The organism is Caulobacter sp. GW821-FHT10E02, from assembly GCF_059415225.1.
This window is the reverse complement of the sequence record NZ_JBWKMV010000002.1, coordinates 777,858-833,182: the sequence shown is the minus strand read 5'-3', so window position 1 is coordinate 833,182 and position 55,325 is coordinate 777,858. Positions and strand designations below refer to the sequence as shown.

The 55,325-nt window shown below is 67.7% G+C and carries 58 protein-coding genes and 1 pseudogene (2 of these 59 cut by a window edge); 49 read left to right on the top strand and 10 right to left on the bottom strand.

Features of this window, described 5'->3' with window-relative positions; genetic code table 11:
• Positions 1-543, top strand: partial view of an RNA 2',3'-cyclic phosphodiesterase gene (gene thpR, locus AC07NI_RS13720; protein WP_494619889.1) — the 3' portion only. The gene continues 3 nt to the left of window position 1, outside the view; the window shows 543 of its 546 coding nt (coding positions 4-546); the start codon falls outside the window, past its left edge; its stop codon occupies positions 541-543.
• On the opposite strand, the gene AC07NI_RS13715 is transcribed toward thpR, so the two are convergent.
• The gene (locus AC07NI_RS13715) at positions 526-2,949 is read right to left on the bottom strand and encodes a glycoside hydrolase family 9 protein (protein WP_494619887.1); all 2,424 of its coding nucleotides are present in this window, start codon (positions 2,947-2,949) and stop codon (positions 526-528) included. The two genes, thpR and AC07NI_RS13715, sit on opposite strands and share 18 nt — an antisense overlap.
• 166 nt (positions 2,950-3,115) lie before the next feature.
• Here AC07NI_RS13715 and murJ point away from each other — a divergent pair, with 166 nt between their 5' ends.
• The 3 genes from murJ to AC07NI_RS13700 all read left to right on the top strand — a co-directional run bounded on the left by murJ (position 3,116) and on the right by AC07NI_RS13700 (position 6,466).
• Positions 3,116-4,747: a murein biosynthesis integral membrane protein MurJ gene (gene murJ / locus AC07NI_RS13710; protein WP_494619885.1), complete on the top strand. Its 1,632-nt coding sequence runs from the start codon at positions 3,116-3,118 to the stop codon at positions 4,745-4,747.
• 161 nt (positions 4,748-4,908) lie between these two features.
• Positions 4,909-5,943 (top strand): tryptophan--tRNA ligase, encoded by a 1,035-nt coding sequence (trpS, locus tag AC07NI_RS13705; protein ID WP_494619883.1) that lies wholly within the window; start codon positions 4,909-4,911, stop codon positions 5,941-5,943.
• Positions 5,944-5,974: 31 nt separating this feature from the next.
• On the top strand, positions 5,975-6,466 hold the full coding sequence (locus tag AC07NI_RS13700) for a universal stress protein (protein ID WP_494619881.1): 492 nt from the start codon (positions 5,975-5,977) through the stop codon (positions 6,464-6,466).
• A gap of 727 nt (positions 6,467-7,193) precedes the next feature.
• Here AC07NI_RS13700 and AC07NI_RS13695 read toward each other — a convergent pair.
• The gene (locus tag AC07NI_RS13695; RefSeq protein ID WP_494619879.1) at positions 7,194-8,462 is read right to left on the bottom strand and encodes a cytochrome P450; all 1,269 of its coding nucleotides are present in this window, start codon (positions 8,460-8,462) and stop codon (positions 7,194-7,196) included.
• Between the two features lie 125 nt (positions 8,463-8,587).
• Here AC07NI_RS13695 and AC07NI_RS13690 point away from each other — a divergent pair, with 125 nt between their 5' ends.
• The 14 genes from AC07NI_RS13690 to trmB all read left to right on the top strand — a co-directional run bounded on the left by AC07NI_RS13690 (position 8,588) and on the right by trmB (position 19,999).
• Positions 8,588-9,166, top strand: coding sequence for a NifU family protein (locus AC07NI_RS13690; RefSeq protein ID WP_494619877.1), 579 nt, complete (start codon positions 8,588-8,590; stop codon positions 9,164-9,166).
• Between the two features lie 92 nt (positions 9,167-9,258).
• Positions 9,259-9,846, top strand: a complete 588-nt coding sequence (locus AC07NI_RS13685; RefSeq protein ID WP_494619875.1) for a malonic semialdehyde reductase — start codon at positions 9,259-9,261, stop codon at positions 9,844-9,846.
• A gap of 39 nt (positions 9,847-9,885) precedes the next feature.
• Positions 9,886-10,527, top strand: a complete 642-nt coding sequence (locus AC07NI_RS13680) for a DUF1131 family protein (RefSeq protein ID WP_494619873.1) — start codon at positions 9,886-9,888, stop codon at positions 10,525-10,527.
• 3 nt (positions 10,528-10,530) lie between these two features.
• The gene (gene tsaB, locus AC07NI_RS13675; protein WP_494619871.1) at positions 10,531-11,178 is read left to right on the top strand and encodes a tRNA (adenosine(37)-N6)-threonylcarbamoyltransferase complex dimerization subunit type 1 TsaB; all 648 of its coding nucleotides are present in this window, start codon (positions 10,531-10,533) and stop codon (positions 11,176-11,178) included.
• Positions 11,175-11,627 (top strand): ribosomal protein S18-alanine N-acetyltransferase, encoded by a 453-nt coding sequence (gene rimI, locus AC07NI_RS13670; RefSeq protein WP_494619869.1) that lies wholly within the window; start codon positions 11,175-11,177, stop codon positions 11,625-11,627. The genes tsaB and rimI overlap by 4 nt, the downstream gene beginning before the upstream one ends.
• A gap of 45 nt (positions 11,628-11,672) precedes the next feature.
• On the top strand, positions 11,673-12,080 hold the full coding sequence (locus AC07NI_RS13665) for a Fur family transcriptional regulator (RefSeq protein WP_494619867.1): 408 nt from the start codon (positions 11,673-11,675) through the stop codon (positions 12,078-12,080).
• Positions 12,081-12,143: 63 nt separating this feature from the next.
• Positions 12,144-13,496 carry a tRNA (N6-isopentenyl adenosine(37)-C2)-methylthiotransferase MiaB gene (gene miaB, locus AC07NI_RS13660; RefSeq protein ID WP_494619865.1) on the top strand — a complete coding sequence of 451 codons (1,353 nt, stop codon included), beginning with the start codon at positions 12,144-12,146 and terminating at the stop codon, positions 13,494-13,496.
• Complete coding sequence (locus AC07NI_RS13655) at positions 13,493-14,437, top strand: PhoH family protein (protein WP_494619864.1); 945 nt, start codon at positions 13,493-13,495, stop codon at positions 14,435-14,437. The genes miaB and AC07NI_RS13655 overlap by 4 nt, the downstream gene beginning before the upstream one ends.
• Before the next feature lie 19 nt (positions 14,438-14,456).
• Positions 14,457-14,912, top strand: coding sequence for an rRNA maturation RNase YbeY (gene ybeY, locus AC07NI_RS13650; RefSeq protein WP_494620534.1), 456 nt, complete (start codon positions 14,457-14,459; stop codon positions 14,910-14,912).
• An 8-nt stretch (positions 14,913-14,920) separates the two neighbouring features.
• The gene (locus tag AC07NI_RS13645; RefSeq protein WP_494619862.1) at positions 14,921-15,826 is read left to right on the top strand and encodes a hemolysin family protein; all 906 of its coding nucleotides are present in this window, start codon (positions 14,921-14,923) and stop codon (positions 15,824-15,826) included.
• Complete coding sequence (gene lnt / locus AC07NI_RS13640; RefSeq protein WP_494619860.1) at positions 15,823-17,424, top strand: apolipoprotein N-acyltransferase; 1,602 nt, start codon at positions 15,823-15,825, stop codon at positions 17,422-17,424. Before AC07NI_RS13645 ends, lnt begins: the two co-directional genes overlap by 4 nt.
• A gap of 28 nt (positions 17,425-17,452) precedes the next feature.
• Complete coding sequence (locus AC07NI_RS13635) at positions 17,453-17,887, top strand: helix-turn-helix domain-containing protein (protein ID WP_494619858.1); 435 nt, start codon at positions 17,453-17,455, stop codon at positions 17,885-17,887.
• A gap of 113 nt (positions 17,888-18,000) precedes the next feature.
• Positions 18,001-19,224, top strand: coding sequence for a methionine adenosyltransferase (gene metK / locus AC07NI_RS13630; protein ID WP_494619856.1), 1,224 nt, complete (start codon positions 18,001-18,003; stop codon positions 19,222-19,224).
• Between the two features lie 94 nt (positions 19,225-19,318).
• Positions 19,319-19,999 carry a tRNA (guanosine(46)-N7)-methyltransferase TrmB gene (gene trmB / locus AC07NI_RS13625; RefSeq protein WP_494619854.1) on the top strand — a complete coding sequence of 227 codons (681 nt, stop codon included), beginning with the start codon at positions 19,319-19,321 and terminating at the stop codon, positions 19,997-19,999.
• On the opposite strand, the gene AC07NI_RS13620 is transcribed toward trmB, so the two are convergent.
• Together AC07NI_RS13620 and ppa are read right to left on the bottom strand one after the other, a co-directional pair.
• Positions 19,986-20,399, bottom strand: a complete 414-nt coding sequence (locus tag AC07NI_RS13620) for a DUF5990 family protein (protein WP_494619852.1) — start codon at positions 20,397-20,399, stop codon at positions 19,986-19,988. The genes trmB and AC07NI_RS13620 overlap by 14 nt on opposite strands.
• 5 nt (positions 20,400-20,404) lie before the next feature.
• Positions 20,405-20,938, bottom strand: a complete 534-nt coding sequence (ppa, locus tag AC07NI_RS13615; RefSeq protein ID WP_494619850.1) for an inorganic diphosphatase — start codon at positions 20,936-20,938, stop codon at positions 20,405-20,407.
• Between the two features lie 204 nt (positions 20,939-21,142).
• Here ppa and AC07NI_RS13610 point away from each other — a divergent pair, with 204 nt between their 5' ends.
• The 15 genes from AC07NI_RS13610 to AC07NI_RS13540 all read left to right on the top strand — a co-directional run bounded on the left by AC07NI_RS13610 (position 21,143) and on the right by AC07NI_RS13540 (position 36,795).
• Positions 21,143-22,198, top strand: a complete 1,056-nt coding sequence (locus tag AC07NI_RS13610) for an acyltransferase family protein (protein ID WP_494619848.1) — start codon at positions 21,143-21,145, stop codon at positions 22,196-22,198.
• A 163-nt stretch (positions 22,199-22,361) separates the two neighbouring features.
• A complete protein-coding gene (gene rimP / locus AC07NI_RS13605; protein WP_494619846.1) occupies positions 22,362-22,937 on the top strand; it encodes a ribosome maturation factor RimP in 576 nt (191 codons plus the stop codon).
• 2 nt (positions 22,938-22,939) lie between these two features.
• The gene (gene nusA / locus AC07NI_RS13600; protein WP_494619844.1) at positions 22,940-24,631 is read left to right on the top strand and encodes a transcription termination factor NusA; all 1,692 of its coding nucleotides are present in this window, start codon (positions 22,940-22,942) and stop codon (positions 24,629-24,631) included.
• Between the two features lie 69 nt (positions 24,632-24,700).
• Positions 24,701-25,351, top strand: a complete 651-nt coding sequence (locus AC07NI_RS13595) for an RNA-binding protein (RefSeq protein ID WP_494619842.1) — start codon at positions 24,701-24,703, stop codon at positions 25,349-25,351.
• Between the two features lie 290 nt (positions 25,352-25,641).
• Positions 25,642-28,788, top strand: a complete 3,147-nt coding sequence (gene infB / locus AC07NI_RS13590; RefSeq protein WP_494619840.1) for a translation initiation factor IF-2 — start codon at positions 25,642-25,644, stop codon at positions 28,786-28,788.
• 70 nt (positions 28,789-28,858) lie between these two features.
• Positions 28,859-29,419, top strand: a complete 561-nt coding sequence (locus tag AC07NI_RS13585; RefSeq protein WP_494619838.1) for a DUF2939 domain-containing protein — start codon at positions 28,859-28,861, stop codon at positions 29,417-29,419.
• Positions 29,416-29,979: a hypothetical protein gene (locus AC07NI_RS13580; protein WP_494619836.1), complete on the top strand. Its 564-nt coding sequence runs from the start codon at positions 29,416-29,418 to the stop codon at positions 29,977-29,979. Before AC07NI_RS13585 ends, AC07NI_RS13580 begins: the two co-directional genes overlap by 4 nt.
• A gap of 95 nt (positions 29,980-30,074) precedes the next feature.
• Positions 30,075-30,431 carry a YciI family protein gene (locus tag AC07NI_RS13575; protein ID WP_494619834.1) on the top strand — a complete coding sequence of 119 codons (357 nt, stop codon included), beginning with the start codon at positions 30,075-30,077 and terminating at the stop codon, positions 30,429-30,431.
• Positions 30,432-30,473: 42 nt separating this feature from the next.
• Positions 30,474-31,259 (top strand): dienelactone hydrolase family protein, encoded by a 786-nt coding sequence (locus AC07NI_RS13570; RefSeq protein ID WP_494619832.1) that lies wholly within the window; start codon positions 30,474-30,476, stop codon positions 31,257-31,259.
• Between the two features lie 100 nt (positions 31,260-31,359).
• Positions 31,360-31,839, top strand: coding sequence for a 30S ribosome-binding factor RbfA (rbfA, locus tag AC07NI_RS13565; protein WP_494619830.1), 480 nt, complete (start codon positions 31,360-31,362; stop codon positions 31,837-31,839).
• A 2-nt stretch (positions 31,840-31,841) separates the two neighbouring features.
• Positions 31,842-32,774: a tRNA pseudouridine(55) synthase TruB gene (truB, locus tag AC07NI_RS13560; RefSeq protein ID WP_494619828.1), complete on the top strand. Its 933-nt coding sequence runs from the start codon at positions 31,842-31,844 to the stop codon at positions 32,772-32,774.
• A 14-nt stretch (positions 32,775-32,788) separates the two neighbouring features.
• Positions 32,789-33,058: a 30S ribosomal protein S15 gene (gene rpsO / locus AC07NI_RS13555; RefSeq protein WP_494619826.1), complete on the top strand. Its 270-nt coding sequence runs from the start codon at positions 32,789-32,791 to the stop codon at positions 33,056-33,058.
• A gap of 243 nt (positions 33,059-33,301) precedes the next feature.
• The gene (gene pnp, locus AC07NI_RS13550; protein ID WP_494619824.1) at positions 33,302-35,446 is read left to right on the top strand and encodes a polyribonucleotide nucleotidyltransferase; all 2,145 of its coding nucleotides are present in this window, start codon (positions 33,302-33,304) and stop codon (positions 35,444-35,446) included.
• A 129-nt stretch (positions 35,447-35,575) separates the two neighbouring features.
• A complete protein-coding gene (locus tag AC07NI_RS13545) occupies positions 35,576-35,833 on the top strand; it encodes a hypothetical protein (RefSeq protein WP_494619823.1) in 258 nt (85 codons plus the stop codon).
• Positions 35,834-35,958: 125 nt separating this feature from the next.
• On the top strand, positions 35,959-36,795 hold the full coding sequence (locus AC07NI_RS13540) for an alpha/beta fold hydrolase (RefSeq protein WP_494619821.1): 837 nt from the start codon (positions 35,959-35,961) through the stop codon (positions 36,793-36,795).
• 179 nt (positions 36,796-36,974) lie between these two features.
• On the opposite strand, the gene AC07NI_RS13535 is transcribed toward AC07NI_RS13540, so the two are convergent.
• Positions 36,975-37,673: a ribonuclease T2 gene (locus AC07NI_RS13535; protein WP_494619819.1), complete on the bottom strand. Its 699-nt coding sequence runs from the start codon at positions 37,671-37,673 to the stop codon at positions 36,975-36,977.
• Positions 37,674-37,732: 59 nt separating this feature from the next.
• Positions 37,733-38,365 carry a LysE family translocator gene (locus AC07NI_RS13530; protein WP_494619817.1) on the bottom strand — a complete coding sequence of 211 codons (633 nt, stop codon included), beginning with the start codon at positions 38,363-38,365 and terminating at the stop codon, positions 37,733-37,735.
• 203 nt (positions 38,366-38,568) lie between these two features.
• On the opposite strand from AC07NI_RS13530, the gene AC07NI_RS13525 reads away from it, so the two are divergent.
• The 4 genes from AC07NI_RS13525 (at position 38,569) to AC07NI_RS13510 (ending at position 46,256) form a co-directional block, all read left to right on the top strand.
• Positions 38,569-40,917 carry a TonB-dependent receptor gene (locus AC07NI_RS13525; RefSeq protein WP_494619814.1) on the top strand — a complete coding sequence of 783 codons (2,349 nt, stop codon included), beginning with the start codon at positions 38,569-38,571 and terminating at the stop codon, positions 40,915-40,917.
• Between the two features lie 144 nt (positions 40,918-41,061).
• Positions 41,062-41,745: a Fe2+-dependent dioxygenase gene (locus AC07NI_RS13520; protein ID WP_494619812.1), complete on the top strand. Its 684-nt coding sequence runs from the start codon at positions 41,062-41,064 to the stop codon at positions 41,743-41,745.
• A gap of 102 nt (positions 41,746-41,847) precedes the next feature.
• The gene (locus AC07NI_RS13515; RefSeq protein WP_494619808.1) at positions 41,848-44,556 is read left to right on the top strand and encodes a PAS domain S-box protein; all 2,709 of its coding nucleotides are present in this window, start codon (positions 41,848-41,850) and stop codon (positions 44,554-44,556) included.
• A gap of 59 nt (positions 44,557-44,615) precedes the next feature.
• Entirely contained in the window at positions 44,616-46,256 is a 1,641-nt protein-coding gene (locus AC07NI_RS13510; protein ID WP_494619803.1) for an MFS transporter, read from the top strand.
• Here AC07NI_RS13510 and AC07NI_RS13505 read toward each other — a convergent pair.
• Positions 46,253-47,146, bottom strand: coding sequence for an NAD(P)-dependent oxidoreductase (locus AC07NI_RS13505; protein ID WP_494619800.1), 894 nt, complete (start codon positions 47,144-47,146; stop codon positions 46,253-46,255). The two genes, AC07NI_RS13510 and AC07NI_RS13505, sit on opposite strands and share 4 nt — an antisense overlap.
• A gap of 16 nt (positions 47,147-47,162) precedes the next feature.
• Positions 47,163-47,477 (bottom strand): MliC family protein, encoded by a 315-nt coding sequence (locus AC07NI_RS13500; protein WP_494619796.1) that lies wholly within the window; start codon positions 47,475-47,477, stop codon positions 47,163-47,165.
• A gap of 153 nt (positions 47,478-47,630) precedes the next feature.
• On the opposite strand from AC07NI_RS13500, the gene AC07NI_RS13495 reads away from it, so the two are divergent.
• The 7 genes and pseudogenes from AC07NI_RS13495 (at position 47,631) to AC07NI_RS13465 (ending at position 51,865) form a co-directional block, all read left to right on the top strand.
• A complete protein-coding gene (locus AC07NI_RS13495; RefSeq protein WP_494619794.1) occupies positions 47,631-48,161 on the top strand; it encodes a (2Fe-2S)-binding protein in 531 nt (176 codons plus the stop codon).
• Positions 48,158-50,326, top strand: a complete 2,169-nt coding sequence (locus AC07NI_RS13490) for a xanthine dehydrogenase family protein molybdopterin-binding subunit (RefSeq protein ID WP_494619792.1) — start codon at positions 48,158-48,160, stop codon at positions 50,324-50,326. The genes AC07NI_RS13495 and AC07NI_RS13490 overlap by 4 nt, the downstream gene beginning before the upstream one ends.
• Positions 50,327-50,388: 62 nt before the next feature.
• Positions 50,389-50,568 (top strand): annotated as a pseudogene (locus tag AC07NI_RS13485) (LuxR C-terminal-related transcriptional regulator); the annotation flags it as partial.
• 124 nt (positions 50,569-50,692) lie between these two features.
• Positions 50,693-50,956 (top strand): hypothetical protein, encoded by a 264-nt coding sequence (locus tag AC07NI_RS13480; RefSeq protein WP_494620532.1) that lies wholly within the window; start codon positions 50,693-50,695, stop codon positions 50,954-50,956.
• Positions 50,953-51,087, top strand: a complete 135-nt coding sequence (locus AC07NI_RS13475; RefSeq protein WP_494620559.1) for a hypothetical protein — start codon at positions 50,953-50,955, stop codon at positions 51,085-51,087. Before AC07NI_RS13480 ends, AC07NI_RS13475 begins: the two co-directional genes overlap by 4 nt.
• Positions 51,088-51,234: 147 nt before the next feature.
• Complete coding sequence (locus tag AC07NI_RS13470) at positions 51,235-51,663, top strand: hypothetical protein (RefSeq protein ID WP_494619789.1); 429 nt, start codon at positions 51,235-51,237, stop codon at positions 51,661-51,663.
• Entirely contained in the window at positions 51,641-51,865 is a 225-nt protein-coding gene (locus AC07NI_RS13465; RefSeq protein ID WP_494619786.1) for a hypothetical protein, read from the top strand. The genes AC07NI_RS13470 and AC07NI_RS13465 overlap by 23 nt, the downstream gene beginning before the upstream one ends.
• A 46-nt stretch (positions 51,866-51,911) precedes the next feature.
• Here the strand turns inward: AC07NI_RS13465 and AC07NI_RS13460 are convergent, their stop codons facing one another.
• On the bottom strand, positions 51,912-52,532 hold the full coding sequence (locus tag AC07NI_RS13460) for a nucleotidyltransferase family protein (protein ID WP_494619783.1): 621 nt from the start codon (positions 52,530-52,532) through the stop codon (positions 51,912-51,914).
• A gap of 30 nt (positions 52,533-52,562) precedes the next feature.
• On the opposite strand from AC07NI_RS13460, the gene moaA reads away from it, so the two are divergent.
• From moaA to moaC, 5 genes are read left to right on the top strand one after another with little or no spacing between them, the layout of a single operon-like run.
• Entirely contained in the window at positions 52,563-53,591 is a 1,029-nt protein-coding gene (moaA, locus tag AC07NI_RS13455; protein WP_494619779.1) for a GTP 3',8-cyclase MoaA, read from the top strand.
• Positions 53,592-53,594: 3 nt separating this feature from the next.
• Entirely contained in the window at positions 53,595-53,825 is a 231-nt protein-coding gene (locus tag AC07NI_RS13450) for a MoaD/ThiS family protein (protein ID WP_494619777.1), read from the top strand.
• On the top strand, positions 53,822-54,265 hold the full coding sequence (locus AC07NI_RS13445; RefSeq protein ID WP_494619774.1) for a molybdenum cofactor biosynthesis protein MoaE: 444 nt from the start codon (positions 53,822-53,824) through the stop codon (positions 54,263-54,265). The genes AC07NI_RS13450 and AC07NI_RS13445 overlap by 4 nt, the downstream gene beginning before the upstream one ends.
• Before the next feature lie 12 nt (positions 54,266-54,277).
• Complete coding sequence (moaB, locus tag AC07NI_RS13440; protein ID WP_494619772.1) at positions 54,278-54,829, top strand: molybdenum cofactor biosynthesis protein B; 552 nt, start codon at positions 54,278-54,280, stop codon at positions 54,827-54,829.
• Positions 54,826-55,296 carry a cyclic pyranopterin monophosphate synthase MoaC gene (gene moaC, locus AC07NI_RS13435; RefSeq protein ID WP_494619770.1) on the top strand — a complete coding sequence of 157 codons (471 nt, stop codon included), beginning with the start codon at positions 54,826-54,828 and terminating at the stop codon, positions 55,294-55,296. Before moaB ends, moaC begins: the two co-directional genes overlap by 4 nt.
• On the opposite strand, the gene AC07NI_RS13430 is transcribed toward moaC, so the two are convergent.
• Positions 55,293-55,325, bottom strand: the 3' end of a protein-coding gene (locus AC07NI_RS13430) for a methyl-accepting chemotaxis protein (RefSeq protein WP_494619768.1). The gene runs 1,767 nt beyond the window's last position; the window shows 33 of its 1,800 coding nt (coding positions 1,768-1,800); the start codon falls outside the window, past its right edge; its stop codon occupies positions 55,293-55,295. The genes moaC and AC07NI_RS13430 overlap by 4 nt on opposite strands.

Sequence of the window (55,325 nt, the reverse complement as noted above, 5' to 3'; positions counted from 1 at the left end):
ATCCGCCTGTTCACCGCCATCGCTATCCCGCCGGAGATCGGCCAGGGCCTGCTTTCCCGCCAGCACGGGATCGAGGGCGCGCGATGGCGGCCGCTGGAGGCGTTCCACATCACACTGCGCTTCATCGGCGACGTGCAGGAGCCGGTGGCTGCCGAGCTGGACGAGGCGCTGGAGCAGATCGACGCCCCGGCCTTCGACCTGGAACTGACCCGCGCCGGCCACTTCGGCGAGGGCGCCGACATCCACGCTGTCTGGGCCGGGGTCGAGGACAGCGCGCCGCTGCGCCGGCTGCAGAAGGCCAATGAGAGCGCCGCGCGGTCGGTGGAGCTCAAGCCCGAAAGCCGGCTCTACACGCCGCATGTCACCCTGGCCTATCTGAAGCGCGCCTCGGTGCAGGAGGTCGGGGCCTGGATCCAGACCCACAACCTGCTGCATTCCCCGGCCTTCCACGTCGACCGCTTCGGGCTCTATTCCAGCTGGCAGACCAGCGAGGGCTCGGCCTACCGGCTGGAACGGGAATATCCGCTAGCGCCCGTTGGCTAGCGCATTGGCCGTCTGGGCCAGCAGCATGTAGCCGGCCGCGACGTTCACGACGTACTCGTTCTCGCCCCACAGGAAGGGCCAGTCCTCCTTGTTCTCGGGGAGGTCGGGCTTGATGATCAGCACGCCGGGCACGACGCCGCCGGCGATGAAGCTGAAGTCGGCGCGGTTGTTGCCATAGGCGACTTCCTTGGACTGGGTCCCGACGCCGGAGACCAGCGACAGGTTCGAGCCCGGATGGGTCCCGTAGAGATAGTCGAGGGCGCGATAGACGCCATCGGCCGGGACGATGTCGGGGAAGGCCTTGCGCAGGGCCGCGTGGGTCAGGCCCGCCTCGACCACCCCGCCGCTGCCGGCCCAGCCGCCCGTGCCGATGAAGACGCCGAACGGATTGTCCTTGGCGTGTTGGGCGTCCGCCGCCAGCCAGGCGCGGACGGCCGGTTCCATACGGGCCTTGTAGGCGGCCGGCATGAACGGGATCGCCAGGGCGGCGGTGCGGGCGTTGGCGGCGAAGCGCTTCTCGACCTCGGGCCACATCGCGTCGATGCGGGCGGCGTATTCCGGGTCCTTGGTGGTGACCAGCAGCTCGACGGTGGCGTCGAACTCCTCGTCGGTCAGATTGCCGCCGGTGGTGTTGCCGTGCCGATAGGTGTCGGGCGGATGGCTGTGCTCCTCGTCCCAGACGCGCTTGGCGATGGTCAGGCTCTCGTCAGCCAGGGCGTCGTCGGCCCCGCGCAATGCGCGGCTGGCGGCGGCCAGGGCGGCGGCCGAGCCGTAGTTGAGGGCCGAACTCTTGCTGGTGAAGGCCCAGCGGTCGTCCTTGGTGCCGGGGACGCCGTCGGTCTTGGTCACCGCGTCGCCCAGGTGGGTGTACTGGTCGAGGTCGGGCTCGACGATGCCGTGTATGGCGTGGCCGACCGCGCGGTGCTGGGCGACCAGTTGCAGGGTCCCGTGGCGGATCTGCTGGACCAGGTCGGGCTTGCCGTCCGGAACGTGGATCTCGACCCGGCGCGTGGCGTCATCGACGCTGGTCTGGTCGCGGGTCGGGCGGAACTGCTCCCAGGTCTGCACCATGTCGCGGACGACCGCGTATTGGGTCTGGGTGCGGATGTCGAAGTCGCCGGCGTCGAACCAGCCGCCGATATTGAGGCCGGGAATATGCTCGCCCGGCTTGAACGGCGTGTCGGTGGTCGGACCCTGGGCGTAGAGGTCGAGGTGTTCGTGGTTCACGGGCGCCTGCAAGGCGTCGTCCTTGTGGGCCTCGCCGTGCCAGACGCGATAGGCCTCGTTGACGAACATGTGGTCCATGGCGACCGGGAAATAGACGTCCAGGGTCGGATGCCAGGCGTCGGCGAAGACGTCCGGCCCGATGCGGAACGGGGCGCTGCGGGTCTTGCCGTACTCGATGACATAGGCGCCGGGCTGCTTGACGCTGCTGAAGTCGAACCGGCCATAGGCGTAGCGCAGGTAGCGGCCCCACGGCTTGACCGGACCCTCCAGGGCGGTGGTGAAGGCGCCGGTGTCGGAGATCCGCAGCAGTCGGGCGGTGGCCGCCGGCTTGTCGGCCGCGTCCAGCTCGATCACCGCCGTCTTGGCTTGGCCGGGCGCGTAGCCGACCTGGGAGTGGGCGATCATCGGCGGGCGGACCCAGGCGGCGTCGGCCTGGGGCGACAGGGTCCATTCCAGCACCTTGCCGGTCTTGCCCGAGGGCAGCAGGCCGCGCGCCACGAACCAGCCGTTCTGGGCCTGGTTGCGGCCGTCATAGAGGGCGATGGGCGCGGACGAGGTCAGGGTTACGCGATGGGTCGCGTCCTCGGGCGCCAGCACGAAGCGCTTGCCCTGGGCCAGCGGCAGGGGCTCGGGCCGACCGTCCACGGGGGCCATGTCGCTGGCCGGGTAGAGCGGGAAGGCGCCCGCCTTGCCGTCGGCCATGAAGGTCTTGCGGAAATAGGCGGACGGCAGGAATTCCAGGTTGAAGCCGGCCTTGCCCTCCAGCGCCTTGGGCAGGGGCTTCTCCAGCACGATGCTGACCACGACATCGCCGCCGCGTGGCTCGGAGCGGATCACGTATCGGAAGCCATGCTCGGCATATTCAAGCGTGGCCTCGACCACGCCGGTCTTCGGGTCGGCCTTGCGGTCGACCAGCTTGCCGATCGGGTCCCACTGGCCCGGTGTCGGCGAGAGGCGGACATCGCCATTGGTCGCCGTGCGCACGCCGCGCTGGATCAGCTCGACGCCGCTGATCTTGGCGTCGCTGAACAGGCTGTCGTACCAGTTGCTGAACACCAGCACTTCGGCCCCCGGCGCGGCGTAGTAGCCGGCGTCGTTCAGCTTCATCTGCGGGACTTGGGCATAGGCAGTGGTCGCCAACAGGCTGGCGAGCGAAAGGGCGAGCGAAGCGCGGCGCATCTCTTGGGGTTTCCTCCTGGCCCGTCGAACGCGGGTCTTGCCATCGAGGGTTGCGGGCGGAAGACAACGCCGTCAATCGAAATCTGTTACCGGTCACATTTCTGTCTATTGGCCCTTCTGCGCGCTGTCGCTTGACGCCCTTTCGGCGGCGGCACACAAGCCGTTGGTGACCGACGCCGTTCCCCCCGCCTCCGCCGATACGCCGCCCGCTCCCAAGAAGGGCGGCCTGCTCAAGTCGTCGATGATCTATTCTGGCCTGACCCTGGTCAGCCGGTTCATGGGTTTCGCGCGCGATCTCGCTGTTTCGTACCGGATGGGGGCCAGCGCCACCCCGGCCGCCGACGCCTACAACGCGGCCCTGGCGTTCCCGAACCTGTTCCGTCGGTTCTTCGCCGAGGGCGCCTTCGCGGCGGCCTTCGTACCGGCCTACGCCAAGTCGCTGCAGCGCGACGGCGAGGAGAAGGCCGACATCCTGGCCGCTGACGCCATGGCTACCCTGGCGGCCTCGACCATCATCATCACCGTCATCTGCCAGCTGGCCATGCCGTGGCTGATGATGCTGATCAGCCCGGGTTTCGGCTGGGGCACCGAGAAGTACAAGCTGGCGGTGCTGCTGACCCAGATCACCATGCCGTACCTGCCGTGCATGGCCATCGTCGCGCACCTGTCGGGCGTGCTGAACGCCCGCGACCGCTTCATCCTGTCGGCCGGCGCGCCGATCCTGCTGAACATCTGCACCCTGGCCTTCATCCTGCCCCAGACCACGGCGGTCGGGGCGGCGCAGTGGGGCTCGATCGGCGTCATCGTCGCCGGCGTGGCGCAAGCCTCGCTGCTGACCTGGGGCGTCAACAAGTCCGGCGCCCAGGTCCACTGGCGGATGCCGCGCCTGACGCCGGAAGTGCGCGAGCTGATCGGCAAGGCCATCCCGGGGGCTCTCGCGGCCAGCGCCACCCAGGTCAACATCTTCATCTCCGGAAACCTCGCCAGCCACGTGCCCGGTGGGCGGACCTGGCTGGCCACGGCCGATCGCCTCTACCAGCTGCCGCTGGGCCTGGTGGGCGTGGCCATCGGCGTCGCCCTGCTGCCGCGCCTGTCGCGCGCCGTCCACTCGGGCGATCGCGAGGACGCCCAGAGCGCCATGGACCAAGGGATCACCCTGGCCATGGCCCTGACCCTGCCGGCCGCCGCGGCTCTGATCGCCATGCCGGGCTTCCTGTCGGACGGTCTCTATACGCGCGGCGAGTTCACCGCCTTCGACGCCAGCCAGACGGCGGCGGCCTTGTTCTTCTACGGCCTGGGCACCCCGGCCTTCGTGTTGCAGCAGCTCTATTCGCGGGCCTTCTTCGCGCGCGGCGACACCAAGAGCCCGATGCGCTACGCCCTGATCTCGGTGGCCGTGAACATCGCCTTCGGCGTGGTGCTGTTCCAGCTGGTCGGCGTGCGCGGCATCGCCGCGGCGACCGCCATCGCCTCGTGGATCAATGTCGGCCAGATGGCCTGGGGCCTGTCGGCCAAGAAGGAATACGGCCCGAGCTTGCAGACCTGGTCGCGCTTGGCCCGCATCCTGGTCGCCAGCCTGGGCATGGGCCTGCTGCTGGCCGCCGCCTCGCACTATCGCGATATGATCGAGGCGCCGCTGCGCGCGATCGGCCTGCATGGCCACGCGCTCGGGGCCAAGGAGTTCGCCCTGGCCCTGACCTGCCTGGCCGGCGTGGCGGTCTATCCGCCGCTGCTGTTCCTGTTTGGCGGCGTCAAGCCGGCCGAGCTGAAGGCGGCCCTGCGTCGGGGCAAGGCTTGATCCATGCCCGCGAGGAGGCTAACCAGCGGAGCATGGCTCCGATCGGTCACTTCTCGCCGCGATGGCGCGGCTCCAACTGACTTTGATCTCCGCGTTTCGACGCGGACCGCGCCTTTGCGCGACTTCGCCATTCCTAGATTTCGACAGCCAAGGCTGAAGCCATGACCGACCAAGCTCCCGTCACCTATACGGGTCCGTCCCGCGTGCTCTCGGGCGTCCAGCCCTCGGGCGCCCTGCACCTGGGCAACTATCTCGGCGCGCTGGTGAAGTTCTCCCGCCTGCAGCACGAGATCGACACCTTCATCTTCGTGGCCGACCTGCACGCCATCACCGTCTGGCAGGACCCGGCGCTGCTGGCCCAGCAGACCCGCGAGATCGCCGCCGCCTACATCGCCTCGGGCCTGGACCCGGACAAGGCGACGATCTTCCCGCAATCGGCGGTGCGCGAGCACGCCGAGCTGGCCTGGATCTTCCAGTGCGTCGCCCGCCTCGGCTGGCTGGACCGCATGACCCAGTTCAAGGAGAAGAGCGGCAAGCACAAGGAGCGCAGCTCGGTGGGCCTCTACACCTACCCGGTGCTGCAGGCGGCCGACATCCTGGTCTACAAGGCCACCCACGTGCCGGTCGGCGAGGACCAGAAGCAGCACCTGGAGCTGACCCGCGACATCGCCCAGAAGTTCAACCACGACTTCGGCGCCCAGGGCTTCTTCCCGCAGCCCGAGCCGCTGATCCAGGGTCCTGGCGCCCGGGTCATGAGCCTGCGCGACGGTTCGGCCAAGATGAGCAAGTCCGATCCGTCGGACAATTCGCGCATCAACCTGACCGACGACGCCGACACCATCGCCGCCAAGATCAAGAAGGCCCGCACCGATCCGGAACCGCTGCCCGAGACCCTGGAAGAGCTGACCGCCCGCGCCGAGGCCGACAACCTGGTCGGCATCTTCGCGGCGCTGTCCGGCCGGACCAAGGCCGAGGTGCTGGCTGACTACGCCGGCAAGGGCTTCGGCGCCTTCAAGCCGGACCTGGCGGACCTGGCGGTCGAGAAGCTGGCCCCAGTCGGCGACAAGATGCGCGGCCTGCTGGGCGACCCGGCCGTGCTGGACGCCATCCTGGCCAAGGGCGCGGCCAAGGCCTCCGAGGCCGCCGCCCCGACCCTGGCCGAGGTCAAGAAGCTGGTCGGCTTCTGGGGGGCTTGAGCCTTGGCTTAAAGCGGCGTCTTGTCCGCCCATGACAGACGCCGCGCCCCCTAGCCGCCGCAAGTTCCTCGTCGTCGCCGACGACAGCCCGGAGTTCGCGGCGGCGCTGAAATACGCCTGCCGCCGCGCCCGCTCGACCAACGGTCACGTGGCGCTGCTTAAGGTGATCTCGCCCGCCGAGTTCGAGCACTGGAGCGGCGTGCGCGAGGAGATCGAACGCCAGGAGCGCGAGGAAGCCGAGGCCCTGCTCCAGAGCCTCGCCGCCCAGGTCGTGGCCGCCACCGGCCTGCCGCCCGAGTTCATCATCAAGCACGCCGACAGCGTCCGCACGGCGCTGAAGCAGGTCATCGCCGCCGACCCGGCCATCAAGATTCTGATCCTGGCCACCTCCACGGCGGGACGAGGGCCAGGGCCGCTGATCTCGGCCATCGCCAAGGATGGCGTCGGCTTCGCCGGCCGCAAGCTGCCCGTCACCGTGGTGCCGGGCGACCTGACGGACGCGGAGATCGAAGAGCTGGCGTGAGTAATAGGCCCCAAGATTTCTCTTGGGGCCCTGTCTCTAGAGCTGGGCGATGATGCCCCGAGCCATTGCTCGGTCACCCCGTTTGTACTCAGGCCTCGGACCACCAAACAGCGAGCCGTTGAAATCCACGGAGAGCAGCCGGTCCAACCGGAGTAGTTTCCAGGAATGGTGTTCGCCTGAATCGCTCACCCCGGAAGTTTGGAAAGCTCTAATCAGGATGTGCCCTGCCGAACTCCAGCCGATGGCATGCGGTTCAATGGTACGCATACCGGGGGGATAGCCGATGGCGAGTACAAGGCGCTCGCTAATCGCACGCACTATGAGATCCCTCACGGGGTATCTCCTCTTGCAACGCGAGAGTGGGCCTTGACCTCGCATTTCTGCGGACTCAAAGTCCGCAGTGCAGACAGCGTCCCGCGCCCAACTCTCAGTTGGCGGGCTCTGACTTCGATGGGGCCGTCGCGTCTGATCCACGCGGCGGTCTTTCGAATCCAGGGGTCTAGTGAGGGAATTCAGCCGCTCTCCGGTCGTCCGGTCAAGCACGCAAATTCAATGGCTTGGGATCAAGCCCGCCGCTGACTACAAGATGTAGTGTCGGCCTGTGGATAACTTCTCGCTCCAAGTCCTTGGGGAACGAGGATTTTCCAGTGCGCCCCTGATTTGCTTGTAGGCGCAATCGGATCAAAAGTTATCCACAGGATTCTTCGCGAAAATCCATTAGTTGAGATCAGGTCCGCTCCGGAATCCGCACCATCATCCGCTCGTAGCCCTTCACGAAGGTCGAGTGGACGCGCTTGGGTTCTTCCAGGACCTCGATGCGGGGGAAGCGCTTGAGCACTTCTTCCCAGACGATCTTCAGCTGCATCTCGGCCAGGCGGTTGCCCACGCAGCGGTGGATGCCGAAGCCGAACGACAGGTGGCGGCGGGCCTGGGGCCGGTCGATGATGAAGGCGTCGGCGTTCTCGATCACCGTGTCGTCGCGGTTGCCCGAGACGTACCACATCACGACCTTGTCGCCCTTCTTGATGGTCTTGCCGCCCAGCTCGTAGTCCTCCAGCGCCGTGCGGCGCATGTGGGCCAGCGGGGTCTGCCAGCGGATGATCTCCGAGACCATGTTCGGGATCAGGCTGGGATCGGCGCGCAGCTTGGCTTCTTCCTGCGGGTTCTTGCTCAGGGCGTAGAGGCCGCCGGTCAGCGAGTTGCGGGTGGTGTCGTTGCCGCCGACGATCAGCAGGATGACATTGCCCAGATATTCGAAGGGCGGCATGTCGCGGGTGGCCTCGCCATGGGCCAGCATTGAGATCAGGTCGCTACCCGGCTCGGTCTGGTTGACCCGCTCGTTCCACAGGTTGGTGAAGTAGGCCAGGCACTCCAGCAGCTCGGCGCGGCGCTGGTCCTCGCTCTCGACGATGCCGCTCTCGGGCGAGGCGGTGGCGACGTCCGACCAGCGGGTCAGCTTGCGGCGCTCCTCCCAGGGGAAGTCGAACAGCGTGGCCAGCATCTGGGTGGTCAGCTCGATCGAGACGCGGTCGACCCAGTCGAACGGCTCGTCGATCGGCAGCGTGTTCAGGATCTGGCAGACCCGCTCGCGGATGATGCCCTCGAGACGGCCCAGGTTCTGCGGCGAGACGATCGGGCTGACCGTCTTGCGCTGGATGTCGTGCTTGGGCTGGTCCATGGCGATGAACATCGGCAGGACGAAGTCCTCGTCGAAGTCCCGGATGGTGATGCCGCCCAGGTGGGCGTCCGACGAGAAGACCTGGTGGGTCGTGTCGACGGTCATGATGTCGTTGTAGCGGGTGATCGACCAGTAGGGCCCGATCTCCTCGTTGCCCTTCGACCAGTGGACGGGGTCCTCTTTCCGCAGGCGTTCGAAGTAGGGCCACATGGCGTCGGCCTGGAACAGGTCCGGATCGGCCACGTGATAGTCCTCGAGAGGAATGGAATAGGCTCGCGCGCGCGCGGCCTCTTTGAGGTCCACCGAACCGTCACTCATCTGGAGATCCTCCCAAGGATCGTTGTTCTGCGGGCATCACGCCAGAAAATGACGCCGGTGTCACTTTTAAAATGCGACGATTGAGCGGTCTTGCGTCACGACCTCGCGAGGTCCATTTCAAGGCCATGTTCATCCAGACCGAAACCACCCCGAACCCCGAGGTCCTGAAGTTCCTGCCCGGCCGCGAAGTGCTGGGCGAGGGCGCTCGGGAATTCCGCACCCCGGAAGAGGGCGACGCCTCGCCGCTGGCCAAGGCCCTGTTCGACCTCGGCGACGTGACGCGGGTGTTCTTCGGTCCCGACTTCCTGACCGTGACCAAGGGCGAGGACGCCCAGTGGCCGCACCTGAAGGCGCCGATCCTGGCGGCGATCATGGACCACTTCACCGGCGGCCGGCCGGTGCTGCTGGACGCGTCGCCGAGCGCCGATGGCGGCCACGACGAAGATGGCGTCTACGACGAAGACACCGCCCAGATCGTCGCCGAGATCAAGGAACTGCTCGACACCCGCATCCGCCCGGCAGTGGCCCAGGACGGCGGCGACATCGTCTTCTCGCGCTTCGAGCCGCAGACGGGCGTCGTCTGGCTGCACATGCGCGGCGCCTGCTCGGGCTGCCCGTCGTCGTCGGCGACGCTGAAGTCGGGCGTCGAGAACATGCTCAAGCACTATGTGCCGGAAGTGACCCGGGTCGAGCAGACGCTCTAAAGGCGCGAGAAGTCTTTCTCGGGTGTTGATCTTGGCGCGGGCGCCTATATCGTAACTCTCAGAGTTACAGATAGCCTACCGAAGGATCGACCATGGCCAAGCTCGAAGACGCGACGCTCGCCCAGCTGTTCACCGAAGCCCGCACCCGCAACGGCTGGGACCCGACCCCGCTGCCGGAAGCGACGCTGCGCGAACTGTATGACCTGACCAAGTTCGGCCCCACGGCCGCCAACTCCACCCCGGCCCGCTTCTATTTCCTGACCTCGCAAGAGGCCAAGGAACGCCTGGCCAAGCTGTCGTCGGGCTCGAACGCCCCGAAGATCCTGCAGGCCCCGGCCACGGTGATCATCGGCTACGACCTCGACTTCCCGGAAACCCTGCCGAAGCTGTTCCCGCACGCCCCGGGCGCCAAGGACTGGTTCAACGACCTGCAGGCCCGTGAATGGGGCGCGCTGCGCAACAGCTCGCTGCAGGGCGGCTACTTCATCCTGGCGGCGCGGGCTCTGGGCCTGGACGTCGGCGCGATGTCGGGCTTCGACAATGCCGGCGTGGACGCGGAGTTCTTCGCGGGCACCAACATCAAGAGCAACTTCATCGCCTCGATCGGCCACGGCACGGAAGAGGGCCTGTTCCCGCGCAATCCGCGCCTGGACTTCGACGAAGCCGCGAAGATCCTCTGATCTGGTGACGGCGGAGGGGCGTCGGGCTACAAAGCCCGCATGACCCTCCGCCACACCCTCCTCGCCCTGCCGCTCGTGCTGCTCGCCGCCTGTGGGCCGGCCAAGAAGGACGAAGCCCCCGCCGCGCCCGCCGCCGACGCGGGTACCAAGGCCCCCGTCCGCGTCGCCATCGCGCCCTATGCCGGCGGCCCGCTGAAGGTCAGCAATGACGGCGTCGGCCCGATCAACGGCTCGGTGGCCTTCGACCTGAACACGCTGAAGGTCCTGTTCCCGAAGGCCAAGGTCGAGCAGGCCTTCCTGCACTTCGGCGAAGGCCCGCCCCAGGCGATCATCAATGTCGAGCAGGACAACGTCCCGCTGGCCGAGATCGGCAAGACCGACGAGGCCGAGATCGCCTATGTCCGCGTCAATGCCGGCGACGCGCGTGGCCCCAAGGACGAGCAACTGCTGGCCAAGTGGGCCGACCTCGGCTTCACGGTCGACCAGTGCCGCGCCGGCGAGGGCCGCGAGATCAACATGACCCTCTGCGTCCGTCCAGAAGCGCCCCAAGTGTCCTACGTGTTCGGCGTCCCCGGCTATACCGGCAAGGCCGTGCCGCCCGAGGCGACCCTGAAGGCCAAGGGCCAGCTGAACGAATTCGTCTGGCGTCCGGCCGAAGGCGCGGTCGTCGGCGCCGGCTGATCCATGATCCTGTCGATCGACACCTGCCTCGGCGCCAGTTCGGTCGCCGTGCTGGACGGCGAGCGCGTGCTGGCCGCCAAGAGCGAGCCTATGACCCGCGGCCACCAGGAGCGCATCGGCGTCCTGGCGCGTGAGGCCGCGACCGAGGCCGGGATCGCCTTTTCCGACCTCACCCGCATCGGCGTCACGGTCGGTCCCGGCTCATTCACCGGCCTGCGCGTGGGTCTGGCCTTCGCCAAGGGTCTGGCCACGGCGCTGTCGATCCCCTGCGTCGGGGTCAACACGCTGGAGAGCCTGGCGTTCGGCCAAAAGGGCTTCGTCGCCGCCGTGCTCGATGCGCGGATGAGCCAGGTCTATATCCAGGTCTTCGCCGACGGCGTCTCGCTGATGGCCCCGGACGCCCTGAGCCTGGGCGAGGCCGCCGCGCGGCTGGCCGAGCTCTATTCGGGCGGTCCGGCGACCCTGATCGGTTCCGGCGCGCCGCTGCTGGCCGACGCGTTGAGCAGCGCCACGGTGCTGACGCCAGCCGCGCCCGATCCGGTCGCCATCGCCCGCCTGGTCGCCAAGAAGCCCGCCCCGAGCCATTCGCCCCGGCCGCTCTATCTGCGCGCGCCCTATGCGACGTTGCCCGCCGCCCAAGGCGAAACATGAACCTGCGTCCTGTCGGCTCCGAAGCCGCCTTCGATCTCGCCGATATCCACGACAAGGCCTTCCCTCGGCCCTGGACGGCGCTGGAGTTCGACGACCTGCTGAAATCGCCGGGCGCCTTCGCGGTGCTGGGCGAGGCCGGCGACCCTGCCGAGGCCAAGGGCTTTATCCTGTGCCGCTCGATCGCCGGCGAGGCCGAGATCCTGACCATCGCCGTCGATCCAGCCGCCCGCCGGCGCGGCTGGGGCGCGGCCCTGGTCGAAATCGCTGCCGGAATCGCCGTCGAGACCGGCTCGGAAGCGATGTTCCTGGAGGTCGCCGCCGACAATCAGGCGGCCATCGCGCTCTATCAATCGACCGGTTTCGCCAAGGTTGGCGTCCGGAAGGGCTATTATCCCCATCCGGATGGGGCCAAGGACGCGCTTGTCATGCGGCGAGCGCTTAACAGTTAGCGACCGACCCCCTATCTTGCCCGCGACTCAAGACGGAGCTCCGCCGTGGATCGACTCGAAAAGGCCTGTATCGAAAAAGGCATGCGCATGACGGACCAGCGCCGCGTGATCGCGCGCGTGCTGTCGTCAGCCGACGACCATCCGGACGTCGAGGAGCTGCACCGCCGGGCCCACGCCATCGATCCGCACATCTCGATCGCCACCGTGTACCGCACGGTCCGCCTGTTCGAGGAAAGCGGCATCATCGAGCGCCACGACTTCCGGGACGGCCGCTCGCGCTACGAAGAGACGCCCGATCACCACCACGACCACCTGATCGACATGAAGACCGGCAAGGTCGTCGAGTTCGTGGACGAGGAGATCGAGGCCCTGCAGCACGCGATCGCCCGCAAGCTCGGCTACAAGCTGATCGACCACCGGCTCGAGCTCTACGGCGTGCCGCTGGAGGACTAAGCGGTCCTGGGTGTGGCCCTGGCGAACTTGCGCCAGCGGCCGCGTGACCCCATAACCTCGCGCATGAGCGAGACCCCGCAAAAGCGCCTCTATATCAAGACCTACGGCTGTCAGATGAACGTCTATGACAGCGAGCGCATGGCCGATGTCCTGCGCCCGCTGGGCTATGGCGTCGTCGATGATCCGGAAGGCGCGGACCTGGTGGTGCTGAACACCTGCCACATCCGCGAGAAGGCGACCGAGAAGGTCTATTCCGAGCTCGGCTACATCAAGCAGATGAAGGACCGGAAGGCGCAGGACGGTGGTCGCATGACCATCGCCGTGGCCGGCTGCGTCGCCCAGGCCGAGGGCAAGGAGATCATGCATCGCCAGAAGGCGGTCGATCTGGTCGTCGGTCCGCAGGCCTATCACCAGCTGCCCGAGCTGATCGCCCGCGCCCACCGGGCGACCGGCGAGCGCCTGGCCGCCGACTTCGCCGCCGATGAGAAGTTCGACGCCCTGCCGGCCGAGCGCCACGTGACCGGGGTCACCGCGTTCCTGACCGTGCAGGAAGGCTGCGACAAGTTCTGCACCTTCTGCGTGGTGCCCTACACCCGCGGTGGCGAGTGGTCGCGGCCGGTCAACGACATCGTCGAGGAGGCCAAGCAATTGGCCGGCAAGGGCGTGCGCGAGGTCACCCTGCTGGGCCAGAACGTCAACGCCTATGACGGCGACGGCTCGACCCTGGCCAAGCTGGTGCGTCAGCTGGCCAAGATCGATGGCCTGGACCGCATCCGCTACACGACCAGCCACCCGCGCGACATGGGCGAGGACCTGATCGAGGCGCACGGCGAGCTGCCGGAGCTGATGCCCTATCTGCACCTGCCGGTGCAGGCGGGTAGCGACAAGATCCTTAAGGCCATGAACCGCGACCACACGGCCGAAAGCTATGTGAAGCTGATCGAGAAGATCCGCGTCGCCCGTCCGGACATCGCCATGAGCGGCGACTTCATCGTCGGTTTCCCGGGCGAGCGCGACGGCGATTTCGAAAAGACCCTGGAGCTGGTCCGCGAAGTCGGCTTCGCCAGCGCCTTCTCGTTCAAGTATTCGCGCCGCCCTGGGACGCCCGCTTCGGCCATGCCCGGTCAGGTCGACGAGGCGGTGAAGGCCGAGCGCCTGGATCGCCTGAACCAGCTTCTGGAAGAGCAGCAGCGGGCCTTCAATGCGGCGCAGGTCGGCAAGGTCATGCCGGTGCTGTTCGAGAAGTCGGGCCGCCACCCTGGCCAGATCGTGGGTCGCAGCCCATATCTGCAGGCCGTGCATGCTGAAGGCCCCGAAAGCCTGATCGGTACGATCGTGCCTGTCCGTATCGAGAGCGCCGCCAAGATGAGCTTGGGCGGTGTTCTGGAAACCAACGCTGTTCTGGAGACCGCTTGAGCCGTACGCCTGAGTTCCTGCCGCTGTCGGACGACGCCGTCCACGCCGTTTCCGGTCCGTCGGGCCGTCACGCCGCCCTGATCGAGGACGCCTTCAAGGTGCTGATCGAGACGCCGGGCGGCGGCGTCACCATCACGGGCGACGCCCGTGGACGCACCGGGGCCAAGCGGGTGCTGCAGAGCCTGGCCGGTCGCGCCGACGCCGGCGAGGAAGTGGTCGAGGCCGATGTCCGCATCGCCATCGGCGGTTCGCAGGAAGCCGGCGGCCAGGCCTCGCCCCGCGCGGTGCGCAAGGGCAATGTCTCGCCCAAGACCAAGAACCAGGCCCGCTACATGGAGGCCATGGCGACCTATCCCTTGAGCTTCGGCCTGGGTCCCGCCGGCACCGGCAAGACCTTCCTGGCCGTGGCCCATGGGGCTGGAATGCTGCTGCGCGGCGAGGTCGATCGCCTGATCGTCACTCGTCCCGCCGTCGAGGCCGGCGAGAAGCTGGGCTTCCTGCCGGGCGACCTGAACGAGAAGGTCGATCCGTACATGGCGCCGGTGTGGGAAGCCCTGACCGACATCATGGGCGCCGACCAACTGCGTCGCCGCCGCGAGAAGCTGGAGATCGAGGTCGCCCCGATCGCCTTCATGCGCGGCCGCACGTTGGCCCATGCCTTCGTCATCGTCGACGAGGCCCAGAACTGCTCGCGCCTGCAGATGAAGATGGTCCTGACCCGTCTTGGCGAGGGCGCCCGCATGGTCGTCACCGGCGACCCGACCCAGGTCGATCTGCTGAACCCGCGCGACTCCGGCCTCGCGCACGCGGTCTCGATCCTGGAAGGGGTCGAGGGCGTGTCGATCTCGCGCTTCACCGCTTCGGACGTCGTGCGCCATCCGCTCGTTGAACGGATCGTGAAGGCCTATGACGCGGACGCGGCGCAGAATACACCCCGCTGACATGACCATTACTGTCGACATCGAAATCGAAGACGAAGCCTGGACCACGGCGGCCGAGGACGCCGAGGCCCTCGTCTGGCGCGCGGCCCAGGCCGTGCTGGACGCCCATGAGGACATCGAAGGCCAGGGGATCGTGATCCTGCTGACCGACGACGACAGCGTCCAGGCCCTGAACCGCGACTTCCGCCAGAAGGACTACGCGACCAACGTCCTGTCCTTCCCCTCGCCCCCGAACCCGGAAGGCCAGATCGGCGATATCGCCCTGGCCTATGGCGTCTGCGCGCGCGAAGCGGCCGAGCAGGGCAAGCTCCTGAGCCACCATCTGCAACATCTGGTGGCGCACGGCGTGCTTCATCTTTTAGGATACGACCACGAGAACGACGAAGAGGCGGAAGCCATGGAGTCGTTCGAGCGCGAAATCCTGGCGGGCCTGGACGTTCCAGACCCTTATGCCGGTGATGAAGAGGGGCGCTGAACAGGGCCATGCCCAGCGACGAGCCTAGTCAACAGCCCGCCGGTCCGGTTCGCAGAAGCCGGGGCGTGCGGGCGTTCCTTCGACGCATGCGCCGGCAGCTGACCGGCGGCGAGCCCTCGCGGCCGCCCGAACCGCCGCCCGCGACCGGCGCCGTCGACATCGTCGACCAGGCCGAGGCCTTCCAGACCCTGCGGGTCGCCGACGTCATGACCCCGCGCGCCGACATCGTCTCGGTCGAGCTCTCGACCCCGTTCGAGACCGTGGTCGCCCAGTTCGCCGAGGCCGAGCACTCGCGGATGCCGATCTATCGCGAGACGCTCGACGACCCCGTGGGCGTCGTCCACGTCAAGGACATCTTCCGCCTGCTGTCCGACGAGGCCAAGCGCCCCGCGCCCGGCGACGTCGTGCTGAACAAGCTGCGCCGTGACGCGTTGTACGTGCCCGCTTCGATGAAGGCCGCCGACCTCCTGCTCCGCATGCGCACCAGCCGTATCCACATGGCCCTCGTCATCGATGAGTTCGGCGGCACCGACGGCCTGGTCTCGATGGAAGACCTGATCGAGGCGGTGGTCGGCGAAATCGACGACGAGCATGACGACGCCGCCGCCGTGGCGATCGTGGCGCGGCCGGGCGGGGTCTATGACGCCGACGCCCGCGCGCCGCTGGAAGAGCTGGAAGCCGCGCTGGGCCTGGAACTGGCTCCCTCCGACATGGAAGAGGACATCGACACCGTCGCCGGCCTGGTCGTGGCCCTGGCCGGCCGCGTGCCGCAGCGGGGCGAGGTCATCACCCATCCCGAAGGCTACGAGTTCGAGGTGGTCGAGGCCGATCCGCGCCGGGTGCGCCGAGTGCGGGTGCGTGCTGGTTCTTCGCCACAGGCCGCCCCGGCAGCCGAGGGCGCAACCGTCTCGTGACGGCCTGGACGGACTTCCGCGCCAAGGCCTGGAGCGGTCCGGTGCTGGCGCTGCTGGCCGGTCTGGCCGCCGCCCTGGCCCATCCGCCGTTCGGCGTGCTGCCGGGCCTGCCGGGCCTGCTGGGCTATGCGGGACTTCTCTACCTGCTCGACGACGCCAACGAAGCCAAGCCGCTGCGCTCGGCCTTCTGGCGTGGCTGGCTGGCGGGCGTGGGTTATTTCGGGCTCGGGACCTGGTGGATCGCCGAGGCCTTCATGGTCGACGCCGCCAACCAGGGCTGGATGGCCCCGTTCGCCGTGGCGGCCATGGCCTCGGGCCTGGCGCTGTTCTGGGGCCTGGCGGCGCTGGTCTATCGCTGGATCCGGCCGGCCGGCGCCTGGCGGGTCCTGACCTTCGCTGGGGCCTTCGCGGCGCTGGAGTGGACGCGCGGTCACATCCTCACGGGCTTTCCCTGGAACCTGCCGGGTGAAACCTGGCGAGCGGGCTCTTTCCCGTCGCAGGCCGCCGCTCTGGTTGGCGCCTATGGCCTGACCTGGATCACCCTGGCCATCGCCGCCGCGCCCGCCGTGTGGCGCGAGGGCAAGGAGGGCAAGATCGCGCTGGGCTCGGCCGCCGCCGGGCTCGTGGCGCTCTACGCCTACGGCGCTGTGGCCGTGTCGCGGCCTTTGCCCGAGGGCCCGCCGACCACGGTGCGGATCGTCCAGGCCGACATCCAGCAGGACGCCAAGTGGGACGCCGTGCGCTTCTCGCAGATTGTCCAGTCCTACGTCTCGCTGACCGCCAGCCCCTACAAGGGCAAGCCCGCCGACATCGTCATCTGGCCGGAGGGCGCCCTGCCGGCGGCGACCAACGACTATCTGGCCCCCGGGACCTGGGTCCGCCAGGCGATCTTTGACGGCCTGCAGCCCGGCCAGCTGCTGCTGATCGGCGGCTATCGCTACGAGGGTCCGCTGCAGACGCCGACCTATTACAACAGCCTGATCGCCCTGCGCCGCACGGCCGACGATCTCGCGGTGGTCGGGGTCTATGACAAGCATCGGCTGGTGCCGTTCGGCGAATACCTGCCGGCCGAGAAATTCCTGACCCTGATCGGGTTCAAGAGCCTGGCGCATCTGGGCGACGGCTTCGCCACGGGTCCGCGCCCGGCCCCGCTGCGCGTCTCGCCGGGCCTCCTGGTCCAGCCGCTGATCTGTTACGAGAGCCTGTTTCCGGGCCTGGCCAAGAGTGATCCGAACGTCAGGGTCCTGATCAATGTCTCGAACGACGCCTGGTTCGGGGTGACGTCCGGCCCCTTGCAGCATCTCAACCTGGCCAGCTATCGCGGCATCGAGAGCGCCAAGCCGATTTTGCGCGCCACGCCGACCGGAGTCAGCGCCGTGATCGACGCGCGCGGTCGAATCATTCCGGGTGCGCGACTCGATCTAGGCAAAAGCGGAGTCATCGACGCGCAAATACCGGGAATGGGTGGAGTTACACCCTTCGACAACTTCGGGAATCTCGCGTTTCTCGCGCTTCTACTGACATCTGCGGTTGCGTCAGTTCGCCGACTGGCAGGTAAATCCTTTTCCTCTATTGCACGCGTGAAAGACTTAGGCTGAATTAAAACCGCAATTTCAGCTATCAAGCGTGGGTATGAGCGACCTGCCGGACACCGAGCGCCACCCCAACCCCATCGATCTTCATGTCGGGGCGCGCATCCGCATGCGCCGGAAGATCCTCGGCGTCAGCCAGGAGCGGCTGGCCGAAGACCTGGGCCTGACCTTCCAGCAGATCCAGAAGTACGAGCGCGGGGCCAACCGGGTCAGCGCCAGCAAGCTCTACGAGATCGCCAAGAGCCTGCAGTCGTCGGTGGCCTATTTCTTCGAGGGCCTGGCCGACACCAGCAACGAAGGCATGGCCGAGAACGGCGACGTGTTCGTCCACGATTTCCTGATGACGCCCGAAGGCCTGGAACTGGCCAGCCTGTTCCCCAAGATCACCAAGCCCAAGGTGCGCCGCCGCATCCTGGAGCTGGTGCGGTCGATGGCCGAGGAAGAGGGCGCGGACGACGACGAGGCGTAAGCCTCTCAAGCTCCGCTTGATCGCATAAACATATCTTTATATGGTTCCGGTCTAACTGACGCCGTACCGGGCGCCTGTCCGCCTGCGCGGAATTTCATGACCGGAGCTGTCTCTTGAGCCGTTCGTCTTACATCTTCACCAGCGAGAGCGTCTCCGAAGGTCACCCCGACAAGGTCGCCGACCGTATCAGCGACACCGTCGTCGACGCCTTCCTGACCGCCGATCCCGAGGCGCGCGTCGCCTGCGAGACCCTGGTGACCACCAACCGCATCGTGCTGGCCGGTGAAGTCCGCGCCGGCAAGCCGGACGGTGACAAGAAGGCCAACAAGCAGCTCACCAAGGACATCCTCGCCTCGCTCGAGCCCAAGGTTCGCGCGGCGATCAAGGATATCGGCTACGAGCAGAAGGGCTTCCACTGGCAGAAGGCGAAGTTCGCCAACTACCTGCACGGCCAGTCGGCGCACATCGCCCAGGGCGTGGACGCCACCGAGAAGAAGGACGAAGGCGCCGGCGACCAGGGCATCATGTTCGGCTATGCCAGCACCGAGACCCCGGAGCTGATGCCGGCCACCCTGCAGTACAGCCACAATGTCCTCAAGCGCCTGGCCGAGCTGCGCCACAGCGGCGAGCTCAAGGAACTGGAGCCGGACGCCAAGAGCCAGGTGACCCTGGAATATGACGGCAACGGCCGCCCGGTCCGCGTCGTCTCGATCGTCGTCTCGCACCAGCACGCCAAGAAGATCGACGGCAAGGCCGCGACCTCCAAGCGCGTGCTGGACCTGATCAAGCCGCACATCCTGCCGGTGTTCCCGGACGGCCTGATCACCAAGAAGACCCAGTGGCTGGTCAACCCGACCGGCCGCTTCGAGATCGGTGGTCCGGACGGCGACGCCGGCGTCACCGGCCGCAAGATCATCGTCGACACCTACGGCGGCGCGGCCCCGCACGGCGGCGGCGCGTTCTCGGGCAAGGATCCGACCAAGGTCGACCGCTCGGCCGCCTATGCCTGCCGCTACCTGGCCAAGAACGTCGTGGCCGCCGGCCTCGCCGACCGCTGCACCATCCAGATCGCCTACGCCATCGGCGTGGCCCAGCCGGTCTCGTTCCACGTCGACCTGCACGGCACCGGCAAGGTGGATCCGGCGATCCTGGAAAAGACCCTGCCGCAGCTGATCGGCGGCGCGACCCCGCGCTCGATCCGCGAGCACCTGCAGCTGAACCGTCCGATCTACGCCCGCACCGCCGCCTACGGCCACTTCGGCCGCACGCCGGACAACGAAGGCGGCTTCTCGTGGGAGAAGACCGACCTCGTGGGCGAGCTGAAGGGCCTGGCGTAAGCCTCACTCTTCGACCCATCGTGAAGCGGGCTCCGATCCTTCCCGGGTCGGAGCCCGTTTTCATTTCGTCCTCAAAGCTCTAAGACGCCCGCCCATGACCAATCCGACCCAGCCCCATGGCCCGCTGCGCTCGTTCGGCCGCCTGAAGTCGCGCCCGGTGAAGCCGCGCCAGCAGGCCCTGCTCGACACCTTGCTGCCCGAGATCGCCGTGCCGCACGGCCCGTTCCAGCCGCTGGACCTGATGCCAGACGCCAAGGCCGTGTGGCTGGAGATCGGTTTCGGCGGCGGCGAGCACATGGCGACCCAGGCCGGCCGTGCGCCCGAGACCCTGGTCATCGGCGCCGAGCCGTTCGTCAACGGCGTGGCCAGCGCCGTGCGCCATATCGAGGAGCAAGCCCTGAAGAACGTCCGCGTCCACGAGGGCGACGCCCGCGACGTGGTCGACTGGCTGCCCGACGCCAGCCTGGACCGGGTGTTCATCATGTTCCCCGATCCCTGGCACAAGGCGCGCCACAACAAGCGTCGCCTGATCCAGCCGGAGTTCGTCGCCAGGCTGGCTCGCGTGATGAAGCCGGGCGCGGCCCTGCGCTTCGCCACCGACTGGGCCGACTACGGCGAGTGGACGACCGAGCGGGTGCTGGCCGATCCGAACTTCCGCTTCGCCGACGAGACGGCCGACCGCAATGCGATCCCGGTCGACCACGTCACGACGCGCTACGAGGAAAAGAAGCTGGGCGACTGCGCCCCCGTTTTCCTGGACTTTATCCGGGCGTAACCCGCGCCCAGGTCTTGAGCAGCGGGACGGTCGCGCAGGCCGGCCCGCCGTCCTTGGCGCGGCCGGCGATGGTCGCCTCCAGCACCTCGCCGCCGGTCAGGTCGGCCGGCAGGGCGTGCAAGTAGATCTTGATGCGCCGCGACCACTCGGTCTGGCCATCGCCCGCCTGCTGGCCCGAGGCGATGTAGACGAACCGCCCCCGGCTGTCGTTGCGCACGAAGCCGCCACCGGGGCGAAGGCCGTTCGGCGTCGGGGTCAGGGTGATCGGAATATCGAAGGAGAGGTCGCCCTCGGCCCGGATCGGATCGATCGGGTGGCTCTTGGCGTCCTGCTTGGAGAAGACCACGCCGGGCGGCGGGTCGGCCAGGATGATCCGCAAGGTGAGATCGATCCTGGCCATTTCGCTTAGTACGTTTCGTTGTAGCGCTTGATCGCCGTGCGGATGATCTCGGCGGTCTCGTCGATGTCGGCCCAGCCGCTGATCTTGGTCGACTTGCCCTTTTCCAGATCCTTGTAGTGCTGGAAGAAGTGGGCGATCTGCTCGGTCAGGATGGTCGGCAGGTCACGCCAGCTGGTCACGCCCGTGTAGAACGGGTGCAGCTTATCGACCGGCACGGCCAGGATCTTCTCGTCCGAACCGGCCTCGTCGACCATCATCAGGGTGCCGATCGGGCGGCAGCGGATGATCGCGCCCGGCACCACCGGGGTCGGGCCCACGACCATGATGTCGGCCGGGTCGCCGTCGTCGGCCAGGGTGTGCGGGATGAAGCCGTAGTTGGCCGGATAGAACATGGCCGTGTGCAGGAAGCGATCGACCATCAGGGCGCCGCTTTCCTTGTCGATCTCGTACTTCACCGGCTCGCCGCCCTGCGGGATCTCGATGATGGCGTTGAGGTCGTAAGGCGGGTTCACCCCGGTCGGGATCTTTGAGAGGTCCATTGTGACTCTTCGTCTTATGAGGTCCGCGGGGAGGCGGCCTGCGCGGGCTGGCTTATAGGCCAAAATTGCTGCGGCGCGGAAGGGGGAGGCTACGCGCGGCTCCGGGTTGCGAAATTTTCTTTTCTATTGAAGAAAAACCGTGATCTACTGCCGATATACATAAGGGAGGAAGATAGCCACATATTTGGAGGTGCGATATCTTCCGTGGAATCTAGATCTTACCTCATCAACAACATCCAGGTGCTGCGTGCGGTAGCCGCGTTCCTGGTGATCTTTGTTCACCTCGAAGTTCTTTTGAAGGCCGTCGGACTGGAAAAGTTCGGGCATGGCGGAGTTGATATATTCTTCGTCATCAGCGGCTTCATCATGATCGCGGTGGCCGCGCGTAATAATCCAAGCCCTGTAAACTTCATGACGGAGCGCTTCGCTCGTATCGCGCCCCTTTACTGGGTCGCCACGTTCATGGTTTTCGGCCTGGCGCTGGCCGCTCCCTTTCTGTTCAAGGGCACTCAAGCGACACTCGACCATCTCTTGAAGTCGCTATTCTTCATCCCCTATGCCCGGGAGAACGGCACCGTCTTCCCCTTGGTCTTCGTCGGGTGGACGCTGAACTATGAGATGTTCTTCTACGCGATATTCGCGCTGGGACTTTTCGTCCCACGGCGCTTCCTGGGCTACGCGCTGGTGATCGCCGCGCTCGCCGGCTTCGTGCTGGCGGGCGTGCTGCTCAAGCCGGAGGCGCCGATCCTCAGATTCTATACAAGCCCGATCATCCTGGAGTTCGGCTTCGGCATGGGATTGGCGCTGGCCTATTCGAGGATGCCGGTCCTGCGGCGCCCGGCGGCGGCCTGCGTCCTGGCGGGTGTCGTCATCGCCCTGCTCTTCCTCGCCTTCGCTCCCCTGCGGTGGCCCGAGCTGTCCGCGGGCATCACCCGTGGCGCGCCCGCCGTGATGATCGTGGCGGGGGCGTTGGTCCTGGAGCGGTCGGGGTGGGCGATCCGGGCACCGTGGCTCATCGCCTTGGGCAACGCCAGCTACGCAACCTACCTTTTCCACCCCTTCGTCACCGAGTTCGTGACGAAGATCGTGACCGTGTCGCGTCAGGATTGGCTGGCCGGACCGGGCGTCCTCGCGGGGCTCGCCGGCGCGATGCTGGCCGGCCTGCTGATCCACCGCTTCGTGGAAAAGCCGCTGACGGCCAGGGTGAAGCGCTGGTGCTCTCGCAGGGTCGCTGTCGTCAGCCCGGTCGCGGCATCTTAGTCCGGGAGTCGGCTGGGGGCTTCCGCTGGGTGGAAGATCGCGCTATACAGGCGTCTACATCGTCCGTTAGCGCTAGATGGCGCTTTCGAGCGGCGGCCGAAAGGCTGCCGCTTTTTGTTTGGCTGCTCGGCGACACCGGCGGCCCGAATGAGTTGAGAGAAACGTGCGCGGCAAGACGCAGGAAGACCGTGATCTGATCGAGATGCTCGATCCCGTGGCCGAGGCGCTTGGCTACGAGATCGTCCGGCTGCGCCTGATGGGCGGCGCCGAGCAGCGTCGCCTGCAGATCATGGCCGAACACCCGCTGCAGGAAGACGGCAGCGGCGGCGACATGAATGTCGAGGACTGCGCGAAGCTGTCGCGCGGCGTCTCCGAAATCCTGGACGCGGCCGACCCGATCACCGGAGAATATACGCTGGAGGTCTCCAGCCCCGGCATCGACCGGCCGCTGACCCGCCTGAAGGACTTCAACGACTATGCCGGCCTCGAGGCCCGCATCGAGCTGGACCGCGTGGCCGAGGGCCGCAAGCGCTTCAAGGGCGAGCTGGCCGGCATCGAGGACGACCAGGTCGGCCTGAACATCGAGGGCGAGGACGACGTCACCGTCTACTTCCCCTTCGCCTGGATCATCGACGCCAAGCTCGTCATGACCGACACCCTGATGGATCGGGGCGCCAAGCAGCGCGCCGCCCGTCTGCAATCCGACAACGACGACCTGTCCGAAAGTGAAGAGGACTGACCATGGCCATCGGCATCGCCGCCAACCGGCTCGAACTCCTGCAGATCGCCGACGCGGTCGCGCGTGAAAAAGGCATCGAGAAGGAAGTCGTCATCGAGGCCATCGAGGACGCGCTCCAGAAGGCCGCTCGCGCCCGTTACGGCGCCGAGCACGACATCCGCGTCAAGATCGACCCGCGCACGGGCGAGACCAACCAGAAGCGCGTGATCGAGGTCGTCGCCGACGACACCGAGCTCGAGGGCGAGATCGGCAAGGTCCAGCTCTCGATCGCCAAGCGCACCTGGCGCGACGCCGAGATCGGCAAGATCTACGAAGAAGTCCTGCCGCCGTTCGAGATCGGCCGCGTCCAGACCCAGATGGCCCGCCAGGTCGTCATGCATAAGGTCCGCGAAGCCGAGCGCGAGCGTCAGCACGAAGAGTACAAGGATCGCGTCGGCGAGATCGTCAACGGCAGCGTCAAGCGCGTCGAATACGGCAACGTCATCGTCGATCTGGGCCGTGGCGAAGGCATCATGCGCCGCGACCAGTCGATCCCGCGCGAGAACTTCAACGTCGGCGACCGCATCCGCGCCTACATCTACGACGTCCGTCGCGAGACCAAGGGCCCGCAGATCATGCTGAGCCGCGCGCACGGCGGCTTCATGGCCAAGCTGTTCGCTCAGGAAGTGCCGGAAGTCTACGACGGCGTCATCGAGATCCGCGCCGTGGCCCGCGACCCGGGTTCGCGCGCCAAGATGGCCGTCATCTCGAACGACAGCTCGATCGATCCCGTCGGCGCCTGTGTCGGCATGCGCGGTTCGCGCGTGCAGGCGGTCGTGGCCGAGCTGCAAGGCGAGAAGATCGACATCATCCAGTGGTCGGAGGATGAAGCCACCTTCATCGTCAACGGCCTGGCCCCCGCCGAAGTCTCCAAGGTCGTCATGGACGAGGAAGACGAGCGCGTCGAAGTCGTGGTGCCGGACGAGCAGCTGTCGCTGGCCATCGGCCGTCGCGGCCAGAACGTCCGCCTCGCTTCGCAGCTGACCGGCTGGCAGATCGATATCATGACCGAAAGCCAGGAGAGCGAGCGCCGTCAGCGCGAGTTCACCGAGCGCACGGCCCTGTTCCAGGAAGCCCTGGACGTCGACGAAGTCATCGCCCAGCTGCTGGTCACCGAAGGCTTCGCCGCGGTGGAAGACGTGGCGTTCGTCGAGCCGCATGAAATCGCTTCGATCGAAGGCTTCGACGAGGAAACCGCCGAGGAGCTGCAGGCCCGCGCCCGCGAATTCCTCGACAAGGAAGCCGCCGCCCTGGACGCCAAGCGTCTGGAGCTGGGCGTCCAGGACGAGCTGCTGGCCGTCGAGGGCGTGACCCTGGCCATGGCCGTCGCCCTGGGCGAAGGCGACGTGAAGACGGTGGAAGACCTCGCGGGTCTGGTGCCGGACGACATGCGCGGCTGGTTCGAGACCAAGAACGGCGAGCGCGTGCGCGAGCCGGGCATCCTGGAGACCTTCAACCTGTCGCCGGAAGACGCCGAGGCGCTGATCATGCGCGCTCGTATCGTCATGGGCTGGGTCGAGGCCCCGCCGGAGCCGGAATACGAGCCGGAAGCCGAGTACGAAGCTGAAGCTGAAGCCGAGTTCGAAGGCGAGGCCGAAGAGGTCGCCGCCGAAGAGTCCGCTTCGGAAGAGCCCGCGTCGGACGAAGAGGCCTAAGGCCCTTCGGAGCGTTAAACGACGGCCTCGCGGAGCAATCCGCGGGGCCGTTCGCCATTCAAGAGACTTATGACCGAACCTGCCGCCCCCAAGACCCACGCCGAAGCCAATCGCCTGCGCAAGGACATCGTCCTGGGCGAGGCGACGGACGAGGCGCGCCTGGTCCGCTTCGTGGCGGGACCGGACGGGGTGGTGGTTCCGGACGTGGCGCGCAAGCTGCCCGGCCGGGGCATCTGGGTCGGCGCCGACCGGGACTCGATCGCGACGGCGGCCAAGAAGGGCCTGTTCTCGCGCGCCGCCAAGACCAAGCTCACCGTGCCCGCCGACCTGGCCGACCAGGTCGAGGCCCTGCTGGCCAAGCGCGTCCTGGACAGCCTGGGGCTTGCGCGGAAGGCCGGGACCATTATCTCAGGCTACGAAAAGGTGGTCGCGGCCCTGGGGACGGGCAGCGTCGCCTGGCTGATCGAGGCCTCGGATAGCGCCGAGGACGGTCGCCGAAAGATTCTCAACGCCGCCCGCAAGGCCCCCAGACCGCCCCGTTTGCTGGGCGCATTCAATTCGGATGAATTGGGTTTGGCCTTGGGCGGTGAGAATGTGATACACACCGCACTCCTTGCTGGGCGCGGCATCGAACGTTGGACACTGGATGTCGAGCGTTTGTCAGGTTTCCGCCCGCTTTTGCCTCCCGAATGGTCGGCGAACGGACGTGAGGATGGCTAGAGGCCTTTCCGCCCTGGGCGGATGAGACCTCTCATGAAAAGGGCGAGCCTGTTCGCCCGGGTTGGCTACCGATCGAAACAGGCTCTCGGGTTTTCGCATCCCGCCGGGGAACCGCCGGTGCGATGGAAAAACTCTGAGATCTTTGACGTTGGGCGCGGCTATTCGGGTCGCGTTCGTGAGTGAAGGGTCGGGAAACGCGCTTGCTTCGGCAGGTACGTCCAGGCCCCTTTCTCACATGGAAACATCGGTTTTTTAGCCAGGTACCGCCTGGCGGAAGTACAAGCGAGCGCATGAGCGACGAGAACGAAAACGGCCGACCCGGCGGACGAGCCCCCATCACCCTGAAGCCCCGCCAGGGCTCGGTGAGCGCCGGGGTCGTGAAGCAGAGCTTCAGCCACGGCCGGACCAAGACGGTGGTGGTCGAAACCAAGCGTACGCGTCCGCATGCGCCCGCGTCGGGCAATCTCGCCGCGCCGTCTTCGGCTGAGCGTCGCCACGACGCCCCGCCGCAGCCGCGCCCGCAGCAATCGCAAGGCGGCGGCAACGCCTCGTCGGGCGGCGGCGGTTCGGCTGGCGGTCTCTCGCAGGAAGAACTGCGCGCTCGCCAGCGCGTCGTCGACGCCGCTCGTGAAAACCAAGCTCGTCAGGCGGCCGACCAGGCCGCCGAGGCCGCGCGGGCTCGCGCGGCTCAGGACGCCGCTCAGCGCGAAGCCGCCGCCAAGGCCGCGGCCGAACGCGCCGCCGCGGCGCCGGCTCCCGCTCCGGCCCCCGTTCAAGCTCAAGCGCCCGTCGCTCAAGCCCCGGCTCCCGCTCCGGTCGCGCCCGCCGCGCCGGTGACGCCGCCGCCGGCCGCGCCGGTCCAGCGCCCCGTGGCCCAGGCTCCGGCCGCGCCGCAGGCTCCGCGCCAGGATGCGCCCCGTCACGAAGGTCCTCGCCACGAGGGCCCGCGTCACGAGGGTCAACGTCATGACGGTCCTCGTCACGATGGGCCCCGTTCGGCGTCGCCTCCCGGCCAGACCCGTAGCTACGAGCCCAGCCGCGACCGTCGCGACGATCGTCCAAGCACGACGACCTATCGTCCGGCTCCGCAAGGCGACCGTCCGTTCAACCAGCGCGCCCCGCGTCCCGACGCCAACGCCAACTTCGGTCAACGCGCTCCGCGTCCCGAGGGCGACCGTCCGCGCGGTCCGCGTCCCGAAGGTGATCGTCCGCAGGGCGATCGCGGCGGCTACCGTGGCGACCGCCCGCAGGGTGATCGTCCGCAAGGCGACCGTCCGCAGCAGACCGTTCGCTACTCGGCTCTCGCGCCGCGTCCGGCTCCGGGCGCCCGTGGTCCCGGCGGTCCGCCGCGCGGTCCGCGTCCCGGCGTTCCCGCCCAGGCCCCGGCCACGCCGGAAGTCCAGCGCGCCATGCGCTCGGCGCCGCGTCCCGGTGGCGAAGTCAGCCGCCGTCCGGACGAGGATGACGATCGCCGCAAGGCCGCCAACGCGCCCGGCAAGGCCGTGTCGCGCGCCAAGGGCGCTCCGGTTCGCCGCGAAGGTCGCCTGACCATCCAGGCCGTGGCCGGTGACGGGGATTCCGCCGACCGCATGCGCTCGCTGGCCTCGGTTCGCCGGGCCCGTGAACGCGAAAAGGAAAAGCGCCGCGGCGGTCCCGCCGAGGTCGTGAAGGTCAGCCGCGAAGTCGTCATTCCCGACGTCATCACCGTGCAGGAGCTGTCCAACCGGATGGCCGTGCGCGGCGTCGAGATCATCAAGTTCCTGATGCGTCAGGGCGTGATGCTGAAGATCAACGACGTCATCGACAACGACACCGCCGAGCTGGTGGCGACCGAATTCGGTCACACCGTGCGTCGCGTGTCGGAAGCCGACGTCGAAGAAGGCTTCATCGGCGCCGAGGACATCGACGATCACCTGGAGCCGCGTCCCCCGGTCGTCACGATCATGGGTCACGTCGACCACGGCAAGACGTCGCTTCTGGACGCCCTGCGCGCCACGGACGTGGCCGCTGGCGAACACGGCGGCATCACCCAGCACATCGGCGCCTATCAGGTTCGCCTGAAGGACGGCCAGCGCGTGACGTTCCTCGACACCCCCGGCCACGCCGCCTTCTCGGCGATGCGGGCTCGCGGCGCCAACATCACCGACATCGTCGTGCTGGTGGTGGCGGGTGACGACGGCGTGATGCCGCAGACGATCGAGGCGATCAAACACGCCAAGGCCGCCAACGTGCCGATCATCGTCGCCGTCAACAAGATGGACAAGCCGGGCTCGGATCCGACCCGCGTGGTCAACGAGCTGCTGCAGCACGAGATCGTCGTCGAAAGCCTGGGTGGCGACACCCAGATCATCGAGGTCTCGGCCAAGGCGCGCACGGGTCTCGACGACCTGCTCGACGCCATCCTGCTGCAGGCCGAAGTGCTCGACCTGAAGGCCAACCCCGACCGCACCGCCGACGGCGTGGTGATCGAGGCCAAGCTGGACAAGGGTCGTGGCGCGGTTTCGACCGTCCTGGTCAATCGCGGTACGCTGAAGCGCGGCGACATCGTCGTCGCCGGCGCCCAGTTCGGCCGCGTTCGCGCGCTGCTGAACGAGCGCAACGAGCAGCTGACCGAAGCCGGTCCGGCCACCCCGGTCGAGATCCTCGGCCTGGACGGCGTTCCCTCGCCGGGCGAAGCCTTCGCCGTGGTCGAAAACGAAGCCCGCGCTCGCGAGCTGACCGAGTACCGCATCCGCCAGAAGCGCGAGAAGTCGCTGGCTCCGATCGGCGCCGGCGCTTCGATGGCCGACATGATGGCCAAGCTGCAGGACAAGAAGCTGAAAGAGCTTCCGCTGATCATCAAGGCCGACGTGCAAGGTTCGGCCGAGGCGATCATCGGTTCGCTGGACAAGATGGCCACCGACGAGGTCCGCGCGCGGATCATCCTGTCGGGCGCCGGCGCGATCAGCGAAAGCGACGTCATGCTGGCCAAGGGCGCCGGCGCGCCGGTCATCGGCTTCAACGTCCGCGCCTCGGCGCAGGCGCGGGCCCTGGCCGAACGCGAAGGGGTCGAGATCCGCTACTACGCGATCATCTACGACCTGCTGGACGACATCAAAGGCGTGCTCTCGGGCATGCTGGCGCCGATCCAGCGCGAAACCTTCCTGGGTAACGCCGAAGTGCTGCAAGCCTTCGACATCTCCAAGATCGGCAAGGTCGCCGGCTGTAAGGTCACCGAAGGCGTTGTCCGCAAGGGCGCCAAGGTCCGGATCATCCGTCAGGACATCGTCGTCCTGGAACTGGGCACCCTACAGACGCTCAAGCGCTTCAAGGACGAGGTCAACGAAGTCCCGGTCGGCCAGGAGTGCGGCATGCTGTTCGCCGGCTTCCAGGACATCAAGGTCGGCGACACCATCGAGTGCTTCACCGTCGAAGAGATCAAGCGCCAGCTCGACTAGGAGTTGGTCGCGAGATCGAAAAGTTAGAGGGCGCGGATCGCAAGGTCCGCGCCCTTTGTCTTTGGGCGGCATGGCCAGACTGGAAATCGCCCCAATCCCGAGCTACGCCTTCCGCATGCGTATCAAGGCTATCCTCGCTCTCACCGCAGTCGCCGCATCGCTCGGGGCCTGCGCGACCGTGAACCGTCTCGATGCCGGGGGCGACGTGCACGAGTTGCTGGTCGCCATCCGTGACAACGACCGCGCGACCTTCGAGGCCCATGTCGATCGGCGGGCGCTGAAATACCAGATCGAGACGCGGCTGATGGAGGAGGCGAGGCAGCGCGGCGGCTCCAGCAATGGCGTCATGGCCCTGGCCGCCCTGGCGGCGGGGCCTCTGGCCGACGCGGCCGGCGAGGCGCTGATCCGGCCCGAGACCTTCCACGCGGCCGCCAACTACTACGGCTATACGCCTGACCGGCCGATCCCGGGCCGGGTGGCGATCGCCAGCATGCTGCGGCCCACCGGCGATGGCCGGGTCTGCGCGGCCAAGAAGGACGGCCCCTGCCTGCTGACCTTCACCCAGGAAGGGACGACCTGGCGTCTGACCAGCTTCGACGCCGAGGCCGCGAACCTGCACCTGAAACGATGAAGCCAGCGATCTGGGGGGGCGTCGCCCTGGCCCTGGCGGCGACGGCCGCTTCGGCCGAAACGCGGATGTTCTCGTACGACCCGATCTCGCCGGACGCCAAGCGGCTGACGGGCGCGGGCGTGACGATCCTGTTCAAGGAAGGCTTCATGGGCGCCAGCCGGCCGATCAAGGTGCTGGCCACCGGCGTGCCGGCCGAGGCGCGGCTGAAGGACGGTCGCCAGAAGGACCTCGGCCCTGGCGGTCTGGGCGCCATGGAAGGCGTCGACGCCGACGCCTCGCTCTACGAGGTCGACGCCACGGCGGCCCAGGGCAAGATCTATGTCCGCGCCTTCTGCCCCGGTTCGACCCGGCTGTGGCTGTCGTTCAGCACCATCGCCCTGCGCCGCGACCTGCGGATCCAGGCGTTCGGCAACGACCCGAAGGAAGACGGCAAGGCCCGCGTCTGCGGCACGCTGGACTTCTCGTACCGCGGCGAATGGCGGCTGCCGCGGAAGCACGACGGTCCGGACCCGATGTCGGACTGGACCGACAGTCCGCAGCATCCCGACACAACCAACTAAGCCTTACGTTCAAGAATTTCCGCCGCGCATGTCGCAACAAGGGAAGCTGGCGCGTCTTTAAGGACAGAGCCGGTTGTTCCGGCGGGAGACGCACGATGCGGTTCATGGTGCTGCTGAAGGTCGAAGCTGACGTCGGTCCAGAGCTGGGCCAGGCGATGCGCGACTACGACGCTGAGCTGACGCGGGCGGGTGTCGCCGACCGGGCGCGGCTGTCGGCCCGTGGCGCGCGGATGGAAGCCGATGCCTCCGCCGAAGGCCGCACCCTCGCCGGCTTCTGGGTCTTCGACGTCGCCTCCCGCGAGGACGCCGCCGCCTGGGTGCGCCGTTGTCCCGCCCCGGCCGACGGCTCGGCCGAGATCGAGATCCGCCTGCTGCTCGAGCCCGGCGACCTTTCCGAACGTCCCGAGCAGGGCAAGCCCCGGCCTGTCTGGGAGCGGGCGATGGCCTTCTGATCCAGCCCGGTCTAGCCTTCCCGAAACAAAGAGGGGCGGGGCATGGCGGACGATGTGCTGGCGGGGTTCGAGCGTTTCGACTTCGACGACGGGCGCTGGACGCGCGAGGTCTACAGGATCGGCTCCGGGCCGGCGGTGATCGTCATCCACGAGGTGCCGGGCCTGCATCCTGGCGTGCTGGCCTTCGCCCGGGATCTGGCCGCGTCGGGCCTGACCGCCTACTGCCCCAGCCTGTTCGGCAAGCCGGCCAAGCCGGTGACGCGCGGCTACGCGATCGGCGTGATCCTCAAGAACATCTGCGTGCGGCGCGAGTTCAGCGTCTGGAAGGACGGCCGTTCCAGCCCGATCGTCGACTGGCTGAGAGCCTTGGCTCGCAAGGCGCACGAAAACTGCGGCGGCAAGGGCGTCGGCGCGGTCGGCATGTGCTTCACCGGCGGCTTCGCTCTGGCGATGATGACCGAGCCGGCCGTGGTGGCTCCAGTGCTGTCCCAGCCCTCGCTGCCGCTGAAGGACAAGGGCGGTCTCGACTGTTCGGCCTCGGAACTGGCCTGCGCCAAGCGGCGGTTCAAGGACGAGGACCTGTCGCTGCTGGCCCTGCGCTTTTCCTCAGACAAGCTGGTGCCCGACGCCCGCATCGCGCGGCTGAAGGCCGAGTTCGGCGACAAGGTCGAGGTGGTCGAGCTGGCGGATGAAGACGCCGCGCCGGGCGTGCCGATGGACCCGCATTCGGTGCTGACCCTTCACCTGCACCGCTCGGTTCCCGACAGCGGCAGCATGAAGGCGCGCGACAAGGTGATCGCGTTCTTCAAGGCGCGGGTAGGGGCGTAAGGCTGGACTTCCGGGCCCGACAGGCCTAGACACCCCGCCTTCCGATTTTCCCCGCGCACCGGCGTTCGATCCGCCGGCCGGGCCACAAGGATTCCGCGCCATGAAGCGCCTCTCGGGCCCCAAACAGGCCGACACCAAGAAGGGCCCCGCGGGCCCCTCGCAACGCCAGCTCCGCGCCGGTGAACTGATCCGTCACGCCCTGGTCGATGTCTTCCGCGAGGAAGGCCTGGCCGATCCGGTGCTGGTCAACGTCTCGTTCACGGTGTCCGAAGTGCGGATGAGCCCCGACCTGCGGCACGCCGTCTGCTTCGTCGAGCCGCTCGGCGCCGGCTTGAAGGGCGAGATCGGCCGCGGGGACGAGGACATCAAGGAAGTCATGAAGGCCCTGAACCGCGGGGCGAGCTTCCTGCGCGGGCGCCTGGGCAAGCTGATCGACATGAAGTTCACGCCGGACCTGAAGTTCATCCACGACGAGAGCTTCGGCGCCGCGGCCCATATGGACCGCCTGTTCGACGATCCGCGCGTCCAGCAGGACGTCCGCACCCTCGCGGACGTGGCCGGCGAAGACGACGAGAGCTAAGCATGGCGCGCCGCAAGAAGGGTGACGCCGTCTCGGGCTGGATCTGCCTGGACAAGCCCTACGACCTGACCTCGACCACGGCCGTCTCCAAGGTGCGCCGCGCGTTCAACGCCCAGAAGGGCGGCCACGCGGGCACGCTGGACCCGCTGGCCACCGGCATCCTGCCGATCGCGCTGGGCGAGGCGACCAAGACCGTCCCGTTCCTGATGGACGCCGACAAGGCCTATCGCTTCACCATCGCCTGGGGCCGCGACACCACGACGCTGGACCGCGAGGGCGAGACGACCGCGACGTCTGACGTGCGCCCGACCCGCGACCAGGTTGAAGCTGCGCTTCCCGCCTTCATCGGCGAGGTCGACCAGATCCCGCCGAACTTCTCGGCCATCAAGGTCGACGGCGAGCGCGCCTATGATCTGGCCCGCGACGGGGTCGAGTTCGAGCTGCCGACCCGGAAAGTGAACATCTTCGCCCTGCGCGTGACCGAGCAGGCCGACGCCGATCACGTCACCCTGGAGATGGAATGCGGCAAGGGCACCTATGTCCGCGCCGTGGTCCGCGACCTGGCCAAGGCGCTGGGAACCTGCGGTTACGTCGCCGAGCTGCGCCGGACGCGGGTGGGCCGGTTTACCGAGAGTGGCTCGATATCGCTGGAAACCCTTGAGAATTTGAGCTATGAGGCCCGGCTGTCGGAGGCATTGCTTCCGGTCGAGACCGCGCTGGACGACATCCCGGCGTTGGCCGTGACCGATGAAGACGCCTTCCGGCTTGCACAGGGACGCGCCATCGTCCTGCTTCCGCGTCAGGTTGAAACGCTGAAAGCCGAGCTTCCGCCCGGCGATCGCACCGTTTCAGCCATGTCCGGGGACAGACTGGTGGCCTTGTGCGAGATGCGCGCCGGGAAGCTCAATCCGGTGCGGGTCTTCCAACTCACCTGAGCGGAGACAACCCGATGTCGATCACCATCGAGCGCAAGAGCGCTCTCATCGCCGAACACGCCCGCACCGAAGGCGACACCGGCAGCGCTGAAGTCCAGGTCGCGATCCTCTCGGAGCGCATCTCGAACCTGACCGAGCACTTCAAGACGCACAAGAAGGACAACCACAGCCGTCGTGGCCTGCTGAAGCTGGTTTCCCAGCGTCGCCGGCTTCTCGACCACCTGAAGAAGTCCGACGTGGCCCGTTACCAGTCCCTGATCGAAAAGCTGGGTCTGCGTCGCTAAGGCACAATTCGGCCGCTCTGCTTTCGTAGAGCGGCCGAATGCTTTTCCAGCCTTCGTTTCGAGACAGGCCGAAACGAAAGGTTGTCGCGGATCCGCTGTATGCGCGATCCGAACACGCAAGCCGGAGATCACGATCTTCGGACGCCTGTCGAACTGGATGAGGAAATCTCGGGACCGCCCTTCGGCCGCCCGCCCCTGTCCGTCCTGAAGGAAATGGGTCCTTCGGAACCGAAAGAAGCAAAAATGTTCGATATCAAGCGCAAGACGATCGAGTGGGGCGGCAAGACGCTCGTCCTCGAAACCGGTCGCATCGCCCGTCAAGCCGACGGCGCCGTTCTGGCCACCATGGGCGAAACCGTCGTTCTGGCCACCGCCGTGTTCGCCAAGAAGGCGAAGCCCGGCCAAGATTTCTTCCCGCTGACGGTCAACTACCAAGAAAAGACCTTCGCGGCCGGCAAGATCCCCGGCGGCTTCTTCAAGCGTGAAGGCCGTCCGTCGGAAAAGGAAACCCTGGTTTCCCGCCTGATCGACCGTCCGATCCGCCCGCTGTTCGTCAAGGGCTTCAAGAACGAAGTCCAGGTCGTCGTCACCGTGCTGCAGCACGACCTCGAGAACGATCCCGACATCCTGGGCATGGTGGCCGCCTCGGCCGCCCTGGTCCTGTCGGGCGCCCCGTTCATGGGCCCGATCGGCGCCGCGCGCGTCGGTTACATTGACGGCGGCTACGTGCTGAACCCGACGCTCGAAGAGCTGAAGGAAAGCAAGATGGACCTGGTCGTCGCCGGTACGACCGAAGCCGTCATGATGGTCGAAAGCGAAATCCAGGAGCTCTCGGAAGAGATCGTCCTGGGCGGCGTCAACTTCGCCCACAAGGAAATGCAGACGGTGATCGACGCGATCATCGAGCTGGCCGAGCACGCGGCCAAGGAGCCCTTCGACTTCCAACCGGAAGACACCGACGCCCTGAAGGCCGAAGTGAAGAAGGCCGTCGGCCAAGACCTGGCCGACGCCTACAAGATCCAAGCCAAGGGCGACCGCGTCGCCGCGCTGGGCGCCGCCAAGACCAAGGCCATCGAGACCTTCGCCAAGAGCGACACCAACCCGGCCGGCATCGACCCGCTGAAGCTGGTCTCGGTCTTCAAGGAACTGGAAGCCGACATCGTCCGTCGCTCGATCCTGGACACCGGCATCCGCATCGACGGCCGCACCGTCGACAAGGTGCGTCCGATCCTGGGTGAAGTCGGCATCCTGCCGCGCACGCACGGCTCGGCCCTGTTCACCCGCGGCGAGACCCAGGCGATCGTGGTCGCCACCCTGGGCACCGGCGACGACGAGCAGTTCATCGACGCCCTGGAAGGCACCTACAAGGAATCCTTCCTGCTGCACTACAACTTCCCTCCCTACAGCGTCGGTGAAACCGGCCGTATGGGCAGCCCGGGCCGCCGCGAAATCGGCCACGGCAAGCTGGCCTGGCGCGCCCTGCGCCCGATGCTGCCGGCCAAGGAAGACTTCCCCTACACGATCCGCCTGGTCTCGGAGATCACCGAGTCGAACGGTTCGTCCTCGATGGCCACGGTCTGCGGTTCGTCGCTGGCCATGATGGACGCCGGCGTGCCGCTGATCCGTCCGGTCTCGGGCATCGCCATGGGTCTGATCCTGGAAAAGGACGGCTTCGCGGTTCTGTCGGACATCCTGGGTGACGAAGATCACCTGGGCGACATGGACTTCAAGGTCGCCGGCACCAGCGAAGGCCTGACCTCGCTGCAGATGGACATCAAGATCGCCGGCATCACGCCCGCGATCATGGAGCAGGCCCTGGCTCAAGCTAAGGGTGGCCGCGAGCACATCCTCGGCGAAATGAACAAGGCCATGGACGCCCCGCGTGAAGAGGTCGGCGACTTCGCTCCGAAGATCGAGACCATCACCATCCCGACCGACAAGATCCGTGAAGTGATCGGTTCGGGCGGCAAGGTGATCCGCGAGATCGTCGCCACCACCGGCGCCAAGGTCGACATCAACGACGAAGGCACCGTGAAGGTCTCGGCCTCGGACGGCGCCAAGATCAAGGCCGCGATCGACTGGATCAAGTCGATCACCGACGAAGCCGAAGTGGGCAAGATCTACGACGGCAAGGTCGTGAAGGTCGTCGATTTCGGCGCCTTCGTGAACTTCTTCGGCGCCAAGGACGGTCTCGTCCACGTCAGCCAGATCAGCAACGAACGCGTCGCCAAGCCGTCGGACGTGCTGAAGGAAGGCCAGATCGTCAAGGTGAAGCTCCTGGGCTTCGACGATCGCGGCAAGACCAAGCTGTCGATGAAGGTCGTCGATCAAGAGACCGGCGAAGACCTGTCCAAGAAGGAAGCCGCTCCGGAAGACGCCGCGGAATAATCTCCGCGCTTCTGACGAAGTGACAGACTAAGCGAGCGGGCGGTTCCGAAAGGGGCCGCCCGTTTTGCGTTTCAGGCTTGCTGAAGTTGCCTCTTTGTTCCAATTTGGATTGAGGAACGGGAGGGAGCCATGGCCGACCACGTCGTGCAGTGCGCCGATTGTCGTGTCGACGTCCAGGTGGTGCGTGGCGACGGCGGCGAGGTCGCCCGATGCCCTGCCTGCTCGCGAACCGCCCCCAAGGACGAGGCGATCCGTGCGGCCCGCAGCGCGCTGATCGACGTCGTCATGCGCGATCTGAACGAGCCCCTGCGCGAGATCGTCCGCGCCAACCCCGCCCTCGGCTACCAGCCGGCTCAGCGCTACGATTGGGCGCTGAAGGGGTTCTAGAAGCACATAATAAGAAACGATGGATTTCCATAGTTTCCATATCCGCGACGATCGGTCGCGTCCATTCTCTCCTCATCGGAACAACGGAACGGGCCAGACGGCCTCCGAACAGAGGGATAACGGACATGACCAGCGGCTATTTCACCACCCAGGACGGCGCGCAGATCTTCTTCAAGGACTGGGGTCCCAAGACCGCCCAGCCGATCGTCTTCCACCATGGCTGGCCCCTGTCGTCGGACGACTGGGACGCCCAGATGATGTTCTTCCTGGCCAAGGGCTATCGCGTCATCGCCCATGACCGCCGTGGCCACGGCCGGTCCAGCCAGACCGACACCGGCAACGAGATGGACACCTACGCCGCCGACGTCATCGGCCTGGCCAAGCATCTGGACCTGAAGAACGCCATCCACATCGGTCACTCGACCGGCGGCGGCGAAGTCGCCCACTACGTGGCCCGCGCCGAGCCCGGCCGCGTCGCCAAGGCCGTGCTGGTCGGCGCGGTGACGCCGCTGATGCTGAAGACCGACGCCAATCCGGGCGGCCTGCCGCTGGAGGTGTTCGACGGCTTCCGCAATGGCACGGCCTACAACCGCGCCCAGTTCTTCCAGGATGTGGCCGCCGGCCCGTTCTACGGCTTCAACCGCGAGGGCGCGCAGGTCAGTCAGGGCGTGATCGACAACTGGTGGCGCCAGGGCATGATGGCCGGCGTCAAGGCGCTCTACGACTGTGTGGCCGCCTTCTCTGAGACCGACTTCACCCAGGACCTGAAGACCATCGACGTGCCGGTGCTGGTGCTGCACGGCGAGGACGACCAAGTCGTGCCGATCGACGCTTCGGCGCGCCAGGCGATCAAGCTGCTGAAGAATGGCACGCTGATCACCTATCCGGGCTTCCCGCACGGCATGGCGACCACGCAGGCCGAGACGATCAACAAGGACCTGCTGGCCTTCATCGAGGGCTAGAGCTTCGCACCCTTATCCCTCTCCCCTTGCGGGAGAGGGTGGCCGCCGAAGGCGGTCGGGTGAGGGGTTGAAGATGATATCCGCCGCGACAGCCTCACCGCCGTCGCGGCGGTTTTCGTTTGCGCGACCCCTCATCCGTCAGCTGCGCTGACACCTTCTCCCGCAAGGGGAGAAGGAGATTACCCCCGCGGCGTCACCCGCACCTGCGAGGCATCCGGGGCGCCGTTGCCGCCTCGGCAGGCGGCGGGCTTGAACTTCAGGTCCAGGCAGACCCAGACCTCGGTCAGGCGGCCGTCCTTGACGCGGACATTGAGGCCGTCGCGGGTCATGCCCTTGTTGTGCTTGAGGAAGGCGTCGCGGATCTGGCCGGCGGTCATGATCTCGCTGGCCGGAGCCAGGTCAGGGACGTTCAGGCCCTTACGGACCTTCTGGGCCTTCTTGAAATAGGCCTCGGGGCTGTCCCAATGGCACGTGCCGTGGGCCTGCCACTCGTGCTGCAGAAGCCAGGGCGAGGGGGTCATGCAGAGGTTGGCCTTCACCGTGGCCGGGCTCATCGGCGGGCTGGGCTTGCAGTAGCGTGGATGGACCTTGTCCGGACCGTTCGGCCACAGGCCGTGGACGGTGAAGCCGAAGCTGTTGTTCTGGCACTGGATGACCTTGTCCGACTCCGGGATGCCGGCGCGGCAGGCCTCGGGCGACCAGAACAGCGCCAGCAGATAGGCGGCGATCGGCACGTCGGGGTGGACCTCATCGGCCGGTGGGATCTCGGCCGGGGCCGGGATCACCTTGGGCGGCACCGCGCAGGCCTTGAGGCTGGACGCCTGGGCCCCGCTTGCGAGCGCGAGGACGGCGAGGGCGGTGGCGAGGGCGGTCTTCATGGCGGGCTCCAATTCACGGCGGATAGGCCCCCGCACCGCCACCGCCGTCAAGAGAAGGTCTAGCGACGCGCCTCGGTGGCCATCCGGACGGCCAGGCCGCCCAGCACCGTGGCCATCAGCCAGCGCTGGATCAGGGCGAAGCTGGGCCGCGTGGCCAGGAAGGTCGCGATGGTCCCGGCGGCCAGGCAGATGCTGGCGTTGACGCTCAGGCTGACGGCGATCTGGGTCAGGCCCAGGACCAGCGACTGGGTGAACACCCCGCCGTGCTCGGGCTTGATGAACTGCGGCAGCAGCGACAGGTACAGCATCGCCGCCTTGGGGTTCAGGATGTTGGTGACGAAGCCCATGGTGATCAGCTTGGCGGGGCTGTCCTTGGGCAGTTCGCGCACCTGGAACGGCGAGGCGCCGCCCGGCTTGATCGCCTGCCAGGCCAGCCAGGCCAGATACAGCGCGCCGCCGAAGCGCAGGATGTCGTAGGCGATCGGCGCGGCCATCAAGAGCGCGGTGATGCCCAGCGCCGCGCACAGCAGATAGACCACGAAGCCCGCCGCCGTGCCGATCAGCGACACGATCCCGGCCCAACGGCCCTGGCAGATCGAGCGGCTGACCAGATAGAGCATGTTCGGCCCAGGGGTCAGAGCCATGCCCAGGCACACCAGCGCGAAGGCGATCCAGGTCTTGGCGTCGGGCATGGGCGGACTCCGTTGCGAACGGCCCCGCTCTAGCACGTCGCGCGCTGTTCGGGGGCGGTCCACGCTCAAAGCGTCACTTTTCCGCCACATCCGCCGCAATTGAGAACGATTATCATTGCGACTGCCTTGCAGGATCGATAAGAACGCCTCGCAATTTCAAGACGGGCCCTTCCTCCCGGGCCCATCGGGGATCAAGGACGATCATGCGTAATCCGAACTCCGCCGGCGTTGTGAGCCGGCCTCGTCGCGCCTTGGGCGTCGCCGCCGTCGCCGGTCTGGCCGGCCTGGGCCTGGCGCACGCCGCCGCCGCCGCCGCTGAAGCCGACGCCGCCGCGCCGATCGCGACCGCCGCTTCCGCAGCCGCCCCGACCGCCGCTGATGACAAGACCGAGGTCTCGACCGTCAAGATCGACGCCCGCCGCGTCGCCGATCCCTCGTCGAGCAAGTTCACCGCTCCGCTGGTCGATACGCCCAAGTCGGTGACGGTCATCACGTCCAAGATCATCGAGCAGACCGCCGCCACCTCGCTGACGGACATCCTGCGCACTTCGCCGGGCATCACCTTCGGCGCCGGGGAGGGAGGTCAGCCTTTGGCTGACCGGCCGTTCATCCGCGGCGCCAGCTCGGCCAACAACATCTTCGTCGACGGCGTCCGCGACAGCGGCGGCCAGACCCGCGAGATCTTCAACCTCGAGCAGGTCGAGGTCGTGAAGGGCCCCGACAGCGCCTATAGCGGCCGGGGTTCGGGCGGCGGCAGCATCAACCTGTCGTCCAAGTCTCCGAAGGCCGACAGCTTCGCGCGCGGTTCGGTCGGCGTCGGCACCGACGCCTATGTCCGCGCCACGGCCGACCTCAACTACGCGATCAACGACAGCGTCGCGGTGCGCCTGAACGTGCTGGGCGCGCAGGGCAACACCCCGGGCCGCAAGGCCGTGGACTTCGACCGCTGGGGCATTGCGCCCTCGCTGGCCATCGGCCTGAACGGCGACACCCAGATCACGGTGGCCTACTACCACCTCGACACCAACCAGATGCCCGACTACGGCATCCCGCTGCTGACCAAGACCACCGAGCCGCGCACGGCCTCGGGCATCCTGAACGTCGACCGTCGCAGCTTCTACGGCATCAAGAGCCGCGACTTCCAGAAGACCAAGTCGGACATCGCCACCTTCGCCATCGACCACAAGATCGATGACGACCTGAATGTCCGCCAGGTGGTCCGCTACTCCAAGAGCGTCAACGACTACCTGGTCACCAACCCCGGCGACGGCGGCGCGGCCCAGTTCGTCCAGGGCCAGTGGTGGATGAAGCGCGGCACCAAGAGCCGCTGGAACCCGACCGAGACGGTCGCCGCGGTCACCGACCTGCACGGCAAGAAGACCTTCGCGGGCCTGCAGCACAGCTTCGACATCGGCATCGAGCTGAGCCGCGAGGAAAACCAGAACGCCAGCTACCTGCCTTACGGCACGACGACCTCGGCCTGCCCGACCGGCTTCACGATCGCCGCGGCGACCCTGACCAGCGTCGGCGGCGGCGACTGCACGCTCGTCTACAAGCCCAACGCCGACGACGTCTGGGTCGGCACCCTGAACAAGGGCCCGGTGACGCGCAACCTGACCAAGACCGCCGCCATCTACGGCTTCGACACCATCAAGTTCGGCGAGAAGGTCTCGCTGAACCTGGGCCTGCGCCACGACAGCTACGAGAGCAGCGGCGTCGACGCCTCGGCGACCAGCGCCAACGGCGTGGTCACCGGCGTGACCTACGTGCCGCGCGGCGGCAAGTGGGACTTCACCAACTACCAAGTCGGCCTGGTCTACAAGCCGACGGCCAGCTCCAGCATCTACGCCTCGTACGGCACGTCCTCGACGCCTCCGGGCATCTCGGGCGGCGACCAGAACAGCAACACCACCACGGGCACGGGCAACCTGGCCACGGTGCAGCTGGAGCCGGAGGACAGCACCAGCTACGAGCTGGGCGCCAAGGCCAACGTCTTCCACGACACGCTGGCGCTCTCGACGGCGATCTTCAAGACCACCCGCAAGAACGCCCAGATCCAGATCGACGCCAACACCTACGCCCAGGTCGGCGAGGTCGAGGTGAAGGGCTTCGAGCTCGGCTTCTCGGGCAATGTCACCCCGAAGTGGCAGGTGTTCGGCGGCTACACCTACATGGACAGCGAGCTGATCCGCGGCGCCTATACCGGCGTCAACCAGGGCGACCCGCTGGCCAACACGCCCAAGCACACCTTCTCGACCTTCACGACCTACAAGATCACCCGCCAGATCGCCTTGGGCGGCGGCGCCTACTACGTGTCGACCAGCTTCGGCGGCAACCAGGGCGGCGCCGGCGGCGGCGCCAACCGCGTCTATGCGCCGTCCTATACGCGCTATGACGCCTTCGCCTCGTGGACCATCAGCCCGAAGCTGGACCTGCAGCTGAACGTCCAGAACCTGACGGATGAACGCTACATTGCCCGCACCAACGGCGTGCACCACGCCGATCCGGCGCCTGGCCGCCAGGCGATCCTGACCTTCAACGTGAAGTACTAGTCCTCCCCGACTACCGGACTTCACGTTCCGCGCCCCGTCCGGCTACCCCATGGCCGGGCGGGGCGCTTTACGTTTGGGGCTGATCCGGATCAAAGAAGATGCGACACGCCGTGCTAGGAACGAGTCGCAATAAGGACGCGCCCGATGATGCTGCAAATCCCAGAGGTGCTGACCAAGGCCCAGGTCGCCGAGTGCCGGGCGATCCTGGACGCCGGCCCGTGGGTCGACGGCAACCTGACCTCGGGCTTCCAGGCCGCGCGGGCCAAGACCAACGAGCAGCTGCCGCAGGACAGCGATGCGGCCCGCACCGTCGGCGACGCGATCCTCCGCGCCCTGGACGCCAATCCGCTGTTCGTCTCGGCCGCCCTGCCGGAGTTCATCCTGCCGCCGATGTTCAACCGCTATGGCGAGGGCATGGGCTTCAAGGACCATGTCGACAACGCCATCCGCCGCGATCCGGTCAGCGGCCGTCGCCTGCGCACCGATCTGTCGGCCACGCTCTTCCTGGAGGAGCCGGAGAACTATGACGGTGGCGAGCTGGTGGTGAACGACCTCTATGGCGACCACGTCGTCAAGCTGTCGGCGGGGGACATGATCCTCTATCCCAGCTCCAGCCTGCACCACGTCACGCCGGTGACCCGCGGCCGCCGCACCGCCAGCTTCTTCTGGATTCAGAGCCTGATCCGCGACGACGCCAAGCGCACGATGCTGCTGGAGATGGACGTCGCCATCCAGCGCCTGGCCCGCAAGGTCGAGGCCGACGACGAGGGCGTCCTGTCGTTGACCGGCGTCTATCACAACCTGCTGCGCCAATGGGCTGAGGTCTGAAAATAACGTGCTTAATGAGCACGTTCGTGGAACATCGGTCGGCTTTGCGAACCATAAGTTTACGGTTGCGTTCCACGATCCGCCCAACTTGGCGGAGACCTGATGTCACAGGGGCGAGATAACGCAGGGGCCGATCGCGCGCCCTCGCCGTTTGGCGAGGCGGAAGCCGCGCGTTGGCTCTTCGACAACGCCAATGACCTCTTCACCGTGGTCTCGCCCGAGGGCCGCTTCGTCAGCGTCAACGGCGCCTGGACCACCCTGACGGGCTGGACCGCCGAGGAGCTGATCGGCCAGCCGACCTTGAAATTCTGCCATCCCGACAGCCAGGACGCCCTGATCGACAGCGGCCGGTGCATGCGGGAGTCCGGTTCGGTCGTCAACGAACTGCGGATCCGCTGCAAGGACGGTCGCACCGTGTGGGTGCAGGGCCGTTCGCGCCTGGGTCCAAACGGCGAAATGATCGGGCTGATGCACGACATCTCGGCCGAGGTAGCGACGCGGGCCGAGCTGGAATCGGCCCGACGCACCCGCGAGATCCTGGCCGAGGAAGCCGGCATCGGCATCTGGAGCTACGAGCCGGAAGGCGAGCGCATCGACTGGTCGCCGGACGTGCTGGCGCTGCTGGGCCTGTCGCCGGCCGACGTGTCGACGGCCGAACGGTTCCTGGCCCGCCTGCCCGACGACCAGCGCGAGCCGGTGCACGAGGCCTTCCGCCGCGCCACCCGCACGGGCGAGGGCGGGGCGGTCGAGTTCAGGCTGCGCGGCGACGACGGTCGCTGGCACACCTTCCGCAGCACCTATCGCGCCGGCGAGCGGCGCGGCCATCTGTTCGCCCTGAAGGGCATCACCCAGAACATCACCGACGTCGCCCGCAGCCGCGACAAGGCCATCTGGAGCGAGCGCCGGGCCCGCCGCCTGGTCGAGGACGCCCCGTTCGCGGTGGCGGTCTACGACGTGGACATGCGCCTGCGCCTGGTCAGCCCGCGCTTCCTGGAGATCTTCCGTTCGACCGAGGCCCAGGTCATCGGCAAGACCCTGACCGAGCTGACCAATGGCGGCCGTCGTCGCTTCGTGGCGGGGGTCACCCGGGCTCTTTCCGGAGAGGTCGTCGCCCGCCGCGAGGACCGCCTGTTCGACGCCGAGGGCGTGGAGCGCGCCTTCCGCTGGGAGGCCCGGCCCTGGCTGGACGGGACCGGTGAGATCGTCGGCGTCATCACCTATATGGACGACGTCACCGCCTTGACGGCGGCGCGGCGCGAGGCGCGGATCAACGCCCGCCGGCTGAAGGTCGCCCTGGGCGCGGCGCGGGCCGCCGTCTACGAGATTGACCACGAGGCCGAGACCTTCTGGGGCTCGCCCGAGTTCCACCGCATGATGGGCCGCCGGGTCGTCTATGACGACGTGCGCCAGGCCATCTGGCCGATGGTCCATCCCGAGGACCGCGCCCGGGTCTATGAGGGCGCCGTCGAATGGTGGCGCGCCGGCCTTGGCGGGACCCAGGAATACGACGTCCGCCTGATCTCGCCGCAAGGCGAGGCGCGCTGGGCCCGGATTTTCCACGACGTCCGCCGCAACACCCAGGGCATCGCCCGCAAGGCGGTCGGCCTGGTCCTCGACATCGACGAGAAGAAGAAGGCCGAGCTGGCCCTGATGGCCGCCGAGCGCGCCGCTCAGGCCGCCAACGAGGCCAAGGCCCAGTTCCTGGCCAACATGTCCCACGAGATCCGCACGCCGATGAACGGGGTGCTGGGGGTCATGCACGTGCTCAAGCGCGAGCTGCCCGCCGGCGACAGCGCCGACCTTCTGGGAGAGGCCCTGGCCGCTGGCCAGATGCTGTCGACCCTGCTGGACGACGTGATCGACATCTCCCGCATCGAGGCCGGGCGCCTGGACCTGAACCGCGAGCCGGTCGATCCGCGCGAGCTGGTCCGGGGCGTGGCCCGCCTGCTGGCCGGCCAGGCCTCGCACAAGGGACTGCGGCTGGAACTGGACCTGGCCGACGACCTGGGCTGGATCGAGACCGACCCGACCCGCGTGCGCCAGGCGCTGTTCAACCTGATCGGCAACGCCGTGAAGTTCACCCTGAAGGGCTCGGTGACTGTCCGGGGCCGCAAGGTCATGACGGCGGACGGTCCGCGTCTGGTCTTCGACGTGATCGACACCGGCATCGGCGTGCCGCTGGAGGCCCAGACCAGCCTGTTCGAGCGCTTCCAGCAGGCCGACGCCAGCACCACCCGCCGCTTCGGCGGCTCGGGCCTGGGTCTGGCCATCACCCGCAAGCTGGCCCAGATGCTGGGCGGCGAGGTGTCGTTCCGCTCGACGCCGGGCGAGGGCTCGACCTTCACCCTGACCATCGCCGCCCCGCCGGCGGTGGCCCCCAGCGTGGCCGAGCCTGACGGCGATGACCTGTTGGACGGTCTGAAGATCCTGGTGGTCGAGGACAATCCGACCAACCAGCTGGTCGCCCGCCGGATCCTGGAGCAGCTCGGAGCCAGCGTCAGCGTCGCCGACGACGGCGCGGCCGGCGTCGAGGCCGCGCGCGACGGGGCCTTCGACCTGATCTTGATGGACGTGCAGATGCCGGGCATGGACGGGCTGGAAGCCGCCCGCCGCATCCGCGCCCTGCCGGGGCCGGAAGCCCGCGCGCCGATCATCGCTTTGACCGCCAACGTCATGGCCCACCAGCGCGCGTCCTATCGCGCCGCCGGCATGGACGGGGTGGCCGCCAAGCCGATCTCGCCCGCCGCCCTGGTCGCCGAGATTGTCCGCTTGTCGCAAGGCTCGGCCGAGCGCGAGGGCGCCGTCGCCTAACCCCGTTCCCCCAAGGCCTGAACCACGCTAAGCAGGGCTAAAATACGGGGGGAACAAAGATGGCCGAAGCCGGTCAGGAACGCGCCTCGATGCGCACGGTGGTGGCGGCCTCGTCGGCCGGCACGGCTTTCGAATGGTATGACTTCTTCATCTTCGGCAGCCTGACCCAGGTCATCTCCAAGACCTTCTTCGCCGGCCTCAACGACACCGCCGGCTATATCGCCGCCCTGGCTTTGTTCGGCGTCGGCTTCGCGTTCCGGCCGCTGGGCGCGCTGGTGTTCGGCAAGATCGGCGACCAAGCCGGCCGCAAGGGCGCGTTCCTGGCCACGGTGCTGCTGATGGGCGGCGCGACCTTCGCCATCGCCTTCCTGCCGACCTATCAGCAAGCCGGCATCATCTCGCCGATCCTCTTGATCCTGATGCGCTGCGTGCAGGGCTTCGCCTTGGGCGGCGAATATGGCGGGGCGGCGATCTATGTCGCCGAGCACTCGCCCAAGAACCAGCGCGGCTGGTCGACCTCGTGGGTGCAGAGTTCCGCCGCCTTCGGCCTGTTCGGCGCGCTGCTGGTGATCATGGCCACCCGCGCCACGGTCGGCACGGAAGCTTTCGACGCCTGGGGCTGGCGCGTCCCGTTCGCCGTCTCGATCGGCCTCTTGGGCATCTCGGTCTGGATGCGGATGAAGCTGACCGAAAGCCCCGCCTTCACCGCCATGAAGGAAGAGGGCCAGGCCTCCAAGGCGCCCTATGCCGAGGCGTTCGGCCAGTGGAAGAACATGAAGCTGGTCATCCTGGCCTTCCTGTCGATGATGTGCGCCCAGGGCGGGGTCTGGTACACGACCTTCTTCTATTCCCAGACCTTCATGGAGAAGTTCCTGAAGGTCGACGCCGTCACCATCAACGGCGTGATGATGACCGCCACGGCGATCAGCGCGGTGTTCTACGTCGTGTTCGGCTGGCTGTCGGACAAGATCGGCCGCAAGCCGGTGATGCTGGGCGGCATGACTTTGGCCCTGCTGTTCTACTTCCCCGGCTTCCACTTGCTGGAAAAGGCCGCCAACCCGGCTCTGGCCGAGGCGACCGCCAAGTCACCGGTGGTGGTCGTGGCCGATCCCAAGGACTGCTCGCTGCAGTTCGACCCGGTCGGCAAGACCGCCTTCGTCACCTCGTGCGACATCATCAAGAGCGCCCTGGCCAACGCCGGGGTCTCCTACGCCAACGAGAAGGCTCCGGCCGGTTCGGTGGCGGTGATGAAGATCGGCGGCGCCGAGATCGTCTCCAAGAGCGCCAAAGGCCTTCCCAAGGCCGAGGTGAAGGCGGTGAAGACCGGCGTCGAAACGCAGATCAAGGCCGCCCTGGTCAAGGCCGGCTATCCGGCCAAGGCCGATCCCGCGCGGATGAACAAGCCGCTGATGCTGGCCGTGCTGTTCGTGTTCGTGCTCGGGGCCACGGCCCTGTTCGGCCCGCTGGCGGCCTGCCTGGTCGAGCTCTTCCCGACGCGGGTGCGCTACACGGCCCTGTCGCTGCCCTATCACATCGGCACCGGCTGGGTCGGCGGCTTCGTGCCGTTCTTCGCCTTCGCCATCGTGACGGCGGTCGGCAACATCTATGCTGGCCTCTGGTATCCGATCGCCTTCACCCTGATCAGCGTGCTGACCACGGCCTTCCTGCTGCCGGAGACCAAGGAGCGGCCGCTGGACTAGGCGGTCGCCGCCGGCAGAACTTCGACCGCGACGCCGGCCTGGGTCAGGGCGTGGACCATGGCCGGGTCGATGGCATGGGTGATCAGTCGGACGATCTGGCGGCCTTCGCGGGCCAACTGCACCAGGTGCTCGGCGTCGGCCCTTGAGGGATCGAGCCGGTCGACGTCGCGGCGGGCCATCTTGACGATCTCCGGGTCGGCGTCGCCGTCCAGGACCAGCACGTCGGCCGCGCCCAGGGCCCGGCTGGCGCGCAGGGTCAGGAGGTCGGCGGGACCCTTGCCGGCGATGAAGCGCACGAAGCCCTTGCGGGCTGAGCCCTTGGCCAGGGCTTCGCGGAAGAGCTGGCCGGCGCGGTCCATGTCGCCGTCGCGGGCGGCCTGGGCGGCCTCGCCCAGCACCGCGTCGCGCAGGAAGGCCCGGCGTTCGTGCAGAGCAGGCAGCGCGCCGCGCACCTCGCCCTGGAACTTCTGCAGCAGGGCGGCGACCCGGCCGGTGCCTTCCGGCACCTGGGCCTCGATGTCATTGCGCAGCATGGTGGCCAGCACCGGGGCCGAGCCGCCGGTGCCCACGGCCGCCACCACCTCGCCGCGGTCGATCACGGCCGGGGTGTTGAAGTCGCAGAGCGCGGGCCGGTCGACGACATTGACTAGCACCCGCGCCGCCCGCGCCGCGCCGGCGGCCGCCTGGATGAACACCTCGTCCTGGCTGGCGATGAAGGCCAGGATCGCGCCGGTATAGGAACCGGGCAGATAGGCGTCGTGACCTTCCAGCCGGATGATCGTGGCCGGCGAGCCCTCGAACAGGCGCGCCTTGGCGTCGGCGGCGTCGCCGGTTCCAGCGATCACCACCTTGCGGCCGGCCAGGGGGAAGTATGCGGGAAAGGAATCCAACGCGAAGTCCTCGAAACTATTGAGAGCGGCAGTCAGCGTACGGACCGCCGGGGAAACCCTTGAGCATGGCGTCGGCGCCCTTGCTCCAGAGCTCGGCGTCGCCGGCCGTGTAGCGCGCGCCGGAGGCCGAGCGGGCCAGCTTCAGGGTCTTGCTGACGCCGCCGGCGGTGACCACCACCTTCTTGCCGTGCAGGGCGTAGGCCGAGGTGAAGCGCTTGCCGGCCTTGCAGCCGTAGCGGATCGGCGCGTCGGTCGAGTCCATCGGGGCCACGGTGGCGCAGCCGGCCAGGACGACGGCCAGAACGGCGAGGGGAACAAGAACGCGGCGCAAGAGGAACCCTCCGTTCGGTGCGAGCGCGAGCATAGCGGGTTTCGAAGACGGCGCCCGCCCGCCTTCGCACCTGCGGAAGCGTTTTTACATTGCTGGACGTTCCCAAGAGACTGAACGGTGTTAGGTTTCCGGCAGCGCAGGAGATATCGACGCATGGCCGTGACCCTCGACATCAATGGCAAGCCGACCTCGATCCAGGCCTCGCCCGACACGCCGCTCCTGTGGGTGCTGCGCGACGAGCTAGGCATGACCGGCACGAAGTTCGGTTGCGGCATGGCCCAGTGCGGGGCCTGCACCGTGCATCTGGACGGCCAGCCGATCCGCTCGTGCGTGACGCCGATCGAGGCGGTCGGGACGGCCAAGATCACCACCATCGAGGGCCTGGGCGGCCAGCATCCGGTGCAACAGGCCTGGGTCCGGCATGACGTGCCGCAGTGCGGCTACTGCCAGTCGGGCCAGATCATGTCGGCCTGCGCGCTGCTGGCCCAGAAGCCCAAGCCCTCCGACGAGGACATCGACAACGCCATGGCCGGGAACATCTGCCGCTGCGGCGCCTATCAGCGCATCCGCGCGGCGATCAAGGACGCGGCCGACTTCGGCCCGCCCACCGGCGAGAAGCACGCGGACATCGACGAGGCCATCGTCGCTGGCTCTGGCGCCACCAACCGTGGAGCCGGCCGATGAACGCCCCCTTCAAGCCCGTCCCGACCCGCCGCGACGTCGTCGTCGCCTCGGCCCTGGTCGGCGGCACGCTGCTGGTCGGCTGCTCGCCCGCCGACATCATGAGCGCCGGCTCCAAGGTCGAGGTCGGCGCCTTTGGGCCCTTCATCAAGATCGCGCCCGACGGCGTGGTGACGGTGATCTCCAAGCACGTCGAGTTCGGCCAGGGCAACCACGCCGGCCTCGCGGCCATCGTCGCCGAGGAGCTGGACGCGGACTGGACCAAGGTCCAGGTCGAGCAGGCCCCGGCCAACGCCAAACTGTACGCTAACGGCGCCCTGGGCGCGCAGCTGACCGGCGGCTCGTCGGCGATCTCCAACTCGTGGGACCAGCTGCGCAAGGCCGGGGCCGGCGCGCGGGCCATGTTCGTCCAGGCCGCCGCCAACAAATGGAACGTCGCGGTCGGCGAGATCACGGTCAAGGACAGCGTCGTCACCCACACCTCGGGCAAGACCGCCGGCTTCGGCGAGCTGCTGGCCGACGCCGCCAAGGTCCCCGCCCCGACCGACGTCAAGCTGAAGGACCCCAAGACCTTCACCCTGATCGGCACCGACCGGGTGCGCCGCAAGGACGCCCAGATCAAGAGCGACGGCACCGCCCGCTACACCCAGGACGTCCGCCTGCCCGACATGCTGGTCGCGGTGGTCGCCCACGGCCCGCGCTTCGGGGCCAAGGTGAAGAGCTTCGACGCCGCCGAGGCCAAGAAGGTCGTCGGCGTGGTCGACGTCTACGAGATCCCGACCGGCGTGGCGGTGGTGGCGCAGAGCACCTACGCCGCCCGCATGGGCCGCGAGGCGCTGAAGGTCGAGTGGGACGAGGACAAGGCCGAGAAGCGTGGTTCGGCCGCCATCGCCCAGCTGTTCCACGATGTCGCCAGCGGCAAGAACACCGACACCAAGTGGGAAGGCTTCGACGTGCGCGGCGACGCCTCGGCGCTGGCTTCGGCCAAAGGCGCCAGCGTCTTCGAGACGACCTACGAGTTCCCGTACTTGGCCCACGCCACCATGGAGCCGATGAACTGCGTCGCGGCCGTGGACGGCAGCAAGGTCAAGCTGACCTTCGGCTCGCAGGGCCAGACCCTGGACCAGTTGGCCGCCGCCAAGATCGTCGGCTGCCTGCCAGGCTCGGTCGAGATCGAGACCCTGTTCGCCGGCGGCTCGTTCGGCCGTCGCGCCAACTTCCAGTCCGACTACGTGGCCGAGTGCGTCCACATCGCCAAGAAGGTCGGCAAGGGCCGGCCGGTGAAGCTGGTCTGGACTCGTGAGGACGACATGCGGGCCGGCTATTTCCGGCCGCTGACCGTCCACGCCGTGAAGGTGCAGCTGGACAAGGACGGCTATCCCGCCGCCTGGCGCCATCGGATCGTCAGCCAGTCGATCATGAAGGGCTCGCCGATGGGCGGCAAAGGCCCCGACCAGACCGCGATCGAGGGCACGGCCGGCTCGCCGTATCTTAAGGCCACGCCGATCGTCGACGCCCAGGTGGCGCTGCCCGACGTTGGGGTGCCGGTGCTGTGGTGGCGCTCGGTCGGCGCGACCCACACCGCCTTCGTCATGGAGCACACCATCGACCAGCTGGCCGCCAAGGCCGGCAAGGACCCGATCGAATATCGCCGGGCGCTCTACACGAAAGCCGGGGCCGACCGGCACCTGGCCGCGCTGAACCTGGCGCTCGAGAAGGCCTCGGCCCCGACGGTCGGCTGGACGCGCGGCGTAGCGGTGCACGAGAGCTTCGGCTCGGTCGTCGCCCAGGTCGCCGAGGTCAAGGTCGAGAACGGGACCCCGCGCGTCGGCCGGGTGGTCACCGCCATCGACTGCGGCGTCGCCGTCTCGCCCGACCAGATCGCGGCGCAGATGGAAGGCGGCACCTGCTACGGCCTGTCGGGCTTCCTGTTCGGCGAGGTCACGCTCACCGACGGCCAGGTCGATCAGAGCAATTTCGACACCTACCGCGTGCTGCGGATCAACGAGGCGCCGACGGTCGAGACCAACATCGTCCCCTCCGGCAATCCGCCCAGCGGGGTCGGCGAGCCCGGCACGCCGGTGATCGGCCCGGCCGTGGCTAACGCCCTGTTCGCCCTGAACAAGACCGCGACCACGCGCCTGCCGTTCGTTCGATCTGGAACCTGATTTGGCACAATTACCCGTTCTGCTCGGTAGACGGGAACAATTGGGCCGCCCATCTTGGGCGCATGGTTCAGAGCGTCAGTACCGCGTTTGAAAAGCTGACCCCGCGCGAGCGGGAGATCCTGCGGCTGATCGCGGCGCATCTCCAGTCCAAGGAGATCGCCCGGGCGCTTAACCTGTCGCCCAAGACCGTCGAGATGCACGTGCTCAGCGCCCGCCGGCGCCTGTCGGGCATGAGCCGCCGCGACGCGGCCCTGGCCTTCGTGGCCTGGGAGGGCGGCGACCCCGGTAACGACTACCGTAGGCAGCCAGACTCTCTGGCAGCGCTTACCGACCTGCCGCCTTCTGATCGCAAGATCGGAAGCGACGATGAACGAGCACAGCCCGACCCATACCGCCCCTTCCACGAGCCCGAACGGCTTCGTGACCAGCTGGGGTTCGCTGGAGGACTGCCTGACCTTGCTGGCGGGGACGCCGGAGCGCGGCGCCCTGGTGCCGGAGACGGTGTCGGCCCTGCGCAAGGCCCAGGCGACTGGCGAGCCGTCCTCGCGGACCTTGTTGAGGGTCCTGGCGGCGACGGCGTTCCTGGCGGACGACCGGCCGCTCAGCGGCGGGACTGGCGCCATGAGTTGACCAACGCCCAGTGGCTCGGCCTGATCCTGGTGGTGACGGCCGTGACCGCGGTGCTGCTGGCGGTGACCACCATCGGCCTGCACCACTTCATCAAGGCGGTCGAACGGATCATGGCGCCGCACTACAGCTAGGCCCCGGTCCGCTCTTCTCTCCGAAATCCCAGCGTCCCCAACGTGCGGCCCGCGCCGCGCGACAGGATTTCCTTTGCATGAAACGGTCTAGCGCCAGATCATCGGCCCTCCGCGACCACGGGGCGTCGTGTTCTTCGAGATCAGCGTTTGTTCGAATATCTCGCGTCCGTCAGCTACGTCGTCATGTGGGTGATCTGCGGCGTGGCCTTCTGGGTGGGCGACCGTCCGCTGAAGGCGACGGCCATGGCCAGCATCTTCTTCTGGAGCATCACCCCGCTGGTCAGCCACTGGTGGCAGGGCTGGAACCTGCCGGTGATCGTCGTCGATCTGAATGCGACGCTGGTCATGACCTGGATCTCGCTGAGGTGGCGGCGGCTGTGGAGCACTGTGATGGTGGCGCTCAGCTTCCTGCAGGTGCTGACGCCGTTCGTGGCCTACCCGGCGCACTTCCATCGGTTCTACTGGCAGAGCGCCTACGCCGTGCTGGGCTACCTGCTGCTGGTGGTCATGGTCGTCGCCACCGCGCTGACCGTGCGCGCGCGAGGGCGCGGCCATGAAGGAGCACTTCGATCCTGACCTCGACGCGATCGCCGACGCCGAGGACTCCGCCGAGTTCAAGCGCAGCGTGGTCGGGCTCAGCCATGATCACCGCCAGATCCTTCGGGTGCTGTTGCCCAAGCTGGCGGCTCTGCAGGAGCGCGGCGACTCCGCCGCCGCCCTGCGGCTGATCGCCGAGATCAAGCGCATCGTCATCAGCGAGGACTCACCGCTACACTGATCTAACGGGCGAAGGTCGTCGCCGGGCCTCGGGGGAGAGCCCGGCCTCAGCGGCCTTCGATGGCGCGGGCGAGGTCCTCGGGTCGATCCACGTCGAGGTGGATCCCCGGGTCTTGCACAGGGATCCGCGCCAACCGGGCGCCCGCGCTTTCCAAGAGGGCGCGGGCGCCTTCGTCTCCGGACAGCGCCCGCAGCGCCGGCAGCCAGGTCGCGCCGAACAGCACCGGGTGGCCGCGACGGCCCAGATACAGGGGTGCGACGATGTCGTGCGGGGTTTCCAAGGCCCGGGCCAGAAGGGCGGGCGTCGTTGGATCGACGGCCGGCATGTCGCCCAGGAACACGAAGACGCCCGCCGTGTCCTCTGGAAGGGCCGAGGCGGCGGCTCGTAGCGAGGCGCCCATGCCCTCGTCAGCGTCCTCGACGGGGACCACCACGAGGCGCTCGGAAGCCTTCAACCGCTGCGCCGTGCTCTCGACCGCCGCGCGCACGGCGGGATCGGCGACCGCCACGAACACACGCCGGACCGGCGACAGGAAGGCCGTGCGCAAGGCGTGAGCGACCAGCGGCGCGCCATCCAGCAGGGCGAGCAGTTTTCCGCCGCCGAAGCGCACGCCACGGCCGGCCGCCAGCACGATGGCGTCTAACCCGTTCGTATCGCTTTGCGTCATGGGCTCCAGCGCCTATTCTTACAGGCAGACATGACGCCCTATGACGACAGTCCAGCGCAAGCGGTTCACACGCCGACCCAGTTGATCGACGGGTTTGGCCGCGCCGTGACCTATCTGCGCGTCTCGGTCACCGACCGCTGCGACCTGCGTTGTCTCTACTGCATGTCCGAGCACATGACCTTCCTGCCGAAGGCCGAGGTGCTGACCCTTGAGGAGCTGGACCGCCTGGCCTCAACCTTTGTCGGTCTGGGCGTGCGCAAGTTGCGCCTGACCGGCGGCGAGCCGCTGGTGCGCAAGGGCTTCATGGACCTTGTCGCTAGCCTCTCGCGCCATCTGCGCACGGGGGCGCTGGATGAGCTGACCCTGACGACCAACGGCACCCAGCTGGAGCGCTTCGCCGCCGACCTCGCCCGTCACGGCGTGCGGCGGATCAATGTCTCGCTGGATACCCTCAAGCCCGACCTCTTCCGCACCCTGACGCGGGGCGGCGACCTGGAGCGGGTCATCGCCGGGATCGACGCGGCCCTGGCGGCCGGGATCGCGGTCAAGATCAACGCCGTGGCCCTGAAGGCCGACAACGCGGCCGAACTGCCGGACCTGATCCAGTGGGCCCACGCGCGCGGCTGCGACATGACCCTGATCGAGACCATGCCGATGGGCGAGGTCGACCAGGATCGCACCGACCAGTATCTGTCGCTGCAGGACGTCCGCCGCGATCTCTCCGCGTTCTGGACGCTGGAGGACATCCACCACGCCACCGGCGGCCCGGCCCGCTATGTGCGGGTGGCCGAGACCGGCGGGCGGCTGGGGCTGATCACTCCGCTCAGCAACCATTTCTGCGACACCTGCAACCGAGTGCGGCTGACCTGCACCGGCACCCTGCACACGTGCCTGGGCCGCGACGACGCCAGCGATCTGCGGGCGGTGATGCGCGGCGGGGCGACAGATGCGGAGCTGCGCGCGGCCATCTTCGCGGCGATCGGGTCCAAACCGAAGGGCCACGACTTCCAGATCGCCCGCCCGGCCGTGGCGCGGCACATGTCCACGACGGGCGGCTAGGCGATGGCGCGGGTGCTGCTGTTCGGACGCCTGGCCGACCAGGCCGGCTGGCGCGACCGCATGGTCGAGGCCGGGGATCTGGCGACGCTGCGGGACATCCTGTCGGCCGAACTTGGCGACGCTCTGACCGGTCCCGGCGTCCAGGTCGCTATCGACAAGACCATTGTGCGCGGCGAGGCGTCCCTGACCGCCGCGACCGAGGTCGCCTTCCTGCCGCCGATGAGCGGCGGATGATCGTCACCCTCACCGACCAGCCGTTCGAGCCCGGCGCGCTCGTCACCGCCTTTTGCGCCGATCGCCAGGAGACCGGCGCGGTCGCCACCTTCGTCGGCCTAGCCCGTGCGGAGCAGGGCGCTGCGGCGGCGCTGGAGCTGGAGGCCTATCCCGGCTTCACCGACACCGCGATCGGTGAGATCGCCCAGACGGCGATCGAACGGTTCAAGCTTCACGACGTCCATATCGTCCATCGTACGGGCCGCATCGGCCCTGGCGAGGCCATCGTCTTCGTCGCCACCGCCGCCGGCCATCGCCGCGAGGCCTTCGAGGCCTGCGACTTCCTGATGGACTACCTCAAGAGCCGGGCGCCCTTCTGGAAGAAGGAACACGGCCCGGACGGCGCGCGCTGGATCGAGCCGACGGACCGCGATAGGACCGACGCGCAACGCTGGGATTGAATGGAGAGCGGAATGACCGAAGCGCTGAAGCCGGGCGGCGGGATCAAGCCGGACCTTCCGTTCAAGCCGGTCCGCGTGGCCGTGCTGACCATCTCCGACACCCGCGACGAGGAGAGCGACACCTCGGGCCAGATCCTGGTCGATCGCGTCAAGGCCGCCGGCCATGAGCTGGGCGGCCGGGCGGTGGTCCGCGACGACGTCGAGCAGATCCGCCAGCAGGTCCGCGACTGGATCGCCGACAAGGCCGTCGACGCCATCGTCACCACCGGCGGCACCGGCCTGACCGGCCGCGACGTCACCCCTCAGGCGCTGGAGCCTTTGTTCGACAAGAAGATCGACGGCTTCTCGGTGATCTTCCACCTGGTGTCCTACGCCTCGGTGGGCCTCTCGACCCTGCAGTCGCGGGCCACGGCCGGGCTGATCGACGGCGTCTTCGTGTTCTGCCTGCCGGGCAGCAACGGCGCGGTGCGCGACGGCTGGGACAAGGTCATCTCCGCCCAGCTCGACAGCCGCCACAAGCCCTGCAACATGGTCGAGCTGATGCCGAGGCTGCTGGAGCAGTGAGCAAGCTCACCCATATCGACGACCAGGGGCGAGCCCGGATGGTCGACGTCTCCGACAAGCCGGCGACGGCCCGCGAGGCGGTGGCCACGGGCTTCGTGCGGATGAGCGCCGAGACCCTGGCCCTGGCGGTGTCGGGCTCGGGCCGCAAGGGCGATGTCCGCGCCGTGGCCGAACTGGCCGGGGTGATGGCGGCCAAGAAGACCTCGGACCTGATCCCGCTGTGCCATCCGTTGGCGCTGTCGAAGGTGGTGGTCGAGGTCGAGCCTCGTGAAGGCGGGCTGTCGGTCACCGCGCGGGTCAAGACCACGGGCCCGACGGGCGTCGAGATGGAGGCTTTGACCGCCGTCTCGGTGGCCTGCCTGACGATCTACGACATGCTGAAAGCCGCCGAGAAGGGCATGGTCATCGAGGCCGTGCGGCTTCTGGAGAAGACCGGCGGGAAGTCGGGAGACTGGACGGCGGCCTAAGCCGCCCGCCGCTGCCCTGCTTCGCCCGC

Excerpts from the sequence above, each read along its gene's own strand:
- AC07NI_RS13715 (WP_494619887.1), bottom strand. The coding sequence starts at position 2,949 with ATGCGCCGCGCTTCGCTCGCCCTTTCGCTCGCCAGCCTGTTGGCGACC.
- trpS (WP_494619883.1), top strand. The coding sequence starts at position 4,909 with ATGACCGACCAAGCTCCCGTCACCTATACGGGTCCGTCCCGCGTGCTC.
- AC07NI_RS13700 (WP_494619881.1), top strand. The coding sequence starts at position 5,975 with ATGACAGACGCCGCGCCCCCTAGCCGCCGCAAGTTCCTCGTCGTCGCC.
- AC07NI_RS13695 (WP_494619879.1), bottom strand. The coding sequence starts at position 8,462 with ATGAGTGACGGTTCGGTGGACCTCAAAGAGGCCGCGCGCGCGCGAGCC.
- AC07NI_RS13690 (WP_494619877.1), top strand. The coding sequence starts at position 8,588 with ATGTTCATCCAGACCGAAACCACCCCGAACCCCGAGGTCCTGAAGTTC.
- AC07NI_RS13685 (WP_494619875.1), top strand. The coding sequence starts at position 9,259 with ATGGCCAAGCTCGAAGACGCGACGCTCGCCCAGCTGTTCACCGAAGCC.
- AC07NI_RS13680 (WP_494619873.1), top strand. The coding sequence starts at position 9,886 with ATGACCCTCCGCCACACCCTCCTCGCCCTGCCGCTCGTGCTGCTCGCC.
- tsaB (WP_494619871.1), top strand. The coding sequence starts at position 10,531 with ATGATCCTGTCGATCGACACCTGCCTCGGCGCCAGTTCGGTCGCCGTG.
- rimI (WP_494619869.1), top strand. The coding sequence starts at position 11,175 with ATGAACCTGCGTCCTGTCGGCTCCGAAGCCGCCTTCGATCTCGCCGAT.
- miaB (WP_494619865.1), top strand. The coding sequence starts at position 12,144 with ATGAGCGAGACCCCGCAAAAGCGCCTCTATATCAAGACCTACGGCTGT.
- AC07NI_RS13645 (WP_494619862.1), top strand. The coding sequence starts at position 14,921 with ATGCCCAGCGACGAGCCTAGTCAACAGCCCGCCGGTCCGGTTCGCAGA.
- trmB (WP_494619854.1), top strand. The coding sequence starts at position 19,319 with ATGACCAATCCGACCCAGCCCCATGGCCCGCTGCGCTCGTTCGGCCGC.
- AC07NI_RS13620 (WP_494619852.1), bottom strand. The coding sequence starts at position 20,399 with ATGGCCAGGATCGATCTCACCTTGCGGATCATCCTGGCCGACCCGCCG.
- ppa (WP_494619850.1), bottom strand. The coding sequence starts at position 20,938 with ATGGACCTCTCAAAGATCCCGACCGGGGTGAACCCGCCTTACGACCTC.
- nusA (WP_494619844.1), top strand. The coding sequence starts at position 22,940 with ATGGCCATCGGCATCGCCGCCAACCGGCTCGAACTCCTGCAGATCGCC.
- AC07NI_RS13595 (WP_494619842.1), top strand. The coding sequence starts at position 24,701 with ATGACCGAACCTGCCGCCCCCAAGACCCACGCCGAAGCCAATCGCCTG.
- infB (WP_494619840.1), top strand. The coding sequence starts at position 25,642 with ATGAGCGACGAGAACGAAAACGGCCGACCCGGCGGACGAGCCCCCATC.
- AC07NI_RS13585 (WP_494619838.1), top strand. The coding sequence starts at position 28,859 with ATGGCCAGACTGGAAATCGCCCCAATCCCGAGCTACGCCTTCCGCATG.
- AC07NI_RS13580 (WP_494619836.1), top strand. The coding sequence starts at position 29,416 with ATGAAGCCAGCGATCTGGGGGGGCGTCGCCCTGGCCCTGGCGGCGACG.
- AC07NI_RS13575 (WP_494619834.1), top strand. The coding sequence starts at position 30,075 with ATGCGGTTCATGGTGCTGCTGAAGGTCGAAGCTGACGTCGGTCCAGAG.
- AC07NI_RS13570 (WP_494619832.1), top strand. The coding sequence starts at position 30,474 with ATGGCGGACGATGTGCTGGCGGGGTTCGAGCGTTTCGACTTCGACGAC.
- rbfA (WP_494619830.1), top strand. The coding sequence starts at position 31,360 with ATGAAGCGCCTCTCGGGCCCCAAACAGGCCGACACCAAGAAGGGCCCC.
- truB (WP_494619828.1), top strand. The coding sequence starts at position 31,842 with ATGGCGCGCCGCAAGAAGGGTGACGCCGTCTCGGGCTGGATCTGCCTG.
- rpsO (WP_494619826.1), top strand. The coding sequence starts at position 32,789 with ATGTCGATCACCATCGAGCGCAAGAGCGCTCTCATCGCCGAACACGCC.
- pnp (WP_494619824.1), top strand. The coding sequence starts at position 33,302 with ATGTTCGATATCAAGCGCAAGACGATCGAGTGGGGCGGCAAGACGCTC.
- AC07NI_RS13545 (WP_494619823.1), top strand. The coding sequence starts at position 35,576 with ATGGCCGACCACGTCGTGCAGTGCGCCGATTGTCGTGTCGACGTCCAG.
- AC07NI_RS13540 (WP_494619821.1), top strand. The coding sequence starts at position 35,959 with ATGACCAGCGGCTATTTCACCACCCAGGACGGCGCGCAGATCTTCTTC.
- AC07NI_RS13535 (WP_494619819.1), bottom strand. The coding sequence starts at position 37,673 with ATGAAGACCGCCCTCGCCACCGCCCTCGCCGTCCTCGCGCTCGCAAGC.
- AC07NI_RS13530 (WP_494619817.1), bottom strand. The coding sequence starts at position 38,365 with ATGCCCGACGCCAAGACCTGGATCGCCTTCGCGCTGGTGTGCCTGGGC.
- AC07NI_RS13525 (WP_494619814.1), top strand. The coding sequence starts at position 38,569 with ATGCGTAATCCGAACTCCGCCGGCGTTGTGAGCCGGCCTCGTCGCGCC.
- AC07NI_RS13520 (WP_494619812.1), top strand. The coding sequence starts at position 41,062 with ATGATGCTGCAAATCCCAGAGGTGCTGACCAAGGCCCAGGTCGCCGAG.
- AC07NI_RS13515 (WP_494619808.1), top strand. The coding sequence starts at position 41,848 with ATGTCACAGGGGCGAGATAACGCAGGGGCCGATCGCGCGCCCTCGCCG.
- AC07NI_RS13510 (WP_494619803.1), top strand. The coding sequence starts at position 44,616 with ATGGCCGAAGCCGGTCAGGAACGCGCCTCGATGCGCACGGTGGTGGCG.
- AC07NI_RS13495 (WP_494619794.1), top strand. The coding sequence starts at position 47,631 with ATGGCCGTGACCCTCGACATCAATGGCAAGCCGACCTCGATCCAGGCC.
- AC07NI_RS13490 (WP_494619792.1), top strand. The coding sequence starts at position 48,158 with ATGAACGCCCCCTTCAAGCCCGTCCCGACCCGCCGCGACGTCGTCGTC.
- AC07NI_RS13480 (WP_494620532.1), top strand. The coding sequence starts at position 50,693 with ATGAACGAGCACAGCCCGACCCATACCGCCCCTTCCACGAGCCCGAAC.
- AC07NI_RS13465 (WP_494619786.1), top strand. The coding sequence starts at position 51,641 with ATGAAGGAGCACTTCGATCCTGACCTCGACGCGATCGCCGACGCCGAG.
- AC07NI_RS13460 (WP_494619783.1), bottom strand. The coding sequence starts at position 52,532 with ATGACGCAAAGCGATACGAACGGGTTAGACGCCATCGTGCTGGCGGCC.
- moaA (WP_494619779.1), top strand. The coding sequence starts at position 52,563 with ATGACGCCCTATGACGACAGTCCAGCGCAAGCGGTTCACACGCCGACC.
- AC07NI_RS13450 (WP_494619777.1), top strand. The coding sequence starts at position 53,595 with ATGGCGCGGGTGCTGCTGTTCGGACGCCTGGCCGACCAGGCCGGCTGG.
- AC07NI_RS13445 (WP_494619774.1), top strand. The coding sequence starts at position 53,822 with ATGATCGTCACCCTCACCGACCAGCCGTTCGAGCCCGGCGCGCTCGTC.
- moaB (WP_494619772.1), top strand. The coding sequence starts at position 54,278 with ATGACCGAAGCGCTGAAGCCGGGCGGCGGGATCAAGCCGGACCTTCCG.